This is a genomic window from Blastococcus sp. CT_GayMR16 (assembly GCF_004570875.1).
GTDB lineage: Bacteria > Actinomycetota > Actinomycetes > Mycobacteriales > Geodermatophilaceae > Blastococcus_B.
Map to the genome: position 1 here is coordinate 225581 of NZ_SPQK01000003.1, position 56290 is coordinate 281870.

Consider the following 56290-nt stretch of genomic DNA (forward strand, 5'->3'; position numbering starts at 1 on the left):
GCCGGGTTCACATTCGTCGGAGGGGCCGGGCTCGTCGTGCTGGCCAGCCGCAGCGGCGGCGCCGGCAGCGCCGCAGGCCCGCAGGTGGTGCCCGCCGCGAGCACCAGCACGAGCAACGCCAGGGCGCCGCTGACCACCGTGCGGGCGCGGGAGCGCCGGCGCCAGGGATCGGCGCCGTCCAGCAGGGTCACGAGTGCCTCCGGTCGCGCACCCGCGGTCGGCGGACGCATGCTGTTTCTCGGCACCGGAGTCGGCGGTCTTGAGCCAGAAACGACCCGCCACCCGCGGGAGTGACGACCCGAGACCGACAGCGCCGCGCTCCGCCGAGCCGCGGCCGACTCAGCGCGCGGCGGCGTCCAGGCTCTCGATGCTCGGCTCCGGCCGTGTCGGCCGGCCCTTGCGGGTGGCGAGCACACAGCCGGCGAGCACCAGCGGGAGGCCGACGGCGATGCCGAGGGTGAACGGCTCGTCGAGGAGCAGGACGCCGAGGAGCACCGCGACGGCCGGGTTCACGAAGGTGATGACCAGCGCGCGCTGCGGGCCCACCTCGCGGATGAGACTGAAGAAGAGCGCCAGGGCCAGCGCGGTGCAGACGACGCCGAGTCCGACCAGCGAGAGCCAGGCCGGGACGGACACGTCCGCGAGCTGGTCCAGGTCCCCCAGGGCGAACGGCGCGTAGACGACGGCGGTGACGAAGAGGGCGATCGAGCTGGCGGCCACGCCCGGCACGTCGGGCAGTGCCCGGGTGACGACGAGCGGGCCGGTCGCGTACCCGATCAGCACCAGCCCGATGGCCAGCAGGGGCAGGACCTGGGCCCCGTCGAGGTCCAACCCCAGGAGGACGCCGATACCGACGACGCCGATGGCCATGCCGAGGATGCGGATGGGTGTCAGCCGCTCCTCCTCCCCTGCCAGCCGCGCGGCGATCGCGGCGACGAAGGGGACACCCGCGACGAGCAGCCCGGTCAGGGAGCTGGACAGCGATCCCTCGGCGTAGGCGATGAGCAGCCAGGGGCCGGCCATCTCCAGCACCGTGAAGAGCAGCAGCGCGCGCCAGTGCCGCAGGGCCGGCCGCAGCTGACCCTTGGCGATCGTCCAGGGCAGCAGCAGGGCGGCGCCGATGACGCAGCGCGCAAACACCAGCATCACCGGCGACACCTCGTCGACCGCGATCTTGATGAGCAGGTACGGCACGCCCCAGATGACCGACATCGCCAGGAACAGGACCCACCCGCGCCGGCTCATGCCTGCTGCCCGTCGATTCGCACACGGGCATCCTCGCCCACGGTGCCGATCTGCTCCGAGCGGCCTACCCGGAACGTGCCGCGACCGCCGCGAAGCGCTTCAGGGAGCGGCGGATGCCGAACAGGGCGAACGGCCGGACGAGGAACCAGCCGAGCTCACCCAGGTAGCCGTAGGGGAGGTAGAGCCGTTCGGTCCAGACGAAGGTCGACCCCTCGCCGCGGGGCTCGATCTCGAAGATGCCCGGCCCGCGGATGAGCCGGCCGGTGTGCTGCACCTCGACCAGCCGGGGTGGCTCCCACTTCGTGATGATCATCGTGTCGAGGATGCCGACGTGCCGGCCGCCGGGCAGCGGCAGCCCGGTGCGGGCGGCCAGCCGGCCGTGCAGCCGCTGCGCGGAGTCCCCCACGGTCCGGACGTCGGTGGCGAGCATCCACTCGCCCTGCTTCTCCCAGGCGGTCAGGACGGCCCACACCCGCTCGGGCGCCGCGTCGACGTCGATCCGCTCGACCAGTTCAGGCACGGGGCTGCTCCTCTTCGTCGGGGGCCGGGTCCGCCTCGGCGGCTCCGTCGGCTGCGTGGGTGCCCTCGTCGTCCTTCTCCGGCACCTCCGCCGGCGGATGCGCGGCGCCCCGGGCGGTCAGGGCGGCGATCTCGCCGTCCCGCTCCTCGAGGACGAGCGCGAACTGGTCGAGCAGCCAGTCGACCTCGGTCATGCGGTACCCGCGGAACGCCGCGGAGATCCGCAGCGACCGCACGTCGTCGGCGGTGACCCGACGGTCGTCGGGCAGCTCCACCGGGGAGCGGTCGAGCTCCGCCGGGGGCTGCGTCTCGCCGCGGCCCATCAGCAGCGAGGCGCCCAGGAAGAGCAGCCCACCGACGACGAGGACACCGACGACGAATCCGACGAACCCGAGCATCAGGCCTCGAGCGGACCCTGCTGGTTGGGCACGTGCTGCATCCCGCCCCCACCGTCCCCGGCCCGCCGTGCGGCGTCGGCGGCCTGGATCACCGCCATCACCTCGCCGAGGTCGTCGGTGACGGTGATCAGGTCGAGGTCGGCGGCGTTGATCGTGCCGGTGTCGGCGAGGGTCGTGCGGATCCAGGCGAGCAGCCCCGCCCAGTACTCGGTGCCGAACAGGATGACCGGGAACCGGGTGACCTTGCGCGTCTGCACCAGGGTGAGGGCCTCGAAGAGCTCGTCGAGGGTGCCGAAACCGCCGGGCAGGATCACGAACGCCTGCGCGTACTTCACGAACATCGTCTTGCGCACGAAGAAGTAGCGGAACGCGATGCCGACGTCGACCCACTCGTTCAGGTCCTGCTCGAACGGCAGCTCGATGCCCAGGCCGACCGACAGGCCGCCGGCCTCGCTCGCTCCCCGGTTGGCGGCCTCCATCGCGCCGGGCCCGCCGCCGGTGATGACCGCGTATCCCGCCTGGGCCAGCGCGGCCCCGATCGCGACGCCGGCGGCGTAGTGCGGGTGGTCGCGGGGCGTCCGAGCGCTGCCGAAGACGCTGACCGCGCGCGGCAGCTCGGCCAGGAGACCGAAGCCCTCGACGAACTCGGACTGGATCCTCAGGACGCGCCACGGATCGGTGTGGACCCAGTCCGTGGGACCCCGGAGGTCGAGCAGCCGCTGGTCGGTGGTGGACCCCTGGTTCTGTGCGGGCTCGCCGCCGCGCAGCACCACCGGGCCGCGGTGCCGCGTCGGCCGGGGACGGCGGTCGGGTTGCTCGACGGTCATGCCTTGCTGCTGATCATGTAGGGCTCCTGGACAGGTAGGCGATCAGGGCGTCCTCGGCCGGCTGCAGCCGGTCGACGAGAACGTGTTCGTCGCGGGTGTGCGCGAGCTGCGGATCACCGGGGCCGTAGTTGACCGCGGGGATGCCGAAGGCGGCAAACCGCGCGACGTCGGTCCAGCCGAGCTTGGCCCGCGCCGGCTTGCCGACAGCTGCGATGAAGGCGGCCGCGGCGGGCTCGGACAGACCCGGCAGGGCCCCGCCCGCATTGTCGGTGACGGTGAGCGTGACCCCGGCCGCGAGGGCGTCGGCGAAGACCTCGCGGACGTGCGCCTCGGCGGCGTCCTCGTCCCGGTCGGGTGCGTAGCGGAAGTTGACCGTCAGCGACGCCTCGTCGGGGATCACATTGCCGGCGACGCCACCGGAGACCGCCACGGCGTTGAGCCCCTCGCGGTACAGGCAGCCGTCGATCTCGACCTCGCGCGGCTGGTAGGCGGCCAGCGCCGCCACGACCCGGCCCAGCGTGTGGATGGCGTTCTCACCGAGCCAGCCGCGGGCGCTGTGTGCGCGCCGGCCCTTCGCCGCCAGGACGGCGCGCAGGGTGCCCTGGCAGCCGGCCTCGATCTCGCCGTCCGTCGGCTCGAGCAGGAGCGCGAGGTCGCCGTAGAGCCAGCCGCGCCGCTCCCGCGCCACCTGGCCGAGACCGTTCTTGGCGTGCTCGACCTCCTCGTTGTCGTAGAAGACGAACGTGAGGTCGTGGGCCGGGGTCGCCCCGGGGACGCCGAACCGGCCGGCCAGCCGCAGCATCACCGCGTCGCCGGACTTCATGTCACTGGTGCCACATCCGTACAGCCGCTGTAAGCCGTCGACTTCGCGCAGGTCGGAGGGCACGTTGTCGGCGATCGGCACGGTGTCGAGGTGCCCGGCGAGGACGACGCGGGTGGGACGGTCCAGGTTGGTGCGGGCCAGGACGGAGTTGCCGACCCGCTCCACCTCCAGCCCCCCGAGCCCCCGCAGCGCCGTCTCGACGGCGTCGGCGAGGGCCGCCTCGTCGCCCGAGACCGACGGCGCGTCGACCAGCGCCCGGGTCAGCGCGAGGACGTCGGCGGAGAGGTCGAGTTCTGGAAGGTCACCCACGACCGCCGAGCCTAATCAAGGACCGGCGACCGGCCGACCAGGCGCGGGCCGGCGTCGGTAGCGTCCACACCGTGACTGACGCCGTCCCCGTCTCTGCTGTGGCCGCTGGTCTCGCGACCGTCACCCCCTCGGGGACGGTTCTCGACACCTGGTACCCCGAGCCGCGGCTCGGTGCGCCCGGGGGGGCCAAGCCCGGGACCACGCGACTCGGGGCACTCGAGCTCTCCGGCGAGCTCGGCCCCGATTACGGCGGCCTGGTCCGCCGCGACGAGGCCCGCGGGGTGGAGGTCATCGCCGTCCGGACGGTCATCCCCGACCTCTCCGCGCCGCCGGTCGACACCCACGACGTCTGGCTGCGCCTGCACCTGCTCTCGCACCGGCTGATCCGTCCCCACGGCGCGAACATGACCGGCGTCTTCGGCCTGCTGACCAATGTGGCCTGGACCAGCGCCGGCCCGGTCGAGGCGGCCGGCTTCAACGCCCACCGGCTACGGGCGGCGGTCGGTCACGTCACCGTCTTCGGCGTCGACAAGTTCCCGCGGATGGTCGACTACGTCATCCCCTCCGGCGTCCGCATCGCCGACGGCGACCGGGTGCGGCTGGGCGCCCACCTGGCCGAGGGGACGACGGTCATGCACGAGGGATTCGTCAACTACAACGCCGGCACCCTCGGGACGTCGATGGTCGAGGGCCGGATCAGCGCCGGCGTCGTCGTGGGGGCCGACAGCGACATCGGCGGCAGCGCCTCGATCATGGGCACCCTCTCCGGCGGCGGCACCCAGGTGATCTCGATCGGCGCCGGCTGCCTGCTCGGGGCGAACTCGGGGGTCGGCATCTCCCTCGGCGACGGGTGCGTCGTCGAGGCGGGCTGCTACGTCACCGCCGGATCCCGGGTCACGCTCCCCGACGGCTCGGTGCTGAAGGCCGCCGAGCTCTCCGGCCGCAACGGGCTGCTGTTCCGCCGCAACAGTGTCAGCGGCGCGCTGGAGGCCCTCCCCCGCGACGGCAACTGGGGCGCGCTGAACGCCGAGCTGCACGCGAATACATAGGTCGGCCTCCGGCCTCCACCGCGGCCAATTGCCGTCCCCCACCTGCTCTGAGCCCTACCGCGGGCTCATCGGGGACCCTTCGGGCCCCACTCCTCGCCGCGCCTCGCGGGGCGGGTCACGTGAGGTTGGTCGGGGCCTCTGCCGGGACGTCGAGGTGCTCGAGCAGGGCGACGGCGAACTCGTGCGGCCGCTCGACGTGCGGGGAGTGCCCGACGTCGGGCAGGACGACCTCGCGGTAGGCGCCACCCGTCGCGGCGTAGCGGTCCAGCACCGACCGGGTCTGGGTGACCATGGGCTGCGGCGGGAAGGCCTCGTCCCCCGGCCACCCCGGCATCGCGCCCACCGAGCCGAGGAAGGCCAGGTCGAACACCGAGGAGTCGGACACGATCTGGTCGGCGTCCCCCCGGATCCACAGCACCGGCGGCTTCTCGGGGAGGTCGATGATGCCCGAGACGTCGAAGACCGTCGGGGCCATCGTGTTCAGCACCCCGCGCGCCCCCGGGGCCACCCCGGGCCAGGCGTCGACGGACACGGCCTCGCCCGGGTAGTGGTCGGTGCCGGTGCGGGTGCTGTTCATGGCGGCGACGAACACGTCCTCCAGCTGCGGGTCCAGCGGCAGGGAGCCGGGGGCCACGTAGAACGCGCGCAGCACCGAGCGCGGGCTGAACGGGCTGTCGGCGGTCGTGTCCCCCGCGGCGATCGCCGCGACGAACTCGGGGTTGGCCGCGCCGCCACCGCAGCCGGTGCCGTCGGCGTGGACCGCGTGCCCGTCAGGACCCGCCGTGCCGCCGTACCCGTAGGGCGAGACCGGCGCGACGAGGGCGACGGAGGCCACCCGCTCCGGCGCGTCCAGCAGGTACTGGAGCACCACGCCGGCACCCATGCTCCAGCCGACCAGGTGCACCCGGGTGAGCTCGAGGGCGTCGACCAGCGCCGCGACGTCGTCCGCCCAGTCGCGGACACCCCGGGTGGCGTCGATCGGCAGGGGCTCGGTCTCCCCGTACCCCCGCAGGTCGACGGCGAGCACGCGGTGCCGGCCGGTGGCGCCGAGGTCCAGCAGCGACTGCTGCCAGAACAGCGACGAGCTGACGTTGCCGTGCACGAACAGCACGGCTTCGCCCGGCCCCGCCGGCTCGACCCCCTCGGGATGCAGCACCGCCTGCGTCAGCCGGCTCGTCGGGACCGTGGTGGCGGCGATGCCGGGCAGCAGGACGTCGTGCATGGATGCTCCTCAGGCTGGGACGCGGCCGCCCACGCTAGCGCCGCGACGCTGTCGGGCGCCCTCCAGGGACCCGCGCCGGGTGTGCGAGGTGCGGGGGGATGGGCGGTCTCTTAACTACAGTCGGGAGCGATGGCCGGCGCGAGCACCACCTCCCACCCCTCGGGGGCGCGGAGGACCACCACCCGTCGGCGTCCGTCTCAGAGCCGCAAGCCCGCCGCCCGACGCCGGCCCGCCGTCGCCGGGAGCAGGAAGCGGAAGAAGACCCGGCGGTCGAAGGGCTGGGACGCGAAGCGCTGGTGGCCGGCGCTCCTCCTGGTCGCCGCCGTCGTGGTCGGTCTCGCCTGGGACACCGAGAACAAGGGAGTTCCTGGAGTGCCCGGACGCTGCACCGTCGCCGGCCTGTCGATGACGCTGACCGCCGAGCAGGTGGGCAACGCGGCCACCATCGCGACCGTCGGCCGGGACCGCGGTCTCCCGGAACGTGCGATCGTGATCGCGCTGGCGACCGCGCAGCAGGAGTCCCGGCTGCGCAACCTCGACTACGGCGACCGCGACTCGCTCGGGCTCTTCCAGCAGCGCCCGTCGCAAGGCTGGGGAACCGAGGCGCAGGTGCAGGACCCGGTCTACGCCGCGGGGATCTTCTACGACCGCCTGGTGGAGGTGCCGGACTGGGAGACCGGCCGCCTCACAGAGGTCGCACAGCGCGTGCAGATCAGCGGCTTCCCCGATGCGTACCAGCAGTGGGAGGAGATGGCGCAGCTGCTCGCGGCGGCGCAGGTGTCCGAGCTGCCCGACCAGATCACCTGCGTGCCGGACGAGGCCGCCGGCTGACCGTCCCGGCCGTCAGCCGCCGAGTCGCTCCACCGCGGCCGCGATGCGCTCGTCGGTCGCCGTGAGCGCCAGGCGCACGTGCCGGGACCCTGCCGGACCGTAGAAGCTGCCGGGTGCGGCGACGATGCCCAGACCGGCCAGCCACTCGATCGTCGTCCAGCAGTCCTCGTCGCGCGTGGCCCACAGGTAGAGGCCCGCCTCGGAGTGGTCGATCGACAGCCCCGCCGCCCGCACCGCCGCGGCGAGACGCTCGCGTCGGGCCCGGTACCGCTCGCGCTGCGCGTCGACGTGCCCGTCGTCGGCGAGCGCCGCCGCCATGGCCGCCTGCACCGGCGCGGGAACGAGCAGACCGAGGTGTCGCCGCACCTCCCAGATCCGGCGCACCAGGACGGGATCGCCCGACAGCAGGCCGGCCCGGTAGCCCGCCGCGTTCGACTGCTTCGACAGCGAGTGCACCGCCAGCAGTCCCGCATGGTCGTCACCGGCGACATCGGGGTGCAGCAGGGAGCGGGGCTCGACGTCCCAGCCCAGCGTCACGTAGCACTCGTCGGCGACCACCGGGATGCCGTGCGCGCGCCCCCAGGCCACCCAGGCCCGCAGCTCGTCGTCGGTCAGCACCCGGCCGTGCGGGTTGCCCGGCGAGTTCAGCCAGACGAGGACGACGCCGGCGGAGTCGGCGGGCGGGGTGTCGGTGCGGCGGACGGCGAGGCCGGCGAGGACCGCGCCCACCTCGTACGTCGGGTAGGCAACCTCGGGGATGATCACGGTGCCGCCGCCGTGGAGTCCCAGCAGCGTGGGCAGCAGAGCGACCAGTTCCTTTGACCCGACCGTGGGGATGAGCGAGGGCTCCGCGCCCAGGGGGTCGGCGATCTGGATCCCGAGCCGGCGCCGCAGCCAGCCCGCGGCCGCCGCGCGCAGCTCCGGAGTACCGAGTGCCGTGGGGTAGCCCGGCGCGTTACCGGCCGCGGCGAGCGCCTCGCCGAGGACGGCGGGGGTGTCGTCGACCGGCGTGCCGATCGACAGGTCGACCACCCCGCCGGGGTGTCGGGCGGCGCGCGCCCGTGCCTCGCCGAGGGCGTCCCAGGGGAAGTCCGGCAGCGAGCGGGCCGTCCCCGTGGCCGTCGTCGTCAGTGACCTTCGCCCTGCGGCGGGAGCGCCGCGACCAGCGGATGGTCCTTGCCGATCTTCCCGGTCTTGGCCGCGCCGCCCGGGCTGCCCAGGTCGGAGAAGAACTCCACGTTGGCGTCGTAGAAGTCCTTCCACTTGTCCGGGACGTCGTCCTCGTAGTAGATGGCTTCCACCGGGCAGACGGGCTCGCAGGCACCGCAGTCGACGCACTCGTCGGGGTGGATGTAGAGCATCCGGTCGCCCTCGTAGATGCAGTCCACCGGACACTCGTCGATGCACGCCTTGTCGAGGACGTCGACGCAGGCCTGGGTGATGACGTAGGTCACGGTGGTTCCCTCCTGGGGACACGTGGGGCAGAACCGCCGGTCGGGACCAGGTTCCGCCGTCGGTGGATCTTCGCGCTCTTAGTATCACCCGCTACCCGGAGGCAGGCGCCACCGGTCCGCACGAGGACGAAACTGCCCACCCCCCGATCGGGGCAGGGAGAACCGCGCCACTCAAGCAACCGCGCTCCGTGCCGATCTTGATGCCGTGTCACACGGACGGACGGACCGGCGGGCAGCGCTGCCGCGCCCGAGGTCGGCGATGTCCGGCCCGGGGTGGGGAACATCGCCCTACGACGCCGAGGCGTCGGTGCGCTCCCTGCTGTCGCGACTGCGCGCCCAGGCCGGCGCCACCCGCGTCTCGGTGTGGGTGCACGAGGCCTCGACCGCGATGATCGTGCCCTTCGGGTCCGTCGTCGCCGAGACGTACGCGTCCACGGGACCGCGGCAGCGCACCGCAGTCACCCTGTCCGGCTCGCCGTTCATGTCCGCGGTCGTCCGCAGCCGCCAGTCGGTCGTGGCGAAGGCCGACGGACGCCGGGCGTCGGACAAGGAACTCGCCGAGCGGGACATCCGGTCGGCCCACGGGGAGCCCCTGATCGTCGACGGCGAGGTCGTCGGCGTCCTGACCGTCGAACCGGCGGCCGCGGCATCGACCCATCTGCTGCGCCAGGTCTCCCCCAAGCTCGCCGTTGCGCTGGCCGAGGCGTGGACCCGTCGCTCGGAGAAGCGCCGGACCAAGCAGGCCGAGGTGCTGCTCGGGCTGATCGAGTCCGCCGCCAAGGCCCAGTCCATGGACCACCTGCTCGGCGCCGCGTGCCGTCAGCTCGCCGAGCTCGGTGAGGTCGAGCGCGCCTGCATCTTCCTGCTCGAGGACGGCCGGCTGGTCCCGCGCATGGCGAGCTACGCCGACGGCCGGCGCGATCTCGCCACCTGGGAGCAGTTCCGCAACGCACCTGTCGGGCTGCAGCTGGCCGAGCACGTCCTGCGCACCGGACAGCCCATGACCGCCGACCGCGACTCCGGGCTGCTCTCGGGCTGGTGGGTCGACAACTTCCACATCGCCTCGGGCCTCGCCGTCCCCCTCGGCCGCAGCCCCCACCTCGCCGGGGTGCTCACCCTCGACAGCACCGAGGTCCGGCCGTTCTCCGAGGACGTCCGCAGGCTGGCCGCCGCCGCCGGCGCGCACCTCGGCGGGGTCATCGAGCAGGCGCGGACCAGTCAGGCTCGCGCCGCATCGCTCGCCACCGCGCGCGTCGTCCGGCAGTTGCTGGTCGACGGTTCCGGCGCGACGGGCGTGGCCGAGGCCGCCGAGGTCCTCGCCCGGGCCGTCCAGCGCCTCGCCGGCACCGACCGCAGCGCGGCCTACCTGCTCAGCGACGACGGCACCATCGGCGAGGTCCGCCACGTCGACTGGCCCGACGAGCACCGCCTCGTCGTCCAGACCCAGTTGGTGGGGCATCCCGCCGCGGACGTCCCGCTGTGGCGGCTCACCGAGGAGCAGAAGCTGCCGGTGTTCGTCGAGGACACCGCCACCAGCGACCTGATCGACCCCCGCCTCGCACAGGCGCTCGACCTCTCCTCCTACGTGAGCGTGCCGCTGCTGTCCGGTGACCGGCTGCTCGGCCTGGTCGTCACGGGCTCTGTTGGCCGGCCGCGGGAGTGGTCGCCGGCCGTCCGCGAGGCCGTGCGTCAGGTCACCCTCGAGGGCGCGCTGGTCGTGGAGAACGCGGCCCTGCGCGAGGTCGAGCAGGTGCGGCTGGCACAGCTCGCCGCCGAGGCGCACCACGATCCGCTCACCGGGCTGGCCAACCGCCGGCGCCTGATCGAGGAGCTCGAGAGCACCGTCTACGGGACGGGCGGCCGCGACTGCGCCGTCCTCATGATCGACCTCGACCGATTCAAGGAGATCAACGACAGCTTCGGCCACAGCGTGGGTGACGACCTGCTATGCCTGGTCGGCCCGCGCCTGCAGGCGACGCTCCAGGAGGGTGATCTGCTGGCCCGGATGGGCGGTGACGAGTTCGCCGTCCTGCTCCCCGGCGCGGACTCGATGCGCGCACGACAGGTCGCCACCCACCTGGGCAACGCCCTGCGCGAGGCCTTCGTGCTGGCCGGCATGTCCCTGCACATCGACGCGAGCATCGGGATCGCCCTGTGCCCCGACCACGGCCGCGACCGCTCGCTGCTGCTGGCCCGCGCCGACACCGCCATGTACGCGGCCAAGCGCGGCCGTCACGAGTTCGAGGTCTGGGCGCCGGACGGCACCCCGGACAGCCGGGACCGGCTGGAGACCCTGGAGCAGCTCCGGACGGCGCTGGACGACGACCAGCTCGACGTGCACTACCAGCCCAAGCTGGATCTCCGCACCGGTGGAGTGATCGGTGTCGAGGCCCTGGTCCGCTGGAACCACCCCGAGCGTGGCCTCCTCTACCCCGACGTCTTCCTGCCCCTGGCCGAGCAGGCGGGCCTGATGCGGCGGCTCGCCCTGCGGGTGCTCGAGCGGTCGCTGCGGGACCTGCAGGCCTGGCGATCGGCGGGGCTGGACCTCTCGGTGGCGGTCAACCTCTCGGTCTCCAACCTCCAGGACGTCGCCCTGCCGGAACAGGTCGAGATGCTGCTCGACGCGTTCGGCGTGCCGGCCGAGGCGCTCATCCTGGAGATCACCGAGGACGTCCTCATGGCCGACGCCGCCCGCAGCCAGCAGGTCATGGCGGGCCTGCGGCGGCTCGGCGTCCGCCTGTCGATCGACGACTACGGGACCGGATACTCCTCGCTGTCCTACCTGCGGGCGCTGCCGGTCGACGAGCTGAAGCTGGACCGGAGCTTCGTCAGCTCCCTGACCTCGGACGAACGCGCGGCGGCGATCGTCCGCAGCACCCTGCAGCTGAGCCTGGACCTGGGCATGAGCATGGTCGTCGAAGGCGTCGAGGACGCCGCCACGCTGGCGGCGCTGCGGGCCTGGGGCTGCGAGTTCGCGCAGGGCTACCACATCGCGCGGCCGATGCCGGCGGAGAAGTTCCTCGAGTGGCTGGCCGAGCAACCGGCGTTCGTGCCCCGCGTCGGGGTGGCGCTCCCCTCGTCCTGAGCGGCAGGAATGATCACTGCCGTGTCCTCCGTGCCCGTCGCCGAACTCGAGCGGCTCGCCGCCCGCAGCTGGCGGGGGCTCGAGGAGGAGCCCTTCGGCGACTGGCTGCTCCGCGCCGGCGGGGGGTTCACCGGCCGCGCGAACTCCGTGCTCGTCGTCGGCGACCCGCCGGCCGACCTCCCGGACGCCGTCGCATCGGTGACCAGTTGGTACTCGCAGCGCGGGCTGCGGCCCCGGGCGCAGGTGCCCACGGGCTCCGAGCGCGCCGACGCCGCCCTCGCCGCAGCCGGCTGGACCCGGGACGACGACAACCTGGTGCTCACCGCTCCGCTGAACGGGTGGGCCGCACCGCGGGTCGACGTCGGACTCGCAGCCGTCCCGGATGACGCCTGGCTCGCCGGATACCGCTACCGGGGGACCCCGCTGCCGTCGGTCGCCTCCGCGGTGCTGGTCAACACCGATGAGCCCGTCTTCGCGTCCGTCCGGCTGGATCCCGCCCCGGCGCCGCTCGCCGCGGTCGCCCGCGGCGTCGTGGTCGACGGCTGGTTGTGCGTCACCGCGGTGACGGTCGACGATCGCTACCGGCGCCGTGGCCTCGCGACGGCGGTGATGGCCGGACTCGGCGACTGGGCGCGCGAGCGCGGCGCGCACTCCTGCCTGCTCCAGGTGGCCGGCGGCAACGCAGCGGGGCTGGCTCTCTACGAGCGCCTGGGCTTCACCGAGCACCACCGCTATCACTACCGGCTGGGGGTCGAGCCGGAACGTCGTCCGGGGTGACCGGCGGGCGCGGCGGCCCGCCGAGCGCACGACCGACGGCGAAGGCGGCGGCGAGCACACCGAGCAGCAGGAAGGCGAGGTTGACCACGCCGGTCGCCCCGCCCCCGGCGATGACCAGGTCTCCCTCGGGACGCCGGATCATCGCCGCCACGACGACGACCAGCCACGCGATACCGGTCAGGGCCGCGACCAGGCGCGACCCCGACAGCCGCAGCGCCAGCCGCGGCAGCAGGAGGTTGGCGACCACCGCGGCCACCACCGAGACGGGGAACAGCACGCCGCCGAGGCGCAGCGGCAGCCAGAAGACCTCCACCAGCGCCATCCACACGGCGACGACGAGCACGAGGAGCCCCCCGACCACCCGCTCGGCCGGGCGGGGCCGGCTCATCCGGGCAGGCCGGCGAACAGGTCGTCCTCCCAGCCGTGGGGCCCGCCGCCGGCCGGCCCACGCTCCCCCCGCACCAGCCGGTAGTACTCGGTGCCCAGAACCTCCTGGCCGAGGTTGTTCGACAGCGCGAAGAACGGGCCGTCGACCTTGATCTGCGTCGGATACGCCCGCATCGCGGCGTCCTTCTGGGACACGAAGCCGCGGCCGTCCACCGCGGCGGCGACCTCGTCGTCCTCCACGGCGAACGGGATGTCGCCGGCGTCGGTGACGCCCTCGAAGAAGGACTCCCCCGCCTCCGCCAGCGCGTCGATCCCCAGCTGCAGCACCGACCGCGGCACGCAGCACCAGTACACCTTCGCCGTCGTCCAGGCCTTTCCGAGGTCGGGCCGGTAGGCCGGGTCGGCAGCGGCATCCACCGCGGCCATCGCGACCCGGTGGGCCTGGATGTGGTCGGGGTGTCCGTAGCCGCCGTTCTCGTCGTAGGTGACGACCACCTGCGGCCGGATCTCGCGCACCACGGCGACGGCGTGGGCGACCGCCTCGTCGAGGTCGGCGTTCCAGAAGGCACGGGGATGCTCGTTGGCCGGCGTCCCGATCATCCCGGAGTCGCGGTACCGGCCCGGCCCGCCGAGGAAGCGGACATCGGTGACGCCGAGCGCGTCCATGGCCCCGCGCAGCTCCCAGATCCGGTAGCCGCCCAGCTGGTCTGCCTGTCCGGCGGCCAGCTGCTCCAGCTCGGGCACGAGGATCTCGCCCTCCTCACCCAGCGTGCAGGTGAGCAGCGTGACCGAGGCGCCCTCGGCGACGTACCGGGCCATCGTGGCCCCGTTGTTGATCGTCTCGTCGTCGGGATGGGCGTGGACGAGGAGGAGCCGGCGAGAAGTCACGAAGGCATTCTTCCCGTCGCGACCGGCGCGGGGCCCGGAGGGCTCCCGGCGGGAGCGACCGAACGGCTCCGCTCAGGCCGGGAACGGCTCCTGGTCGCGGTGCGGTCCGGAGGATCGCAGTGTGTCATGGCGGTGCGATCCGGAGGATCGCAATGTCAGAGCACCTCGGTGGGGACGACCTGGCGGGCCTCGGCGAAGTGGCAGGCGGCCGGGTGGCCCTGACCGCGGTCGACCAGGGCCGGCGGCTCGACGGCGCAGATCTCCTGCGCCTTCCAGCAGCGGGTCCGGAACCGGCAGCCCGAGGGCGGGTCGGCCGGGCTCGGGACGTCGCCCTGCAGCAGGATCCGGTCCTTCTGGCCGCGGAGCGCGGGCTCGTGCAGGGGGACCGACGACAGCAGGGCCTGGGTGTAGGGGTGCGACGGCGAGCCGTAGACCTGCTCCTCGGTGCCTTCCTCGACCACGCTGCCCAGGTACATGACCGCGATCCGGTCGGACAGGTGGCGGACCACCGACAGGTCGTGGGCGATGAACAGGTAGGACATGCCCAGCTCGTCCTGCAGGTCCTCGAGGAGGTTGACGACCTGCGCCTGCACCGACACGTCCAGCGCCGACACCGGCTCGTCGCAGACGATGACCTCCGGCCGCAGGGCCAGTGCCCGGGCGATGCCGATGCGCTGCCGCTGACCGCCGGAGAACTGGTGCGGGTAGCGGTTCACGTAGTCGGGGTTGAGGCCGACCCGGTCCAGCAGTTCCTGGGTGCGCTGCAGGCGGCCCTTGCGGGGCGCCACGTCGGCGTGCACCGACCAGCCCTCGGCCACGATGTCGCCCACCGTCATGCGGGGATTCAGCGAGCCGTAGGGGTCCTGGAAGATGATCTGCACCTCGCGGCGGTACTGCTTGAGAGCGCGGCCGCCCATCTTGGCGACGTCGGCACCCTTGTAGAGGATCGTGCCGCCGGTCGGCTTCTCCAGCGCCACCAGCAGCTTGGCGACCGTCGACTTGCCGCAGCCGGACTCGCCGACCATTCCCACGGTCTCGCCGCGGCGCAGCGTGAGATCGACGCCGTCGACGGCGTGGACGTGGCCGACCGTCTTCCGGAAGACGATCCCCTGCGTCAGCGGGAAGTACTTCTGCAAGCCGCGGACCTCGAGCAGCGGCTCGCCGGCCGACGGCTCGGGAAGGACGTTGGCGGCCGCGATGTCGGCGGGGTCAGACACCGAGGACCTCCTCGCTGTAGTGGCAGGCGGCCTCGCGGCCGGGGACGACCAGGCGCAGCGGCGGAACGTCGCCGACGCAGTCGCGCCCCGGGGCCGCGGCGGCGCCCGTGCGCGCCCGCGGGCACCGGGGATGGAAGGAGCACCCGCTGGGGATGCGCGAGAGGTTCGGCGGCTGGCCCACGATCGGGTTGAGCCGGCCGCCCTTGGCCTCCACCAGCGGGATGGAGTTCATCAGGCCGAGCGTGTACGGGTGGCCGGGCCGGGTGAACACGTCGTCCACCGTCCCGGTCTCGACGATCTTCCCGGCGTACATGACGGCGACCCGGTCGGCGACCTCGTTGACCACACCGAGGTCGTGGGTGATCAGGATCAGGCCCATCCCGGTGTCGCGCTGCAGGTCCTTGAGCAGGTCCATGACCTGCGCCTGGACCGTGACGTCGAGGGCCGTGGTGGGCTCGTCGGCGATCAGGATGCGCGGGTCGAGCGCCAGGGCCATCGCGATCATGACGCGCTGGCGCATGCCGCCGGAGAACTGGTGCGGGAAGTCGTTGACCCGCCGCGCCGCGGCCGGGATGCGCACCCGGTCCATGAGCTCCACGGCGTGCTGCTTGGCCTCCTTGCGGGAGGTGCCCCGGTGCGCCCGGAACATCTCCCCGATCTGGAAGCCGACGCTGTAGACGGGGTTCAGGGCGGACAGCGCATCCTGGAAGATCATCGAGATGCCCGGGCCGCGGATCTGCCGCTGGTCCTCGGCGTTCAGCTTCAGGATGTCGCGGCCCTGGAACCGGATCCCGCCGCCGGTGATGACCGCGGGCGGGGAGTCCAGGATCCCCATGATCGCCTGCGCGGAGACCGACTTGCCGGACCCCGACTCACCGAGGATCGCCAGCGTCTCGCCCTGGTCGACGGTGTAGCTGATGCCGTTCACGGCATGGACGACGCCGGACCGCACCCGGAACTCCACGTGCAGGTCGTCGACCTCGAGCACGGGACCCGAGGCCGGGTCGTACGTGACGGGAGCGGGGGACGAGGAGATGGAACCGCTGCTGGTGCTCACGAACGCTGCCTCGGGTCGAGGGCGTCGCGCAGGGCGTCGCCCAGCATGATGAACGCCATCACGGTCAGGGACAGGATGATGCTCGGGAAGAGCACCAGGTGGGGTGCGGTACGGAGCAGGGACTGCCCCGTGGAGATCTGCAGACCCCAGGAGATGGCCGGCCGCTGGAGGCCCACGCCGAGGTAGGTCAGCGTCGCCTCGGCGGCGATCAGCACACCCACGGTGATGGTGGAGAACACCAGCACGGGCGCCACGGCGTTGGGCAGGATGTGGCGGGTCAGGATGCGGAGGTTCGACGCACCCATCGCCCGGGCCGCGGCCACGTAGTCCGAACTCTTCACCGCGATGACCTGCGAGCGCACGAGGCGCATGGCGGTCATCCAGCCGAACGCGGCGAGCGCGATGGCCACCGCCCCGGCCCCACGGTCGCTGATGATCGGCAGCCCGGTCGACGGGCCGACCCGCAGCAGGATCAGCGCGCCGAGGATGAGCGGCAGCGCGAAGAAGATGTCGGTCAGCCGCGCGAGCAGGCTGTCGGCGATGCCGCCGTAGTAACCGGCGATCGCGCCCACGATGACGCCGATCACGAGCACACCGATGACCGCGAGCAGCCCGATCATCAGCGAGTTGCGGGCCCCGTAGGCCACGTTGGCCAGGTAGTCGCAGCCCTGCTGGTCGAAGCCGAACCAGTGCGAGCCGGACGGCGCCTGCTTGGAGTTCGACAGGTCGCAGTCACGCGGGTCGGCACCGCCGGAGAACAGCTGCGGAACGATCGCCATGAGGACGAAGAACACGCCGAGGAAGGAGCCGATCCAGAACAGCGGATTGCGCTTCAGCGAGTCCCAGGCGTCGCTCCACAGGCTGTTCTGCCGGGCGTCGGTGACGTCGACGCGCGGTGTCGCGAGGACGCTCTGGGTGCCGGCCTCCACCTCGTCGTGACGCAGGTCCCGCTGCTGCTGCTCAGTCATAACGGATCCTCGGGTCGAGGACGGCGTAGAGCACGTCGACGATCAGGTTGAAGAAGATGAAGAAGAACACCATCAGGGTGACGATGCCGACGACGACAGCGCCCTCCTGCTGCCCGACTGCTTCGAAGACCGCCCGGCCGATGCCCGGGATGTTGAACACCGCCTCGGTCACGATGGCGCCACCGAGCAGCGCGCCGACGTCGGCACCGATGAAGGTGACCACCGGGATCAGGCTGTTGCGCAGCGTGTGGCGCAGGATGACCGTCCGGTTGGGCAGCCCCTTGGCGCGCGCCGTGCGGACGTAGTCGGCGCGCATGTTCTCCGCGATGCTCGTCCTCGTCAGCCGGGCGACATAGGCCAGGGACGACGAGGCGAGGACCAGCCCCGGCAGCAGATAGCTGTACCAGCCGTCGTTGATCCCGGCGATGGGGAACCAGCCGAACTTCAGGCCGAAGACGTACTGGGAGACGAACCCGAGGACCAGGATCGGGATCGAGATGATCAGCGTCGTCGACACCAGCACGAGGTTGTCGAAGAAGCTGTTGCGGCGGATGCCGGCGAGCACACCCGCGGCCAGCCCGATGATCGTCTCGAAGAGCACGGCGACGACGGTCAGCTTGATGGTGACCGGCAGCCGCTGGCTGATGGTGTCCAGCACGGGCCGGTTGCTGAAGTCGACGCCGAGGTCGAAGTGCGCGAGCCCGCCCAGGTACTTGGCGTACTGGACGATCAGCGGGTCGTTGAGGTTGAAGTCCTCTCGAAGCTGCGCCACGACGGCGGGAGCGAGCGGACGGTCGCCGGCCAGGGCGCGGACGGGGTCGCCCGGCAACGCGTAGACCATGGCGAAGATCAGGAACGACGCGCCGAGCAGTACTGGGATTGTCAGCAGCAGCCTGCGGACGACGAAGCGGCCCATGACCCTCCTTCGTTCATCGATGCGGGTGTCACGCCGGCGCGACGGATCTCATCATGCGCCGAGGTCGCCCGGTGCGTTCGCCGGAGTGGTGGCGAGTGTCGCGGAGACGGGCCTGGACGAGCGCCGGGGCGCACCTGCTCGTTGTTGCGGCAGGTACGCCCCGGCGTCGGTCGTGCAGGTGGAGCCTTACTTCACGGTCACCGAGGCGACGTTGACGCGGCCGAAGATGTCGACCTTGACGTCGCTGACGTTCTCGGACCAGACCGTCTGCTCCAGACCGAAGAACATCGGCATGATCGGCATGTCCTCCAGCAGGAGGTCCTCAGCCTGCTGGTAGAGGTCGATCGCCTCGTCGTTGGACGACGCAGCGTTGCCCTCGGCGACGAGCGCGTCGAACTCGGGGTTGGAGTAGAAGGCCGAGTTCGAACCCGCCGGCGGCTGAGCCTGCGTGGAGTAGAGCGGCTCCAGGTAGTTCTGCGGGCTCGGGTAGTCCATGGACCAGCCGAGACGGAACGGCCCGGTGTAGCCCTTGGCGTCGCCCAGCGGCAGGTACTCGGAGAAGTCGAGGTTGCCCTGCAGGGTGAACTCGACTCCGAGGTTCTCCCGCAGCTGGTTGCCCACGGCCTCGACCCAGGCGTCGTGACCGGCGCCCGCGTTGAACCACAGGTCGACCGGCTGGGTGCGGTCGAAGCCGGCCTCGTCGAGGAGCTCGTTGGCCCGCTCGACGTCGACCTGGCAGTACTGGCAGGCGTCGTCACGGGAGCCGTCGACGACCGGCGCGATCACCGAGAACGCCGGGGCGCGGGTGCCGTTGAAGATGGCCTCGGTGATGGCCTCCCGGTCGATCGCCAGCGAGAACGCCTGACGAACGCGCTTGTCGGCGTAGCGGGGGTCGTACGTCGGGAAGCCCATGTAGGTGAAGGACGACGACGGGGTCTCGCCGTAGCGGTCACCGAACTCGTCGGGCGCGCTGCTGATCGCGTCCGGCGGGATGTTGTTCAGGATGTCCAGGTTGCCGCCCTGGGTGTCGGTGTAGGCGGTGTTGATGTCGGTGTAGACCTTGAACTCGACCGAGTCGGCCTGCGCGGCGTCCTCACCGGCGTAGTCGTCGTAGCGGCTGAGCGTGAAGCCCTGGCCGGGGACGAACTCGCCGTCGGCCTTGAACGGGCCGTTGCCGACCGGGGTCTTGCCGGCGGCCTCGGGGTCCTCGAAGAAGGACTCGGGCAGCGGGTAGAAGGCGTTGTAGCCGACGGTCACGGGGTACTGCGCGAACGGCGCGGTGAGCGTGACGGTGAAGGTCTGGTCGTCGACGACCTCGAGGCCGGTCATCTCCTCCGCGGCAGGCGGGGTGATGACGTTGCCGTCGTCGTCGGTCTCCGCCTGCAGCGCGTCGTAACCCTCGACGTTGGCGAAGAAGTAGGACCCACCCTGGGCGTTGGTGCTCAGCGCGGTGTAGTTCCACGCGTCGACGAACGACGCGGCCGTGACGGGGGTGCCGTCGTGGAACGTCCAGCCGTCCTTCAGCTTGACCGTCCACGTGGTGGCGTCGTCGGACTCGATGGACTCCGCGACACCCGTGTACTGCACGGAGCTGTCGTCCGCGTACTGGACCAGGCCGGTCCACAGGGCCTCGACGACCTGGCTGCCCTCGGACTCCGAGGTGTTGCCGGGAACGATCGGGTTCTCCGGCTCGCCAATGTAGATGCTGAAGCTGCCGCCATCGCTGGCCGCACCTCCGTCACCACTGTCGTCGCTACCGCCACAGGCGGTCATCAGCATCGCGGCGGCGATAGCCGTCGCGACGAGCGAGCTCTTGCGCTTGCTCAACTTCACGTGCAATGCCTCCCTCATCCCGCTTCTGCGGGGGGAATGGACAGGTCGATCCGTGCCCACCTAGGGGCCGACGGACGACTGACTGGTCACGAGCGAAACGCATCCGGGAGGTAGAGACCTCCCCAATACGACGGGTGGACCCTAGGCACGCTCGCGAAGGGGTGTCCACGGCCGTCATCGAGTTGTGACCTGGGCTGATCAACCGGAGCCCAACCGTAACTTCGACACCATGCGACGCGGCCGACGGGCGTGTCTTTCCGCACTTCGGGCCATCTGACAGGACGGATTACGGCAACTCTCACGTGCCGCTTCGGTCCGTCGTCCGCCGATGGACCCGTCACGGAAAGCGCCGCCGGGGGCACCGGCCCGTGCGGGCCGGCGTCCCCCGGCGGCGCCGGTGGAGTGCGGATCGTCAGTCGTTGACGGTGACCTCGGCGGCCTCGACCCGACCGAACATGTCGACCTTCACGTCGGACACGTGCTCGGAGAACACCGACTGCTCGACCTGGAAGAACATCGGGATGATCGGCATGTCCTCGAGCAGGACGTCCTCGGCCTGGTTGTACTTCTCGATGGCCGCGGCATTGCTCCGGGCCTGGTTGCCCTCCTCGACCAGCTGGTCGAACACGCCGTTGGAGTAGTGGGCCAGGTTCGCCCCGTTCGGGATGAGCGCACCGGTCGAGTAGAGGGGCTCGAGGTAGTTCTGCGGGCTCGGGTAGTCCATCGTCCAGCCCGACCGGAACGGGCCGGTGAAGCCCTGCTGCATGGCGAGCGGCATGTACTCCGGAATGGCCAGATCACCCTTCAGCACGAAGTCGACGCCGAGGTTCTGCCGCAGCTGGTTGCCGACCGCCTCCATCCACGCGTCCTGACCGGCACCGGCGTTGAACCACAGGTCGATCGGCTCGTCGCGATCGAAGTCGGCCGCGTCGAGCAGCTCGTTGGCCGCGGCGACGTCGAGCCGGCAGTAGGTGCAGGCGTTCTCGCGGGCGCCGTCGATCATCGGGGCGATGACCGACGTCGCCGGCGTCCGGGTGCCGTTGAAGATCGCCGTGGCGATCGCGGCCCGGTCGATGCCCATCGACAGTGCCTGACGGACCCGCTTGTCCTCGAAGCGGGGGTCGTACAGCGGCAGTCCGAGGTAGGTGAACGACGAGGAGGTGTCCTCGAGGTACCGGTCGCCGAACTCGGTGGGCGCGCTGGCGCTGGCGTCGGCCGGGATCCGCCGCACGACGTCGAGGTTGCCCGCGAGGACGTCGGTGTAGGCCGTCGCCACGTCGGTGTAGACGCGGTACTCGACCGAGCTGGCCTCGGCCGTGTCCTCACCGGAGTACTCGTCGTACCGGGTCAGCGTGATGCCGACGCCCGGCTCGAATGCCTTCTCGGCCTGGAAGGGCCCGTTGCCGACCGGCTTCTCGCCGGCGGCCTCCGGGTCGTCGAAGAACGACTCCGGCAGCGGGTAGAAGGCGGAGTAGCCCACGGTGACCGGCCACTGGGCGAACGGCGCGTCGAGGGTGACCGTGAAGGTCTGGTCGTCGACGACGGCGAGGCCGGTCATCTCGGTCGCGGCCGGGTCGCCGGTCGGCTCGTCCTGGTCGTCGGTGGGAGCCTGCAGGTCGCCGTACCCGGCGACGTTGGCGAAGAAGTAGGACGCCGCCTGCGCGTTGGGGCTGTAGGCGGTGTAGTTCCACGCGTCGACGAACGACGCGGCGGTGACGGGTGTGCCGTCGTGGAACGTCCAGCCGTCCTTCAGCTTGACCGTCCAGGTCGTGCTGTCGTCGGAGGCGATGGAGTCGGCGACCCCGGTGTAGGCGACGCCGCCCGTCTCGTCGTACTGCACCAGACCCGTCCACAGGGACGAGATGACCTGGTTGCCCTGGTCCTCGGTCGTGTTGCCGGGCACGAGCGGGTTCTCGGGCTCGCCGATGAACATGCTGAAGCTGCCGTCGTCGGCCGCGGCGGCGGTGCCGCTGTCGGAGGCCGGGCCGCAGGCCGACAGCAGCAGCGTCGCCGCGACTCCCGCCGCGGCGAGCGCACCTGTGCGCGTGCTGGATCTCACGTGGTCATGCCTCCTTGTCCCACCGCGGGGCGGGGGACGGTCAAGTGCTCCGCGCCCGATCGGGGGGCGGACCCAGGTGCCTGATCGCACGCGCTCGGCGACCCGGGAACGAAGGCCGCCGGCGGCCGGCGGACCGTAGGCAGTTATCGGCCGGTCCTCCGCCCGCTCGCGTCGAGTCGACGTCGGATGCGCCACAGGCGTGTCGGGCGCCCGGGCACGGGGTAGGGGAACCCGCGGAGCAAGTTCGCCACCGAGAAGGAGTGCGTGATGAGCGGCATCGACAAGCTGAAGAACAAGGCCGAGGAGCTCGGCGGCAAGGGCAAGGAGGCCCTCGGCGACGCGACCGACGACCGCGACCTGCAGGCCGAGGGCCAGAAGGACCAGGCGAAGGGCAACCTCAAGCAGGCCGGCGAGAAGGTCAAGGACGTCTTCAAGTAAGCCGTCGTTCCGGCCGATGAAGGGCGCCATACCCCCCGGGGCTGGCGCCCTTCGTCGTCTCCGGACTTTCCGCGCAGAAAGTCCGTCAGCCAGCGAAGAGGGGCTGGGCCAACATGTGCGCGATCCGTGCGATGACGGTGTCCATGTCCCGAAGGTCAGCCGCACTGAGCCGGATCACGCGCCAGCCCGCCGCCACGAGCTGCTTGTAACGGGAATCGTCCCGATGGATCTGCAACTCGTCGAAGTGGTACGCCCCCTCGTACTCGACGATCAGTCGGTGTTCGGGCCAGGCGAGGTCCACACGCCCCACGAAGCCACCCGCGTCGACGACGACGAACTGGGGCACCGGGGCGGGGAGGCCGGATCGGGCACAGGCGACCCGCACCCAGGATTCGGGCGGGCTCTCGCTGCGGCCGTCGACGAGCGGTAAAACCTTCGCCACTCGACTCGCTCTCCATCGCCCTCGCGAGCTGGCATGCGCGTGGCGCAACGCGTCGACGTCGAGATGTCCTGACCGCACCATGCCGTCGAGTGCAGCCACCGCCGTGGGCACGGTCTCGAGAGCGGCGAGATCCCACGCCGTCCGTACGGGACTGGTGATCCTGGTGTCGTCAGCAAGGGTCGTCACGTCCACCGGGTCGACCGTCGTCCGATGAACGTGAACCCCGCTGGGCCCCCGCCACGCTGAGGCGTTCGGAATCAGGACCAGCACGGCATCCATGGGCGATGCGAACGGAGCGCCCTGCCACGTCGCTGCTGACCTGCCGCCGAGCACGGCGTCCGATGGCATGAGCAGAGCCGCCGCCCGCGAGCGGAGTTGGTGGTCGGCTACCAGCCCTGGGTCTGCGTAGACGTTGCGCAGCAAGCGGCGATAGATCCCGGTCTTCAACTGTCGCTGGGTGACCACCCCCTCTGCGAGGGCGTGCGTCCCCAGAAAGACGCCGTGCAAATGGTCGCTTTGCTCGATTCACCCCCAGAGCTTGGCCACTTCCGATCGATCCCGATCTCGTCGTCCACAGCGACCGGGGGATCCCGACTTTCGGCGCCGAAAGTCCGGAGACTCCGAGGGACTTTCGGCGCCGAAAGTCCCACAGGGGGTCAGGGGTGGGTGAGAAGAAGGGTGCGGACGGCGGGGAGCAGCGGGCGGTCCGCGGCGATCCAGTCGAGGTCGTCCAGCTCGTCGGCCCGCACCCAGCGCAGCGCCGCGTGCTCGTGCGCGACGGGCGGCCCACCGGAGATCCGGGCCGACCACACCCGCAGCGTCGAGGAGCCCGGCGGCCCGCCCCCGACCACGCCGTCCAGCACGACCTCGCCGAGGAACGCCTGGGGCGTGATCGCCGTCCCCAGTTCCTCCCCGATCTCACGGACCAGCGCGGACAGGTCGGACTCCCCCGGTTCCACCTTCCCGCCGGGGAACTCCCAGCAGCCGTCGTAGGGCCCACCCGACCGCTGGGCGACCAGCACCCGCTCGCCCTCGACGATCGCCGCACCGACCACCTGGACGACGTCCAGCGCCGCACGTGCCGCCGCAGCCGCGTAGGCGTCGAGGTGGCTCTGCATCGCCCGGAGGATCCGCCGCCGCAGCACCACCCGGTCGACGAAGCCGCCGAGCGCCCTCGGCAGCCCGGTCTCCCAGTCGACCTGTTCCTCGACCTGGGTGCCGGCCCCGGTCGCGGAGAACCGGCGGGAGTGCGTCAGCCACCGCCACCCCTGACCGGGCCCGACGGAGTAGACGTCGCGGACCGGCCGCACGGACACGACCTCCTCCAGCGGGGTGCCCCACGGGCGTCCGAGCGTGCGCGCCACGTCGAACGCGACGGTCAGCGGCGCCTCCACCAGAGTGGTGAAACGCAGCCGGAACACGGCTCCACCCTCCCAGAGCAGGCATGGTGGGAGTGCAGGACCCGGCACAATGGCCCGATGCGCATCACTGCCCGGGTCGACTACGCGGTTCGAGCCGCCCTCGAACTCGCCGCCGTCGCCCCCGAGGCGCTGACCTGCGACCGCATCGCCACCGCCCAGGGCATCCCGTCCCGGTTCCTCCAGGCGATCCTCGGCGACCTCCAGCACGCCCGCCTGGTCACGAGTCAGCGCGGTCGTGACGGCGGGTACCGCCTCGCGCTTCCCCCCTCGGAGATCTCGATCGCCCGGATCATGCGCGTCGAGCAGGGCTTCCTCGCCGAGGTGCACGGCCAGCGGCCCGAGGACGTCGAGTACCCGGGCACCGCGGCGCCCCTGGCGAGCGTCTGGGTCGCGGCCCGGGAGGCCTACCGGCGGGTGCTGGAAGAGGTCACCCTCGCCGACGTGGTCGCGGGCAAGCTGCCCGAACACGCTGCCGGACTCGTCGCGATGGAAGAGGCCTGGCACTCCTTCGGCGACACCGCCGACTGACCCCCCGCCTGCGCGGGCCGGGCGTTGCAGGACACTCGGCGTCATGCAGGCACCGGGCGTCACCGTCTTCCTGACCGGCCTCTCGGGCGCGGGCAAGTCCACGATCGCCGATGCCCTCGTCGCCCAGCTGGAGGCCGAGGGCCGCCCGGTGACGGTGCTCGACGGCGACGTCGTCCGCACCCATCTGTCGAGCGAGCTCACGTTCTCCCGCGAGCACCGCGACCTGAACATCGCGCGGATCGGCTGGGTCGCCGGCGAGATCGTCCGCCACGGCGGCACGGTGGTCGTCGCGGCGATCGCCCCCTACGACGCAGCCCGCGAGGCAGCGCGCGCGCTCGTCGAGAAGCACGGTCGCTTCGTGCTGGTGCACCTGTCCACCCCGCTGGAGGTCTGCGAGCAGCGCGACGTCAAGGGTCTCTACGCGAAGGCCCGCGCCGGCGAGATCCGTGAGTTCACCGGCGTGAGCGATCCCTACGAGCCGCCGTCCCGGGCCGAGGTCGTCGTCGACACGTCGGTGACTCCGCTCGAGGAATCGGTCGCGCGCATCCGCGCCGCGATGGCGGAGTGAGCGTTACCACCGACTGACGGCGGCGGCGACCGCCGGATCTTGTGAGACCATGGGCCCCGTGACGGACTGCGGCAGCCTGCTCGTCGCGCGCCTGCACGTCGACCTGGCGCGCGTCTCCAGCGCCGCGTGTCGCGCTCAGCGCTGACAACCGGTCCCCCGCGCACCTCTCCGCGACCCGATCTGCAGCGCCCCATCCCCGGCCCGGGCGCCGCGCGGGTGGTGAGCGCAGGAAGAAGCCTCACCGTGACCTCTCCTCCTCGCACGAGCACCCGGCCCCAGCGCGGCCAGGGCCAGTGGGCGCTCGGCTACCGGGAGCCGCTCAACCCGAACGAGCGGATGAAGAAGGACTCCGACGGGCTCGAGGTCCGTCAGCGGATCATCGACATCTACTCGAAGGCCGGCTTCGACAGCATCGACCCCGGTGACCTTCGTGGGCGGATGCGCTGGATGGGTCTCTATACCCAGCGTGCCCAGGGCATCCCCGGAGGCAAGACCGCCCTGCTGGAGCCGGAGGAGCTCGAGGACTCCTACTTCATGATGCGGGTCCGCATCGACGGCGGGCAGCTGTCCAGCGACGCGCTGCGGGTGATCGGCGGGATCAGCACCGAGTTCGGGCGGGACGTCGCCGACGTCACCGACCGGCAGAACGTGCAGTACCACTGGATCCGCATCGAGGACGTGCCCGAGATCTGGCGGCGGCTGGAGTCGGTCGGGCTGTCGAGCACCGAGGCCTGCGGCGACGTCCCGCGCGTCATGCTCGGCTGCCCCCTGGCGGGCATCCTCGAGGACGAGGTCATCGACGCCAGCGAGGTCCTCGCCGAGACCGTCGCGAAGTACGTGGGCAGCCCGGAGTTCAGCAACCTGCCGCGCAAGTGGAAGACGTCGATGTCCGGCTGCGTGGACCACTGCACCGAACCCGAGATCGACGACGTCTCGTTCGTCGGCGTCCTGAACGCCGACGGCGAGGCCGGCTACGACCTCATGGTCGGCGGCGGGCTGTCGACGAACCCGAAGTTCGCCCAGCGCATCGGCGTCTTCGTGCGCCCCGACCAGGTCACCGCCGTCTGGGCGGCCTGCACCTCGGTCTTCCGTGACTACGGCTACCGCCGGCAGCGCAACCACGCGCGGATCAAGTTCCTCATGGCCGACTGGGGTCCGGAGAAGTTCCGCCAGGTGCTGCAGGACGAGTACCTCCACGAGGTGCTGCCCGACGGCCCGGCCCCCGCCCCGGCCAAGCACGACCAGCGTGACCACGTCGGCGTCGCGAGGCAGAAGGACGGCGCCAACGCGGTCGGTTTCGCCCTGCGCACCGGCCGGATCAGCGGCGGCCTGCTCACCCGCATCGCCGACCTCGCCGACGAGTACGGGCAGGGGCGCATCCGGACGACGACGCAGCAGAAGCTGGTCATCCTCGACGTGCCCGACGAGCGGGTCGAAGGCCTCGTCGCCGCACTGGCCGAGCACGACCTGCTGGTCCGGCCGAGCGCCTTCCGCCGCGGCACCATGGCCTGCACCGGCCTGGAGTTCTGCAAGCTGGCGATCGTCGAGACCAAGCAGCACGCCCAGGATCTCTACGCCGAGCTGGAGAAGCGACTCCCCGACTTCGACGAGCCCATCGGCATCAACGTCAACGGGTGCCCCAACAGCTGCGCCCGGTTCCAGACCGCCGACATCGGCTTCAAGGGCTCGATGGTGCGCGACGACTCCGGCGAGATGGCCGAGGGCTTCCAGGTGCACCTCGGCGGACACCTCGGCGTCGAGGCCACCTTCGGCCGCAAGTTCCGCGGCCACAAGGTGACCAAGGCCGAGACCGCGGACTACTGCGAGCGGGTGCTGCGGGGCTACCTCGAGCACCGCGAGCCCGGCGAGCGGTTCGCGGCCTACGTCGTACGGGCCGACGAAGCCTGGTTGCTGTGACCGAGGAACCGCAGGCGGGAAGGACCCGGCAGCTGCCGGTGTTCCACTGCCCGTACTGCGGGGACGAGGAGCTGACTCCCCACGGGGATTCGGCCGACGGCTGGCGTTGCGGCGCCTGCCTGCGGGCCTTCACGGTCCGCCTGATCGCGACAGGGGTGCAGCAGTGACGATGGCCGTCCGACCGACGCCGGAGACCGCTGCTGCGGCTGACGCCCTCTTCGAGGGCATCGCCGACCCGGTGGAGCAGGCCCTCGCGGTGCTGGCCTGGGCCGGCGACACGTTCGGCGCCGAGTTCGCGATCACCTCCTCGATGGCCGACGGCCTGCTCTCCCACCTGGCCAGCCGTGTCATCCCCGGCGTCAACGTGGTCTTCCTCGACACCGGCTACCACTTCGCCGAGACGATCGGCACGCGCGACTGGATCAGCTCGGTCCTCCCGATCACGCTCGTCAACGTCACCCCGCCACAGACGGTCGGCGAGCAGGACCTCTCCTTCGGGCCGAAGCTGCACGACCGCGAGCCCGACCTCTGCTGCGAGATGCGGAAGGTCAAGCCGCTCGCGCAGGCCCTGTCCGGGTACGTGGCCTGGGGCTCCGGCATCCGCCGCGACGAGTCGCCGACCCGCGTGAACACGAAGCTGGTCGACTGGGACGCCAAGCGCGGCATGGTGAAGGTCAACCCCATGGCCGCCTGGACCCAGGACGTCGTCGACGCCTACGTCGCCGAGCACCAGATCCCGGTCAACCCGCTGTTCGAGCTCGGCTACGGGTCGATCGGCTGCGCGCCCTGCACCCGCCAGGTCGCGCCGGGCGAGGACCCCCGCGCCGGCCGCTGGGCAGGCAGCACCAAGACCGAGTGCGGTATCCACACCTGACGAAGGACCTCGCTGCCCCCACCGCTCGCAAGCGCGCGGCGGGACCCTGCACCGAGGCCGCTCCAGCACGTCACCATGGGGGCATGCCGCGTCCGCCGCGCCTCTCCCCCGACGAGATCGCCGCCGCCCTGCACGGGCTGCCCGAGTGGTCGGGGGACGGCGAAGGGATCCACCGCACCGCCGAGCTGCCGAGCTTCCGGGACGCCGTCGCCGCGATCGCCTCGATCGCCGACGTCGCCGAGGAGATGGACCACCATCCCGACATCGATCTGCGCTGGCGGACGCTGCACCTGAGCGTCGTCACCCACGCCGCGGGCGGGTTGACCGAGCTCGACCTGGAGCTGGCCCGGCGGATCGACGTCCTGCTGCCCTGACTACAGCCGCTGTATCGAGGCTGGTCAGAGCACGCAGAAGAGGTCGGTTCGGTAGCCGTCCGGATCGGCCACGGTCGCGTAGCGCTGTCCCCACGGGGCGTCGTAGGGCGCTGTGACGACCGTGTGACCGGCGTCGGCGACCCGCGAGGCAGCGGCGTCGACGTCGGCCGGCGCGTCGAACAACACCGCGAAGCCGGCGGTGTTGCCGGCGCGCGGTGGCTCGCCGTGCAGCTCCGCGAGGAACGCGGCCTCGTCGATCATCAGCCGGACGTCCCAGTCGGCCTCGATGTGCTTCGTGTCCGCCTCCAGCGGAGGGAACCGGAAGCCGAGCAGTTCGTAGAAGGACACGGCGCGGGACAGGTCCGTGGCGCTCACGGCGACGGCGGCAATCTGCATGCAGCGGGAGTACACCCGCCCACCGACAGTTGCAGGACCCCCCTGCCCCCCACCGCTCGCAAGCTCGCGGCGGGACCCTGCAGCGGAGCCGACCTCAGTCGGTGACGGGGAGCACGAGCAGGCGCAGCAGCCGGTCGGCCTCGGCGTCCGGATCGTCGGTGAGGCCGGTGTGCACCGGACCCGGCTGGATCACCGTGCTGCGCGGCGCGGTCAGCCAGCGGAACCGCGACCCGAGCGCCTCCCGGCCGGCCGCACCGGCACCGGGCTCGGCGGCGCAGATGTCGGCGGCGGCTTGCAGCGCCCGGCCGATCGCCTCGGCGTCGGCGGTGGGGTCCAGCGCCCGCAGCCGCTCGACGTCGAGGTGCACGCGGGAGCCGAGGTAGTCGCGCTGCCGGCAGTAGACGAGCACGCCGGCGTTCAGCGCCTCCCCCCGTTCGATCCTGGGGACGACGCGCAGGACCGCGTACTCGAACGTGTCCCTCATCGCTGGGTCACTCCTTCCGGCGGCGGCGGACCGAGCCACGCCGGCCGGTTCTCCCCGCGCGGTGCACGGCGACGGCCACCCCCACCGGCCTCGGCCGTGGCGACCACACCCGGCAGCCAGGCGTCGCGGGCGCCCAGGCGGGCCATCAGCTGGTCGACGTACCTCGTGCGCAGCGCGTCGGGCTCGTCCACCAGCCACTCGTCGGGGACCTGCGCCAGGACCTCGTCGAGCAGCGGCCGGGTCACCCGGGGCGCGAGCTCGGCGTCGGCGGCCGGCACCTGCGGCTCGCACTCCAGGAGCGCGTGCGCGGACGCGTCGTAGGGACGGCTGACCGCCGCCGCGGCGCCGGGCCAGTGGTGGTGGAAGGTCAGCGCGGCACCGTGGTCGATCAGCTGCAGCCGGCCGTGCCAGAACAGCATGTTGGGGTTGCGCCAGGACCGGTCGACGTTGCCGACGAGGGCGTCGAACCACAGCACGCGGCCGGCGAGGCCGGGGTCCACGCCGTCGGCGCCGGCCTCGAAGTCCAGCGCCCCGGGCAGGTAGTCCAGCCCCAGGTTGCGCCCGGCCGACCGCTGCAGCAGCTCCTGCACCTCGACGTCCGGCTCCCCCACCGCGAGCTCGGGGGCGACGTCGACGGTGACGAGGGCGGGGACCGGCAGCCCGAGCGCCCGGGCCAGCTCACCGCAGACCACCTCGGCGACCAGCACGTTCACGCCCTGCCCGGCAGCGCGCCACTTGACGACGTAGGTGCCCAGGTCGTCGGCCTCCATGAGCCCAGGCAGCGAGCCACCCTCGCGCAGCGGGGTGACGTAGCGGGTGGCGGTGACGGAGGGCAGCACAGTGCGGCGGACGTTACCGCCGCGCGGCCGGACGCCGTCGCAGGGAGACTCGTGCCGTGACGAACGCAGCCCGGACGGGGCGTGCATGGGCCTGCTGAGGGCGGCTGACCCCGAGCGGCTGCGCGGCGCCCCGCTCACCTACGAGGCCGTCGGTGCCGCCCGCACGGGGCAGGTGCCCGACGGCTACCGCCGGGCCGATCGCAGCGCCGTCGTCGGCCACGGTCGGGAGGACTTCGAGCGGGCGGCGGCCGCCGTGTTCGACTGGGGCGCCCAGCGCGGTGCCGGCCTGCGGGTCCGGGCCACGGGCCCGGCGACCGAGCCCGGCACCGTCGTCGTCCTCACCGCCGGCCTGCGAAGGCTGGGCTACGACATCCCCTGCCGCGTGGTGGAGGCGCAGACCGAGGGCGACGAGCGCGGCTTCGCCTACGGCACCCTGCCCGGCCATCCGGAGAGCGGCGAGGAGTGCTTCCTGGTCCGGCTCTTGCCCGACGGCGACGTCGTCTACGAGATCCGCGTGTCCTTCCGGCTGGCCTCGCGGCTGGCCCGGCTGGCCGGTCCGCTGAGCCTCCTCCTCCAGCGAGCGGCCACGGACCTCTACGTCGAGGCCATCTGGCGGGCGGCTCGCGGCTAGACGCCCCGGACCGGCGAGGCGGCTCGTGGGAGTCACCCGTGACAACGGCGCGTTAACGGCACCCGGACCAGCGCTTGTGACCTTCACCGCTTCTGTCCCGCGGGGTCGAGGCACCCCGGTCTCGACGTGCCCCGGGCTATCCGCCGACGGGCACGGCCACACGTGCCGACTCGCCGGTCCGGTTGCGCGCCATCGACCTCGTCGGTGACCGAGCGTCACGGCGAGGCGCGGTTGGGGGGCACGCGAGCGGCCAGTCGGGGCGGATGGACGGACTGCCCGAGGTGCGAAGCCCGCGTGAATTCGACATGACGTTGCCCCATGGGCACTCCCGCTGCCGCACGGTTGTCGAGCAGAACACGGGTTCCGCAGCGCGCCCGGCTACAGAACGTGAGGCCCTCCTGTGAGTGTGAACGACAGCCGGAGCCACGAACGCGCCGACCGGGCGCGGCGGTCGGCTCCGCGACGTGCGCCGCGCCTGCTGACGTGCCTGCTCGGGACGGCGGGGCTCGTCCTGCTGTCGCCCTCGGTCGCTCGCGCCGCAGTGGAGCCGGCTGCGCGCGTCTCGGAATCCGGCCTCGACGCGTGGGCGGTCGCCGGGTTGACCTTCCTGGTCCTGGTCTCTCTCTTCCTGACCGCTGTTGCCGTGACCACCGTCGCCTGGATGCTGCACGCCTGGCGCAGTCCGCAGAGCCTCGCCGCGACCGGGTTCTCCGGTCGGCACCGCCTGCCCGAGCGCACCTTCTCCCTCCTGGTCCCCGCCCGCCACGAGGAGGGCGTGCTGGGCGACACCCTCGACGCGCTCGCCGCCCTGCAGCACCCGCGCTACGAAGTCATCGCCATCGTCGGCCACGACGATCCCGGAACCGACGCGGTGGCGCGGGCGGCCGCTGCGCGCCACCCGTCGCGCGTGCGGGTCGTGGTGGACGACAGCGTGCCCAAGAACAAGCCCAAGGCCCTGAACCGCGCGCTCCAGGAGTGCCGGGGCGATGTCGTGGGCGTTTTCGACGCCGAGGACGACGTGCATCCGCAGCTTCTCCGGCTGATCGACAACCGCTTCACCGAGACCGGCGCGGACGTCGTGCAGGGCGGCGTCCAGCTCATGAACATGCGCACCAGCTGGTGGTCCCTTCGCAACTGCATGGAGTACTACTTCTGGTTCCGCAGCCGACTGCACTTCCACGCCCAGGCCCGGTTCATCCCGCTCGGCGGCAACACCGTCTTCATCCGTACGGCGTTGATCCGGGACGCCGGCGGCTGGGATGCGGAGTGCCTGGCCGAGGACTGCGAGATCGGCGTCCGGTTGTCCACCAACGGGGCCAGGGTCGTGGTGGCCTACGACCCGGAGGTCGCGACCCGGGAGGAGACGCCGGGCTCGCTGAAGAGCCTCTACAAGCAGCGCACCCGGTGGAACCAGGGCTTCCTGCAGGTGCTCCGCAAGGGCGAGTGGCGGCGGCTGCCCACCTTCCGTCAACGGCTGATGGCCCGCTACCTGCTGACGATGCCGTTCCTGCAGGCGGCCACGGGCGTCATGATCCCGATCTCGGTGCTGCTGATGCTGACCGCGAAGGTGCCCACCCCGATCGCGCTCCTGACGTTCTTGCCGCTGGCCCCGACTGTCGTCTCCCTGGTGGTCGAGGTGGCCGGACTCGGGGACTTCGGCCGCGTCTACGGCATGCGCATCCGGATGCGCGACTACGCCCGCCTCCTGCTCGGCAGCTTCCCCTACCAGGTCTTCCTCGCCGCAGCCGCGATCCGCTCGGTCGTCCGTGAACTGCGGGGTGACGGGTCGTGGGAGAAGACCGAGCACAGCAACGTGCACCGCAGCCTGCCGGTCGTGGCGCAGCTGCGGCCACAGCTGCAGACCGCGAACGCGGTCTCCCTCGGTGAGCGCGAGGCCGTCTGATGGCGGCCGTCACGCTGTCCCGCCCGGCCACGTCGGCGGTCCGCCCCCTTCCTCGGCTCCCGGGCGACGAACTCCCGGAGGGTGCCGAGCCGCCGCGCCCCCGGGGCGGCGCACGGCTGCGATCCCTGCTGTGGCTCGTTCCGCTCCTGGCGCTCACCGGCCTGGTCCAGGGGATCAACCTCACCGGCGCACCCCAGCGTTTCGACGACGAGGGGACGTACGTGGCGCAGGCGTTCGCCGTCGGCACGTACGGCGACCTCGCGCACTACACCTACTTCTACGACCATCCGCCCCTGGGCTGGCTGCAGATGGCGGGATGGACCCAGCTCACCGCGGGTTTCTCGCGTTACGAGGAGGCGGTGACGGCCGGACGCGAGTTCATGCTCGTCTGCACGCTCGTGGCTGCCGGGTTGCTCTGGCTGCTGGCCCGCAGGCTGGAGATGTCCCGGCCGGCGGCGGCGGCCGCTGTCGCGATCTTCGCGCTCTCGCCTCTGGCCGTGCAGTTCCACCGCTCGGTGTACCTGGACAACATCGCCACGCCCTGGCTGCTGGCCGCGTTCGTCCTCGCGCTGCCCCGCCGCGAGCAGCTCGCCGGCTACGCCGGCGCTGCCGCCGCATTCGGGGTGGCCGTCCTCACCAAGGAGACCTACCTCCTGTTCCTCCCCTTCCTCGCCTGGCAGATGTGGCGGGGGGCGCACCCCAGCACACGCCGCTACGTGCTTCCCGTCGCCGGGACCGTCTTCGTGCTGGTGGGCTCGGTCTACGTCCTCATGGCCGCCCTCAAGCACGAACTGCTGCCCAGCGCGGGCCGGACCAGCCTCTGGGACGGCGTCTGGTTCCAGCTCGTCGACCGGCCCGGCAGCGGCTGGCTGGCCGACACCTCGAGCGCCGCCTACGCGACAGTCGGCATCTGGTGGCGCCTCGACCCGCTCCTCATCGTCGCCGCACTGCTCGCCGCGCGGTTCGCCCTGCACGTCCGTCACCTGCTGCCCCTCGCCGCGGCGTTCCTGACGCTGGTCGCATTCATGTTCCGGCCCGGCTATCTGCCGGTCCCCTACGTCGTGCCGCTGATCCCGCTCGCGGCGCTGCTCGTACCCGGGACGGTGGAGGCATTCCTCGGACGAGCGCTGCGGTCGGCCCGGCCGCATGCCCGGCGCTTCGGGCTCACGGCCGTGGCGACGGTCGCGGCGGCCGGGGTGGGGTTCGCCGGCGCGTCCTGGCAGGCGCCGCTGGACGCCCTCCTCACGACCGACCAGGACCGGCCCATGCGTCAGGCGCAGGAGTGGCTGGAGGAGCACGCCGACCGGGACGACCGCCTCATCGTCGACGACGCGATGTGGGTCGACCTGGTGCGCGCGGGCTTCGACCGCGCCGGAGTCGTCTGGTACTACAAGGTCGACACCGACCCGTCGGTGGTCGGCCGCGCGCCCGACGGGTGGTCGGACTACGACTACGTCGTCGTCACCGAGTCCATGCGCCGGCTGCTGGGCGACGCTCCGGTGCTGGACGACGCCATCCGGCACGCGAGCACGGTGGTGGCCTTCGGCACGGGCACCGGGATGGTCGAGGTGCTCGAGGTAGCAGTGGTCGATCCCGACGTCGCGACGGGTGCGGCCGGGCCCGCGACGGCGGCGACCGCGACGGCGTCGAGCGCCGTCCCATGACGCCCCGGAGGTCTCCGGGGTCTCGGATGCCCCCGCAACCGGGCGGCCGGCGGCGAGCGGCGGCGATCTCGGCGGCGGCGCTCATGCTGCTCGGCGGGTGCACGTCCGGGAAGTCCCCCGCGCCGGCCGAGGCGGCCGAACCCACCTCGACGGCCGCCGCCCCGCTGACCGGCAGCCAGGCGGCCGAGGCGTTCCTCGCCTCCTACGTCGACGACTCCGGCCGGGTCGTCCGCCTGGACCAGGGCGGGGACACCGTGAGCGAGGGACAGGCGTACGCAATGCTCGCCGCGGCAGCCGTCAGTGACCGCGGGGCGTTCGACAGGGTGTGGTCATGGACGAAGCAGAACCTGCGCCGTCCCGACGGACTCCTGAGCTGGCGCTGGTCCGACGGCGCAGTCGTCGACGCCGAGTCCGCTTCGGACGCAGACCTCGATGCTGCCCGGGCGCTGCTCGTGGCGGGCCGGACCTTCGCCGATCCGCGTCTCATGGCCGAGGGGACGGAGCTGGGGCGACTCGTGCTCGACCTGGAGACGGTCGTGACCGGTGCGGGGCGGATCCTCGTCGCCGGCAGTTGGGCCACCCAGGCCCCCTTTGCCTACAACCCGAGCTACTACTCACCGGCAGCTACGGCACTCCTTGCAGAGTCCTCGGGGGATCCCCGCTGGGCTGAGCTCGACGCGGGCAGCCGCGCGGTCACGGTGGCGATGCTGACCCGCGCGGACCTGCCGCCGGACTGGGCGCAGGTCCGACCGGACGGGGGTGTCGACGCGATGCCGGGCGCGCAGGGTCGGGGGCAGAGCGTCCGCTACGGCTATGACGCGGCACGCACCCCGATCCGCCTCGCGGAGTCCTGCACGCCCACGGACTGGGCTGTGGCCGCCGGGCTGACCGAGCCACTGAGCCGAGCCGGCAATGCCGCGGAGCTCGACCTGGGAGGCACCCCTCTCGCCGAGGGGGACTCCGTCGTGGCGGCGATCGCCCAGGCGGCTGTGGCCGCCGCGGCCGGGGACGGCGACGGCGCCAGGGGCCACCTGCTCGACGCCGACCGTATCCAGCGGGACCACCCGACGTACTACGGAGCGGCGTGGGGAGCCCTGGGGCGACTGATCCTGGAGGGCGGCCGACTCGGCGGGTGCCTGCCGCTGGGGCCGGGATGAGCGTCGCGGCCGGAGCTCGCGGCCGGCCTCGCATCGCCCCTCGTGCGGACGCGTCCACCCCGACCACGCGCACCCTGGTGATCATCCCGACCTACGACGAGCGGGAGAACCTGCCACGGATCACGGCCCGCATCCGTCGGTCCGTTCCCGGCGCCGCCCTCCTGGTGGTCGACGACTGCTCTCCGGACGGCACCGGTGAGGTCGCGGCAGATCTCGCCCGCCACGACCCGCCATCAGCATTCTGGCGCGCCCGGCCAAGGAAGGGCTCGGCGCCGCCTACCGGGCCGGCTTCGCGTGGGGGCTGGCGCGCGGCTACGACGTCCTCGTGGAGATGGACGCGGACGGGTCCCACCAGCCCGAGGAGCTTCCCCTCCTGCTCCGAGCACTCGAGCAGGCCGACGTCGTCCTCGGTTCGAGGTGGATCGCCGGTGGACGGGTCCTCGAGTGGCCCCGGAGACGGCGTTGGCTGTCGCGGGCCGGGAACGCCTACACCGGGCTGGCGCTGGGGATGCCGGTGCGGGACGCGACCAGCGGCTACCGCGCGTACCGCCGCTCCGTGCTCGAGGAGCTGGACCTGCGCCGCGTGGTGTCCCGTGGCTACTGCTTCCAGATCGATCTGACCCGGCGCGCCGTGTCGGCCGGATGCGCCGTCGTCGAGGTGCCGATCACCTTCGTCGAGCGGGTACTGGGCACCAGCAAGCTGAGCGGCCGGATCGTCGTCGAATCCCTGGTGCGGATCACCTGCTGGGGGATCCTCGACCGGGGGCGGCAGCTCACCCGGATGCTCGGGCCCCGGACGCGCCGGCCGGGTCCGGGGGGCTAGACGTCGCCGCGCTCGAGCAGGACGGCGCCGAGCAGCCACACGCCGACCGACCAGGCCGCGACCACGGCCATCCCGACCGGCCACGTCGTGGAGACCGCGAGGAATGCGTCCTCCCCCACGCGCAGTGCGGGCAGCGCCTGCGAGACGCGCTCCGCGAGGTCGCCGCCGGCGAGGGCCAGGGCCGGCGGGGCGACGAAGACCAGCGCGACCCCGACCCCGACCGCACCGGCGGTCGAGCGCAGCACCGCGCCGAGGGCCACCCCGAGGACGCCGACCAGACCGGCCGCACCGACCTGTAGCCCCAGCGTCCGGAGGACGTCGGGATCGCCGGGCTGCACACCCCCCGGCACCGACGTCAGCGTGCGGGCGGCGAGCGCGCAGACCACCGCGAGCAGCGCACTGAGGACCAGGCAGTAGGCGAGGACGACGACGGTCTTCGCGAGCAGGAGCCGGGTGCGACGCGGCACCGCGACGAGCGTCACCAGCGCCATCCCGGACGCGAACTCCGTGCTCACCACGAGCACCCCGAGGACGACGAGAGTCAGCTGCCCGACGCCGAAGCCGGTGAGCGCGGTCTGCACCGCGACGTCGGCACGCGGTGAGGTGTCCGTCCCTGCAGCGGCCAGCCAGCCGGAGGCACCGACGACGATCAGGTAGACCGCCGTGCACCACCACGTCGAGCGGACCGACCAGAGCTTGGTCCACTCGCTGCGCAGCACGGACCCGAACGGCACCGCCCGGCTCACGGGGTCGTCGCCCGGTACTCGACGGCGTCGTCGGTGAGCGCGAGGTAGGCCGCCTCGAGCGACGCCGTCACCCGGCTCAGTTCGTGCAGCCGCACATCGGCGAGGAAGGCCACGTCCCCCACCTCGGGGAGCTCGAGGCCCTCGATCCGCAGCGCGCCGTCGATCTCGAGCTCGACGCGGCCGCCGGCCCGTCGGAGGGCGTCGGCCAGCATCGGTCCCTGCGGGGTCCGCACGCGGACGGCGGAGTGCGCCCCGAGGAGCTCCGCCATCGGGACGTCGGCCAGCAACCGACCGCGCCCGAGCACGACGAGGTGGTCAGCGGTGTCCTCCATCTCGCTCATCAGGTGGCTGGAGACCAGCACCGTGCGCCCCTGGTCGGCCAGTTCGCGCAGCAGCTCCCGCACCCACCGGATGCCCTCGGGGTCCAGCCCGTTGACCGGTTCGTCGAGCAGCAGGACGTCGGGGTCGCCGAGCAGGGCCGCGGCGATCCCGAGCCGCTGGCCCATGCCGAGGCTGAAGCTCCGCACCCGGTCGTCGGCCACGGACTCCAGACCGACCAGCTCGATCACCTCGTCGACGCGTGCGGCGGGCAGCCGGTTGCTCTGGGCGAGCCCGAGCAGGTGGCGGTAGGCGGTCCGCCCGGGATGCCGGGCGCGCGGGTCGATCAGCGCCCCCACCCGGCGCATCGGGGAGGCCAGCTCGCGGTAGGGCTGCCCGAGCACGGTCGCCGTCCCGGACGTGGGCCGGGCCAGCCCGAGGACACAGCGCATCGTCGTCGTCTTGCCGGAGCCGTTGGGACCGAGGAAGCCGGTGACCCGGCCCGGGTGGACCGTGACCGTCAGGTCGTCGACGGCGACGCGGGTGCCGTACGCCTTCGTCAGCCCCGTCAGCTCGATCACCGGGTCAGCATGGCCACCTGCAGGTTTCCGGTGTGCGAGGCGCGCCCCTCGTCCCCTTCCGGCCTGTGGCAGGCGGCGGTTCGGTTGTGCCCCAGGGGGTAGCGCGACGACGAGTCCAGGATCCGACACTTCAGGAGCACCGATGCCCCCCGCACGCAAGCCCGACCAGAAGGCCCCCCGCACCGTGAGCCCCACCGGGGTCGGCTACGACGGACCCAAGACGGGCCGCGACCCACGGGAGCAGGGCGGCGACAAGCTGACCACGCCGAACGGCGTCCGCATCCCCGACAGCGACCACTCGCTCAAGGCGGGTCCGCGCGGGCCGGTCCTGCTCGAGGACTTCCACCTGCGCGAGAAGATCATGCACTTCGACCACGAGCGGATCCCGGAGCGCGTGGTGCACGCCCGCGGCGCCGGGGCGCACGGCGTCTTCACGGCGAACGGGGCGGCGGGAAAGGTGACCCGGGCCGCGGTCCTGGCCGAGAAGGGCCTCGAGACGCCGGTCTTCGTGCGGTTCTCCACCGTGCTGGGCTCGCGCGGCTCGGCCGACACGGTCCGGGACACCCGCGGATTCGCGACGAAGTTCTACACGAAGGAAGGCACCTGGGACCTCGTCGGCAACAACATCCCGGTCTTCTTCATCCAGGACGCGATCAAGTTCCCCGACATCATCCACGCCGGCAAGCCGCACCCCGACCGGGAGATCCCGCAGGCGCAGTCGGCGCACGACACCTTCTGGGACTTCGTCACCCTCCACACCGAGGCCACGCACCACACGATCTGGAACATGAGCGACCGGGGCATCCCCCGCAGCTACCGGACGATGGAGGGCTTCGGCGTCCACACCTTCCGGCTGGTCGACGACAATCGTGAGACGGCGCTGGTCAAGTTCCACTGGAAGCCGCGGCTCGGGGTGCACTCCCTGACCTGGGAGGAGGCGCAGATCGCCGCGGGCTTCGACCCCGACTTCCACCGCCGCGACCTCTACGACGCCATCGAGAACGGCGCCTTCCCCGAGTGGGACCTCGGCATCCAGGTCTTCCCCGACACCCCGGAGGAGACGTTCGAGGGCATCGACCTGCTCGACCCGACCAAGATCGTGCCGGAGGAGCTCGCGCCGGTGCAGATCATCGGCACGCTCGTGCTCAACGGGAACCCGACGAACTTCTTCGCCGAGACCGAGCAGGTCGCGTACCACACCGGTCACCTGGTGCCGGGGATCGAGAGCACGAACGACCCGCTGCTGCAGGGCCGCAACTTCTCCTACCTCGACACCCAGCTCACCCGCCTCGGCGGCCCGAACTTCACCCAGATCCCGATCAACCGTCCGCACGCCCCGGTCAACGACAACACCCGGGACGGCTTCTACCAGCAGGCGGTGCACACGGGGGTGGCGCCGTACACGCCCAACAGCGTCGACGACGGCGTCCCGTTCCCGTCGGACTGGGCCGAGGGCGGGTACGTGAACGTCCCGCGGCACGTCGAGGGGGACGTCGTCCGCGCGGCGCCGTCGTCGTTCGACGACCACTACTCGCAGGCGGCGATGTTCTACGCGAGCCTGACCAGCATCGAGCAGCAGCACATCATCGACGCGTACACCTTCGAGCTCGGCAAGTGCTACGAGCAGGGGATCAAGGAGCGCGCGCTGACCGTGCTCGCGAAGCTCGACGAGAACCTGTGCACCCAGGTCGCCCTGGGTCTCGGGCTGCCGGTGCCGGCCCCGGAACCGGTCGACCACATCGCGGAGTCCCCCGCGCTCCGTCAGATCAAGCCCACGCCGTTCCCGATCGCCGGCCGCATCGTCGGCGTGGTGGCCGGGCCGGGCGCGGACCTCGACGGCATCGCCACGCTGCGCAAGGCGCTCGAGGCCGAGGGCGCGCTGCTGCGGGTCATCGCCCCCAACGGCGGTCAGCTGGCGAAGGGCAAGAACGTGGAGATCGTCGAGCGGACGTTCGCCACCGGCCGCTCGATCGAGTTCGACGCGATCGTCGTCGCCGACGGCGCACCGAAGGACGGCGACTTCCGGGCCCTCGTGATGCTCCAGGAGACGTTCCGGCACCTGAAGGCCGTCGGCGCCTGGGGTGACGGCGTCGAGGTCCTCGCGGCCGCCGGCATCGACCCGGAGGCGCCGGGCGTGCTCACCGGCAAGAAGGCCAGCGCCAAGCTGGCCGCCGGGCTGATCGCCGCGCTGGGCCTGCACCGGGCCTGGGACCGCACGCCGCTGGTGGCCGCCTCCCTGGTGCCGCCGTCGGTCTGAGCGGTTCGCACGGCACGGGGCCGGGTCCGCATCGCGGGCCCGGCCCCGTGCCGTTCAGCGACCGGGCGGCGGGGGGTACTGGCCGGGCGGCGGCGCGTACGGACCTGCGGCCGGTGGAGGCGGCGGGGCGTACGGACCGGGCGCAGGAGGTGGCGCGTACTGGCCCGGCCAGGGGGCGGGCCGGTCGTCCACGAACGGGATCTTGACGATGTACTGCTGGTAGAGCTTGACGCCGTCCTCCACCGACAGGTGGCCGAAGTGCATCAGGCCGGCCAGGCCCTCCAGTTCGGTGTTGGCGGCCTCGGCGCTGCTCAGCCGCGCGACGTCGTCCTGGGCCTTGCCGAGGTTGGTCAGCACCGCGGCGCTGACCGACACCAGCAGGGCGAGCAGGCAGAGCGTCCGCCAGACGTAGCTGTCGCTGGCGAGGCCCAGGGTGTTCTGCACCGTTTCGGCGAAGGGCTCGCCGCCGAAGGCGGGGCCGGCGGTGAACAGGGCGGCCAGCGAGCTCAGGACGACGGTGATCGTGGCCCGCCGCCGGGTGCGCGGCCGGTGCTCGCGGAGGAACGCCTGCACCGAGGCCCGGCGCGTGTCGATGCGCCAGAGCAGATCCCGCCGGAGGTCGCTGTCATCGGCCATGAGCCGTCTCCCGCCTAGGGGCGTCGCGCTACCCGGAAGCGTAGCGACGACGGCCCGCCGCGGACCGCTTACCGCTCCCGCTCAGGCAGGCGCCCCGCTCGGACCGAACCGCTCGACCCGGACGTCGGCCGCGGGCAAACCCAGGTCGACCAGGATGCGGCTGGCCGACTCGGCGAAGGACGCCGATCCGCAGACATAGCCGGTCTGGCCGGGTTCCCACAGGGGGATGAGCTCGCCGGCAGTCAGCCGCCCGGCGGGCCGGATGCCGTGCGCCTCGCGGGTGAGCACGATCAGCGCCCCGGTGTCCATGAGCTCCTCGGCGTAGGGCAGCTCCGCCATGGTCCGGCTGGAGACGGCGATGCGCAGCAGATCCGCGCGGCCCAGCGCCCGGGCGTGCCGCAGCATCGCGATGAACGGGACCACGCCGAAGCCGCCTGCCAGCAGCAGCGCGGGCGTCTCGCCGTCCCACACGAACCAGCCGCCGATCGGCCCGCGCACGTCCAGCTCGTCGCCGGGCTCGACGACGTCGGCCAGGTAGCTCGACACCTCGCCGTCGTCCAGCCGCTCGACGAACAGCTCGACCAGGGGGTCCCCCGGAGCCGACGCCACCGAGTACGAGCGCTGCGCCGTGTAGCCGTCCTCGGCGGTGAGCCGGACGACGTAGTGCTGCCCCGGGAGGTGGTCGACGCGGTCGTGCACGTCCAGGCGCAGCTCCACCGAGCGCTGGATCGGCCGCCGAACGCCCGACACCGTCGCCGTCCGCCATCCGCCGCTCGGCGCGCCGGCGACCCCGGGGCCGAGAACCTCGGCGTCAGTCACCCTGGTACCGCTGCTGGCGCCACGGGTCGCCGAGGTCGTGATAGCCGTTCTGCTCCCAGAAGCCGGGCTGGTCGCGCGTCATGAGGGTCAGCTTGGTGACCCACTTCGCGCTCTTCCAGAAGTAGAGGTGCGGCACCAGCAGCCGCACCGGACCGCCGTGCTCGATCGGCAGCGGCTTGTGGTCGAACTCCCACACGACCCAGGCCTTGCCCCCGGTGATGTGCTCCAGAGGCAGGTTGGTCGTGTAGCCGGTCTTCGACGTCGCCATGACGAAGTGCGCCTCGTCGGTCGGCCGGGCGGCCTCCAGCAACGTGTCGACGCTGACCCCGGCGAACTGGGTGTCGAACTTCGACCAGGTCGTGACGCAGTGGATGTCGCCGCGGTACTCCGAGGCGGCAAGCTTGTGCGCCTCGTCCCAGGTCCAGGTGGTCGGCGTCTCGACCTTGCCGTCGACGGTGATGCTCCACGTCTCGGGGGCGATCCGGGGCGTCGGCTCGGCGGTCAGCACCGGCCAGTCGGAGCCGACGTCGTACTGACCGGGCGGTAGCCGCGGATCGCGGTCGCGCTTGCGGCCGAAGAATCCTCGCGTGGCAGTGGCCATGCCTGTGGTCCTCCCCCAGGGCGGGCGCGGCAACCCAGCCCCCGGGCCGCGCAACGCTCGACCCTAACGGCCGCACCGCTGGTGAGGGCAGCCTTACATGAGCTGAGTCACCCCGTGTTTACCTGGCCGCAACCCCGGGGGGGACCTAGCTTGTTCCTTGTGGTGACGGTGACGGATTCGGTCCGGCGGAGGACCCCCAAGGCGGCGAAGACCAACTCGGTCTTCAAGAAGGTCGTCATGGCGGTCAGCGGCATTCTGATGCTGCTGTTCTTGATCGCTCACATGATCGGCAACCTGCACGTGTTCCAGGGCGCGGAGTCGTTCAACGACTACTCCCAGTGGCTGCGCAGCTTCGGTGAGCCGGCCCTGCCGCCGCGCACGCTGCTGACGGCGATCGAGGTCGGCCTACTCGTATCCGTCGTCGCCCACATGTGGGCGGCCATCTCGCTGTGGCGGCAGGCCAAGCGCGCCCGGCCCCAGGCCTACGTCACGAAGAAGTCCGTGGTCCAGAGCTACGCCTCGCGCACCATGCGCTGGGGCGGCGTGATCATCGGCCTGTTCATCGTCTACCACATCCTCGACCTCACCTTCGGGGTCGCGAACCCCGACGGCACCGACTCCACGCCCTACGACCGCCTGGTCGCGAGCTTCCAGAACCCCATCGCCACGACCGTCTACGTCGTGACGCTGATCCTGCTGGGTATGCACCTGCGGCACGGCGTGTGGAGCGCCACCCAGACGCTCGGCCAGAGCAACCGACGCCGGGAGCGCACGGTCAACGCTTTCGCGGTCGCCTTCGCGACCCTGCTCATCGCCGGCTACCTCGTCGTGCCGGCCGCCGTCGTCTTCGGGCTCGTGGACTAAGGACAGGAACGCACTCCTCATGCCTCTCGAACTCTTCAACGTCGGCGAGCCCATCGCCGACACCAAGGCACCGACGGACGTCGAGATCGGCGAGCGCTGGAGCGAGCGCCGGTTCCGCGGCCGCCTGGTCAACCCGGCCAACCGCCGGAAGATGACGATCATCGTGGTCGGCACCGGCCTGGCCGGCGGCTCGGCCGCCGCGACGCTCGGCGAGGCCGGCTACAAGGTCAAGTCCTTCTGGTACCAGGACAGCCCGCGCCGCGCGCACAGCGTCGCCGCGCAGGGCGGCATCAACGCCGCCAAGAACTACCGCAACGACGGCGACAGCGTGCACCGGCTGTTCTACGACACGGTCAAGGGCGGCGACTTCCGGTCCCGCGAGAACAACGTGCACCGCCTCGCCGAGGTCAGCGTCAACATCATCGACCAGTGCGTCGCCCAGGGCGTCCCGTTCGCCCGCGAGTACGGCGGCCTGCTCGACAACCGCTCCTTCGGTGGTACCCAGGTCTCGCGCACGTTCTACGCCCGCGGCCAGACAGGCCAGCAGCTGCTGTACGGCGCCTACCAGGCGCTGGAGCGGCAGATGGCGGCCGGGAACGTCGAGCAGCACTCCCGCACGGAGATGCTCGACCTGATCATCGTCGACGGGCGGGCCCGCGGCATCGTCGCCCGCGACCTGGTCACCGGCGAGATCAGCACGCACTACGCGGACGCCGTCGTGCTCGCGACCGGCGGCTACGGCAACGTCTTCTACCTGTCCACCAACGCCAAGGGCTCCAACGCCACGGCGATCTGGCGGGCACACAAGAAGGGCGCGTACTTCGCGAACCCCTGTTACACGCAGATCCACCCGACCTGCATCCCGGTCAAGGGCGACTACCAGTCCAAGCTCACGCTGATGAGCGAGTCGCTGCGCAACGACGGCCGCGTGTGGGTGCCCAAGGAGCGCGGCGACGAGCGCGACCCGCGGGAGATCCCCGAGGGCGACCGCGACTACTACCTCGAGCGCCTCTACCCCGCGTTCGGCAACCTCGTTCCGCGCGACATCGCGTCGCGGCAGGCGAAGAACGTCTGCGACGAGGGCCGCGGCGTCGGCCCCGGCGGTCTGGGCGTCTACCTGGACTTCGCCGAGGCCATCGAGCGGCTCGGCCGCCCGGCGGTCGAGGCCAAGTACGGCAACCTCTTCGACATGTACGCCCAGATCACGGGCGAGGACCCCTACTCGGTCCCGATGCGGATCTACCCCGCCGTCCACTACACGATGGGCGGTCTGTGGGTCGACTACGACCTGCAGTCCTCGATCCCCGGCATGTTCGTCATCGGCGAGGCCAACTTCTCCGACCACGGTGCCAACCGGCTCGGCGCCAGTGCCCTCATGCAGGGCCTGGCCGACGGCTACTTCGTCCTCCCGGCGACCATCACCGAGTACCTCGCCGACGGCCCGTTCGACAAGATCGACGACTCGCACCCCGCCGCCGTCGAGGCGCTGCAGGGTGTCCAGTCGCAGGTGCAGAAGATGCTCAGCATCAACGGCACGCGCACCCCGGCGTCCTTCCACCGGGAGCTCGGCAAGCTGATGTGGGACCTCTGCGGCATGGAGCGCTCCGAGGAGAGCCTGCGCAAGGCGCTGGACCGGATCCCCGAGATCCGCCAGGAGTTCTGGACCAACCTGAAGGTGTCCGGTGACTGGCACTCCTTCAACCAGACCCTCGAGCACGCGGGGCGGGTCGCCGACTTCATCGAGCTGGCCGAGCTGATGTGCATCGACGCCCTGCACCGCAACGAGAGTTGCGGCGGCCACTTCCGCGCCGAGAGCCAGACCCCCGAGGGCGAGGCGCTGCGCGACGACGAGAACTTCGCCTACGTGGCGGCCTGGGAGTGGACGCCGGAGAACGAGCCGCCGGTCCTGCACCGCGAAGCCCTCGAGTACGAGTACGTCCACCTCGCCCAGCGGAGCTACAAGTGACAGCCACACGTGAGGGCGCCACCCGCGCGAGCGCCGGCACCCCCGCCGCCGCGGAGAAGCGCGGCATGAACCTGACCCTGCGGATCTGGCGGCAAAGCAACCCGTCGGTCAAGGGCAAGATGGTGACCTACAAGGTCAGCGACATCTCCCCGGACATGTCCTTCCTCGAGATGCTCGACGTGCTCAACGAGCGGCTGATCATGGACGGCGACGACCCGGTCGCCTTCGACCACGACTGCCGCGAGGGCATCTGCGGCATGTGCGGCGTCATGATCAACGGCCAGGCACACGGGCCGCAGCAGACCACCGTCTGCCAGTTGCACATGCGCTCGTTCAAGGACGGCGACTCGATCGACATCGAGCCGTGGCGGGCCAGCCCGTTCCCGGTGATCAAGGACCTCGCCGTCGACCGGCGGGCCTTCGACCGGATCATCCAGGCGGGCGGCTACATCAGCGTCCCGACCGGGACCGCGCCCGAGGCCCACTCGACGCCGGTGCCGAAGAAGGACTCCGACGCGGCGTTCGACGCGGCCACCTGCATCGGTTGCGGCGCCTGCGTGGCGGCGTGCCCGAACGCCTCCTCGATGCTGTTCACCGCCGCGAAGGTCACCCACCTCGGGCTCATGCCGCAGGGCCAGCCCGAGCGCGACGACCGGGTCGTCAACATGGTCCACCAGCAGGACCTCGAGGGGTTCGGCGGCTGCACCAACATCGGCGAGTGCTCGGCGTCCTGTCCCAAGGGCATCTCCATGGAGACCATCTCCCGGCTCAACCACGACCTGCTCGGCGCGCTCCGGGCCGGAGTGCGCCCGAAGAGCTGAGCCACCGACCCTTCCTGCTTTTGGTACCAAAAGCAGGAAAGGTCGGTGGCGGCGGGTCGGTTTGATGTGCAAACCTAGGGACGTGCACGCCCACTATCCCCTCGCGGACCTCCCCGGCCGGCCCTGCTCGATCGCCGCCTCCCTGGAACTGGTGGGCGAGCGGTGGGCCCTGCTCGTCATCCGGGAGATCTCCCTGGGCAACCACCGGTTCAGCGAGATCGCCCGCGGCACGGGCGCCCCGCGCGACCGGCTGTCGGCCCGCCTGACCGCACTCGTCTCCGCGGGTGTGGTCGAGAAGCGGCCCTACAGCGACGCTCCCCCGCGGTCGGGCTACCACCTCACCGAGTCCGGCCGCGACCTGCTGCCGGTGCTCCAGGCACTGCTCCAGTGGGGTGACCGGTGGGTCGCCGATGCCCCGCCGGTCGAACTGCACCACTCCCCCGGTCCGCACGCCGACCACGTCGTCGACGCCGCGTGGATCTGCCGCACCTGCGGCGAACCGGTCAACGCCTCCCGCGTCCAGCGGGTGCTCACCCCTGCCGGACGCGCGCTTTCCGGCCTCCCCCTCGAAGAGGACGACGATGACCGCTGAGGCGCCCGAGCTGACCACCCCCGCGGAATGGGGCCAGCCGCGCTCCCGGACGGTCACCTGGCACGACCCGCTGGTCACCGCCGCCGGCGCCATGGAGCGCTCCGGCCTGGAGACGATGGAGGCGATCCGGGACGGCGTCCTGCCGCCCCCGCCGATCGCCATGCTCATGCAGTTCGACATCCGCGCCCTCGAGGAGGGCCGGGTGGAGTTCGGCTGCACCCTCGACGAGTCGGTCTACAACCCGATCGGCGTCGTCCACGGCGGGCTGGTCTGCACGCTGCTGGACACCGTCGCCGGGTGCGCCGTCCACACCACCCTGCCGCGGGGCTTCGCCTACACCTCGATCGAGCTCAAGGTGAACTACCTGCGGGCGGTGCACGCGTCCAGCGGGCCGCTCACCGCCATCGGGCGGGTCGTCAAGCCCGGCCGGCGGGTCGCCTTCGCCGAGGGGGAGATCCTGGACGCCCAGGGAAAGACGGTGGCGACGGCGTCCAGTTCGCTGCTGGTCTTCGCGCTCCCCGTGAGCTGAGCTCAGGCCGGAACGACCTCGGCCATCCGGCGGGGCGCCCGGTGCCGGCCGACGGCCCGGCGGGGCAGGACCACGATGCCGGCGTACCCGGCGGCGAGCGCACCGGTCACGACGACGGCCCCGGTCAGCCCGACCAGCATCACCAGCGGCGCCGCGACCAGCGAGCCGGCCACGATGCCGCCGAGGGAGACAGGCAGGGCGACGCCGTAGGCACGGGCGAAGACGTCCTCGTCCAGATCGCGCTGCAGCGCCGTCTCGCAGAGCACCTCGACCAGGACGGCGCCGGCACCGGAGACGACGGCCCAGCCGAGCAGGCCCGGCAGCCAGGAGGTGAACGCCATCAGCGCCGACGGTCCCGCCACCAGCAACAGCGCCCCGGCCAGCACGGCTCGCGGCCGCTCACTCGCCGCGGCCCGCCCGGCGGCGAACGTGCCGAGGATGCCGCCGACGCCCAGGCCGGCCAGGACGTAGCCGTAGCCGGCGGCGCCGAAGCCGAACGCGCGGCTGAGCAACAGGAGCAGGACCGTCTGCATGCCGTAGACGACGCTGCAGACGACGTCGGCGCCCAGGACGCGGACGGCGACGGGGTGCGACCGCAGGGCCCGGGCGCCGAGGGCGACGTCGGCGAGCACGCTCTGCCGTTCCGCGCCGCGCTGCCCGGGCCGGAACGCCGGCCCGGCGGGGATCGACAGCACGACCAACGCGGAGAAGCCGAAGGTGCCGGCGTTGACGAGGAACGCGGTGGCCGGCGAGCCGAGGAACAGCAAGGCCGCGCCGACGACCGGGCCGGCGGCCACGGCGCCCATGCCGATCGCCGACCGCGCCGCGTTGGCCCCGGGGAGATCGGCGTCGGGCACCAGCCGCGGGGTGGTGGCCGCCGTGCACGACGGATACGGGGCGGCCGCCGCCGTCGCCAGCCCGGCGAGGACCGGCGCGAGCACCACGGGCAGCCCGGTCAGCGCGACGACAGCGAGGGCGAGCATGCAGCCGGCCCGAAGCACATCGGACACGATCATCACCAGGCGGCGGTCGAAGCGGTCGGCCAGCACTCCGCCGAGTGGGCCGAAGACGACGATCGGTGCGATCCGCGCCGCGGTGGTCACGGCCAGCCAGCCGGCGCTGTGGGTGCGCTCGTAGACGAAGGCCAGCAGCGCGACGTTGTAGAGCCAGTCCCCCGCCTGGGAGACGGCGAGACCGACCAGCAGCCGACGGAAGGACCCGTGCCGGAGGGCACTGCGCATCGTGCCGGGAGCGGCGCTCACGACCGGACCGCGGAGGCGTCGGACTGCAGCGAGCCGATGATGACGGTGCCCTTGCAGATGATCTCGTAGTCGTTCATGGCGAGTCCCTTCGACTGTATGCGATGCCCTTCCGGCGCTGGAACCAGGTTCGCGCTGAGGCCCCCCGGTCCGGATCGGGCCGCGGACGCGTTCCCGGCGGGCGGGCTACCTCAGATCCGCCCGGCGCCGACTCAGGAGCGGACTCGTCCGGGGGAACGCACGGCCTGAGGCACCTCAGACGCGTTCGCCGTGCCAGCATCTGGGCGTGCCGGTCGAGGTCGTCAGTCCCGTCCTCGTGGGCCGGGAGAGCGAGTTGAGGCAACTGCGCTCCGCTCTCCGCCGGACGGTCGCCGGCGAACCCGGCGTCGTTCTCGTCGGCGGAGAGGCCGGGGTCGGGAAGAGCCGACTCCTGGACGCCGCCCTCGGGTCGGCCACGGGCGTGACGGTGCTCACCGGCGGCTGCATCGAGGTCGGCGGCGAGAGCCTGCCGTTCGTGCCGCTGGTGGAGGCGCTCCGGACTCTTGCGCGGACGACGCCAGCCGACGACCTCGACCGACTGCTCGGACCGGCCCGCCGGGAGCTCGCCCGCCTGCTGCCCGAACTCGCTCCGGACGACGAGCCGGCCGGCACGGCACCGGGGAGCACCGCGCAGCTGTTCGAACTGCTGCTGGGGGTGCTCGGCAGGGTCGGCGCCCAGCAGCCGCTGGTCCTCGTCGTCGAGGACCTGCACTGGGCCGACCGTTCCACCCTCGACCTGGTGGCCTTCCTCGTCCGCGCCCTGCAGGGCACTCGGGTGCTGCTGGTGCTGACCTACCGCTCCGACGAGGTCGACCGGCGGTCCCCCCTGCGCCCGCTCCTCTCCGGCTGGGAGCGACTGAGGGGCGTCGAGCGGGTGCAGCTGGCGCGGTTCGACCGGGCCGAGGTGGCGGTCCAGATGGGCGCGATCCTGGGCGCTGCGGCCGACCCTGCCCTGGTCGACGTCGTGTTCGACCGGTCGGAGGGCAACGCGTTCTTCGTCGAGGAACTGGTCCGGATGGTCCGGGAGGGAGCCGCGGAGCACGAGCTGCCGCCGTCCCTGCGCGACGTGCTGCTCGCGCGGGCCGAGCGGTTGTCCGGGCCGGCGCAACGACTGCTGCGCACCGCCGCCGTCGCCGGCCGGTGGGTGCCCGAACGCCTGCTCGCGCAGGTCGCCGCGGTGTCGGCGACCGAGTTGTACGAGGCGCTGCGCGAGGCGGTGGACTCCTCCCTGCTCGTCGTCGACGGCGCCGGCCGGGGCTACGCGTTCCGGCACGCGCTCACCCGGGACGCGGTGTACGAGGACCTGCTGCCCGGCGAGCGGGGCGAGCTGCACACCGCGTACGCGCAGGCCCTGGACCGCGACCCCGGGCTCGCCGGGGACGACGCCGCGGTGGCCGCCACCCTCGCCGTCCACTGGTATGCGGCCCACGACCTGCCGCGGGCCCTCGCAGCCTCCGTCCGGGCGGGACGACAGGCGATGGCCGCGTTCGCGCCGGCCGAGGCACGGCGACACCTGGAGCGCGCCCTGGAGGTCTGGCGACAGGTCCCGGACGCCGAGACCTGGGCCGGCACCGACCAGGTGGAGGTGCTGCGGCTCGCCGCGCGGGCCGCCTTCCACGGCGGCGATCTGGATCGCGCCATGCCGCTGCTCCGGCAGGCGCAGGACCAGGTCGACTGGACGACCGACCCGGAGCGGGCTGCGTTCATCGTCGACCAGATGGCCTCGACCCTGCGCGCTCTCGGTGAGGACGGCTTCAGCGTCGAGACCCTGGAAGTGGCACTGAGCCGCCTACCCAAGGAGCCACCGAGTCTGGCCCGCGCGGCCGTGCTCGCGTCACTGGCCAACGCCCTGATGCGGCTCGGCGTCGACCGCTGCCCGGACGTCGCCCGCACCGCGCTGGCGGCGGCGCGCGCGGTGGGGGCCCGGGCGCAGGAGGCCAGCGCCCTGCTGACCCTCGGCTCGTCGCTCAGCTATCTCGAGGACCCGGCCGAGGGAGAGGCCGCCCTGCGCGAGGGACTGCGCCTGGCCCTGGACGCCTCCGACCACGAGACCGCACTGAGGGGCTACGTCAACCTGTCGGACAGCCTGGAGGGACGCGGTCGCCACCGCGAAGCCGCCGAGGCCGCCCGGGCCGGGATCGACCTGGCCGCGCGGGTGGGGCTGTCGCGCAGTCTGGGTGCCTTCCTGACCGGCAACCTCGTCGAGCCGCTGGTCCGGCTCGGCGAGTGGGACGAGGCGCAGCGACTGGCCCACGACTCGCTGACCACCGGACTGGCCGGGGTCTTCGCCGCCTCGCTCCACGAACTCCTCGGCTACGTCGCGACCCTGACCGGTCGCCACGACGAGGCGCTGGTGCACGTCCGGACGGCTCGGCGTCAGCTGGGGGAGAGCCGGGAGCCGCAGTTCACGCAGGCGCTGGCCTTCATCGAGGCGGATGTGGCCCGGGCCCAGGGGGACCTGGAGACCGCAGCATCGCTGGTGGCGTCGGGCGTGGCGGACACCACGACCTGGTCGAGCCGCTACGCGTGGCCGCTGCTGTGGCTCGGAGCCCGGATCGACGCCGACAGCGCGACCCGGGCCATGGACCGCCGCGAGGCGGTATCCGCTCCCGCAGAGCCTGGGGAGCTGCCCGACGTCGACCTCGTTCCCGCCCCGGCCACGAACGCCTACCGGGCACTGCGGAACGCCGAACGCCTGCGCCTCGCCGGCGCGGCCGCCGTCCCGGCCTGGGAGGAGGCGGTGCGCGCCTGGGAGCAGGCCACCGACGTCTGGCCACTGGCCTATGCGCGGTACCGGCTGGCCGAGGCGCGGTGCGGCGCGGGCGACCGGTCGGCCGCGGCCGAGCTGCTGCGGGAGGCCGCCCGTACCAGCGAGCGGCTCGGTGCCCGGCCGCTGCACGACGACGTCCTCGCGCTGGCCCGCCGCGCGCGGATCGACCTCGACCCGGCCGGTGAGCCGGTCGCCGCGGAGGGGCCGGTCCCCTTCGGCCTCACCGACCGCGAGCGCGAGGTGCTGGCCCTGGTGGCGGCCGGACGGTCCAACGGGCAGATCGCCACCGCACTGTTCATCAGCCCCAAGACCGCGAGCGTCCACGTGTCGAACATCCTGGCCAAGCTCGGGGTCAGCGGCCGGATCGAGGCGGCCGCCGTCGCCCACCGGCTGGGCCTGGCCGGCGCCCCGTGAACGCAGTGCTGACCTGGGACGACGTCGCGACGGCCTGCCTCGCCCTGCCCGGCACCACCGAGGCCGTGTCGTCGCGCGGTCGACGCCGGTGGCTGGTGCGGGGGAAGACGTTCGTCCGCGATCGGCCGCTGCACCTCACCGACCTCGCCGAGCTCGGCGATGCCGCGCCGACCGGGCCGATCCTGGTCGCCTACCTGCCCGACGAGGGCGCGAGGAGGGCGATGGTCGCCGCGGAACCGGAGGTCTACTTCACGACGGCGCACTTCGACGGGCAGCCGATCGTGCAGGCCCGGCTCGAGGCGCTGGACGCGCGGTCCCTCACCGAACTGATCGCCGAGGCCTGGGCCAGCCGGGCGCCGCGCGGTCTGCTCGGCGAGCACCCGATCGAGGAGGCCTGAGATGGCGACGTGGGACGACGTGGCGCGCGTCTGCCTGGCCCTGCCCGAGACCACCGAGGGCACGTCACGAGGCAGTCGCCGGTGGCTGGTCCGGGACAAGGGCTTCGTCTGGGAACGCCCCCTGGGCAAGAAGGACGTCGCCGAGCTGGGGGCCGCTGCGCCCACCGGTCCCGTCGTCGCCGCGCACGTGCCCGACGAGGGGGCCAAGCTGGCGCTGGTCGCCGCGGAGCCCGACGTCTACTTCACGACCTCTCACTTCGACGGGTACCCGGCCGTGCTCTGCCGGCTGGACGAGCTCGACGGCCCGTCGTTGAGCGAACTCGTGGCCGAGGCGTGGGCCTGCCGCGCGCCGAAGCCGCTGGTCGCCGAGCACTTCGGGCCACCCGCGCAGCGATGAGTTCCGTCCCCGCCCGGGGTCTGCGCAGTACACGCCATCGACAGGAGGACGCCATGACCGGCATCGCGCACGGGACGCGCATCACCGACGTGCGGACGGTCGGCGTCCCCGTCAGCGACCAGGACCGGGCCCTGGACTTCTACGTGGGCACTCTCGGGTTCGCGACGACGATCGACGGCTCGTTCGGCGACGGCGGGCGCTGGATCGAGGTCGCCCCGCCCGGGGCGACGACGACCGTCGCCCTCGTCGCCGCCGGAGGGCAGGGACGCGCCGGCGTCGACACCGGGATCCGCTTCACCACCGCGGACGCCGCAGCCGACCACGCCGCCCTGCTCGCCGCGGGGGTCGACGCCGACCCGGAGATCCTGCGCTTTCCCGGGGTACCGCCGATGTTCACGTTCCGCGACCCGGACGGCAACCAGCTCTACGTCGTCGAGCAGATCGAGTAGGTCACGCACCGGGGCCTACCCCCGGCCCCCCGGGGCGGGCACACGCGGCTGCCACGTCCGCCAGGTGCCGCGCCTTGTCAGCCTCGGTCAGGAAGCTGGCGCGGAAGCTGTTCTCGGCCAGGCGCCGCCGGTGCTCGGCGGTCAGCCCCAGGGCGCGCGTCACGGCGGACAGGTTGTCGTGGACGTAGCCACCGAAGTAGGCCGGATCATCGGAGTTCACCGTGGCCACCAGCCCGGCTTCCAGCATCCGGCGCAGGGGGTGCGCGGAGAGGTCCGGAACGCAGCGCAGCGCCACGTTCGACAGCGGGCACACCGTCAGCGGCACCTGCTCCTCGCGCAGCCGCGCCACGAGCGACGGGTCCTCCGGGCTACGGATGCCGTGGTCGATCCGCTCGACACCCAGCCGATCGAGCGCCGCCCACACGTACTCCGGCGGCCCCTCCTCCCCCGCGTGCGCGACCCGGTGCAGCCCCTCGGCGGCCGCCCGGCGGAAGACCCGCTCGAACCGCTCGGGTGGGAACCCGACCTCGGCGCTGTCCAGACCCACGCCGACGACGAGTTCGCGGTAGGCCAGCAGCCGCGGCAGCAGGTCCTCGGCCTCGGCGGGGTCGCGGTCACGGAGGAAGCAGGCGATCATCCGCGCGCTCAGCCCGTGCCGCTCCTGCGCCGTCCGGAAGGCCTCCCCGAGACCCTCCATGACCACCTCCAGCGGCACACCTCGGGCGATGTGCGCCTGCGGGTCGACGAACACCTCGGCGTGCCGGACCCCCTGCGCTGCGGCGCGAGCGAAGTACGCGTCCGCGAGGTCGGTGAAGTCCTCCGGCCGCCGCAGGACCGTCGTCAGCTCGTAGTACAGGTCGAGGAACGACTGCAGGTCGCGGAAGGCATACGCCTGGCGCAGCGCGGCGAGGTCGGGGTACCGCAGCGCGATGCCGTTGCGAGCAGCCAGGGCCAGGGCGAGCTCCGGCTCCAGCGTGCCCCTCGATGTGCAGATGCAGCTCGGCGGTCGGCACCACCGGTACGTCCAGCGACATGCCGCGAAACGGTAACCCCGGTGCGGTTACGCGGCGACGGTCTCCAGCGCCTCGGCGAGCAGGGTGACCGACCGCAGCCGGCCCTCGGTCGTCGGCGCCTGGTGGGCGACGATCAACTCGTCGGCGTCGGCACGCTTCCGGAAGCCGTCCAGGTACTCGGCCGCTTCCGCGGGGGCGCCGACGGCGGCGTAGGTGAGCATCTGGTCGACGTGGTGCGCCGCGCCCTGGGCCAGCAGCTGGTCGGCCTGCTCGTCGGTGAGCGATTGCCCACGCCCGAAGAGCGCGACCGCGCGGACCCGTCGCGACACCTGGAGCTGCTCCTGCGCCTGCTCCGAGGTGTCGGCGACGAGGGCGTTAACGCCGGCGATCACGTACGGCCGGTCCAGCTGCTCCGACGGGCGGAACTCGCGCCGGTAGGCGGCGACGGCGGACTCGAGCATCTGCGGCGCGAAGTGCGACGCGAAGGCGTAGGGCAGTCCGAGAGCGGCGGCCAGCGTGGCCCCGAACATGGACGAGCCCAGGATGTAGAGCGGCACCCGCGAGCCCTTCCCGGGGATCGCGTCGACCCCGGCCACGCGCGTCGCGCCCGCCAGGTAGGCCTGCAGTTCCAGCACGTCCTGCGGAAAGGTGTCGGCCGAGTTCGGGTCGCGGCGCAGCGCGTACATCGTGTTCTGGTCCGAGCCGGGCGCCCGGCCCAGGCCGAGGTCGATGCGGCCCGGATACATCGCGTCGAGCGTGCCGAACTGCTCGGCGATCGTCAGCGGGGAGTGGTTGGGCAGCATCACCCCACCGGCGCCGAGCCGGATCGAGCGGGTCTGCGCGCCGACGTGCGCGATCAGCACGCTGGTCGCCGACGACGCGATCGACGGCATGTTGTGGTGCTCGGCGTACCAGACCCGCTCGTAACCGGCCTCCTCCGCGCGCTGGGCGAGGGCGACGCTGGCGGCGATGCTGCTGCTCGCGGTCTCGCCGCGGGCGATGGGCGCCAGGTCGAGGATGGACAGCGGGATACGCATGGAGTTGGTGCCCTTCGGGTCGATTGACCGGTGCAACACGCGTGCCTACGGCGGGCTTCCCTCCGTCGTCCCTCAGCGCGCGGATACACCTGTCATTGGCCCTGGTCGCGGGTGTACAACGTCCGGCGTCAGCGGGCTGGTGAGGGGAACCGGCGAACCGCCAGGGGAGTCTCGGAGGAACGACCGTGAAGCAGACCTACCGCGTGGTGTCGGGGCTGATCGCCCTGGGGGTGGTCGTCCAGGCGGCGGCCATCGCCTTCGGCTGGTTCGACGCCATCCACGAACTCGACAACGGCCTCATCATCGACGAGAACTACGACGGCAACGCCGGCCACATGCTGCACGGCGTCAACGGCATGTACGTCATGCCCCTGCTGGGCCTGATCCTGCTGATCGTGTCCTTCTTCGCGGCCAAGACCGTCCCGGGTGCCCGCAAGTGGGCGGGGATCGTGTTCGGCCTGATCGTGCTGCAGGTGGTGCTGGCCTTCGTCGCATTCAGCGCCCCGGTCGTCGGCGCTCTCCACGGCCTCAACGCGCTCGCCATCCTCGGCACGGCGGTACGGGCCTCGATGCTGACCCGCGAGGACCGTGGCAGCCGCCGCGAGAGCGGTGTCGGCGGCGCCGATGTCCCGCGGCAGAGCACCGGCTCGTCGTCCCAGGAGGCGTCGCGCCCTGTCAGCTGACGTCGTCCGCCGTCGATGGCGGGTGCTCGTCCCGGCGGCCGTCGCCGTCCTCCTGCTGGGCGGGCTCGGCTGGTACTGGTCCACGAGCCTGGTGCCCTCGACGTACTCGGTCATGGAGATGGGGCACGTCGAGTACGGCGGCGGTGCCGCGCACGAGCACGGCCCCGGGCGCAGCGTCGCCGACCTCACCGGCCCGGCGGACGGCGAGCCGGACGTCGCGGTCGACCTGGCCGCCCGCGAGGAGTCCTTCGACCTGGCGAGCGGCGAACGGATCCAGGGCTTCACGCTCAACGGCGAGTCGCCCGGCCCCGCGCTCGAGGCGCACCAGGGCGACCTGGTCGAGGTCACCCTGACCAACGTCGACGTGCCCGACGGCGTGACCCTGCACTGGCACGGAGTCGACGTGCCCAATGCGGAGGACGGCGTCGCCGGCGTCACCCAGGACGCCGTCCTGCTGGGACAGGAGCACGTCTACCGGTTCCTCGCGGAGGACGCCGGCACGTACTGGTACCACTCCCACCAGGTGTCGCACGCCCAGGTGCGCGGTGGCCTGTTCGGCACGCTCGTCGTCCTGCCGCCCGGGATGGACGACGAGCAGGACGTCGTCGCGGCGGTGCACACCTACAGCGGCCGACGCACCCTCGGCGGGAGCACGGGGATCACGTCGTTCGACGCGCCGATGGGCACGCCGGTGCGCGTGCGCGTGGTCAACACCGACAACGGCCCGCTGCGGACCTGGGTGAGCGGTGGTCCGTTCCGCGTCGCCGCCGTCGACGGC

At 72.2% G+C, this 56290-nt stretch carries 57 protein-coding genes and 1 pseudogene (2 of these 58 cut by a window edge); 28 read left to right on the forward strand and 30 right to left on the reverse strand.

Annotation, left to right across the window (positions count from 1 at the left end):
• The 6 genes from E4P38_RS05865 to dapE all read right to left on the reverse strand — a co-directional run.
• Nucleotides 1–191 carry the 5' end (the start) of a fibronectin type III domain-containing protein gene (locus tag E4P38_RS05865; protein ID WP_135130829.1) on the reverse strand. Its footprint begins 4207 nt before the window's first position, so only the first 191 of its 4398 coding nucleotides appear in the window; the start codon lies at nt 189–191; the stop codon falls past the left edge of the window.
• 148 nt (nt 192–339) lie between these two features.
• Nucleotides 340–1245 carry an EamA family transporter gene (locus E4P38_RS05870; RefSeq protein ID WP_135130830.1) on the reverse strand — a complete coding sequence of 302 codons (906 nt, stop codon included), beginning with the start codon at nt 1243–1245 and terminating at the stop codon, nt 340–342.
• A 64-nt stretch (nt 1246–1309) separates the two neighbouring features.
• A complete protein-coding gene (locus E4P38_RS05875) occupies nt 1310–1765 on the reverse strand; it encodes an SRPBCC family protein (RefSeq protein WP_135130831.1) in 456 nt (151 codons plus the stop codon).
• Entirely contained in the window at nt 1758–2162 is a 405-nt protein-coding gene (locus tag E4P38_RS05880) for a DivIVA domain-containing protein (protein ID WP_135130832.1), read from the reverse strand. Before E4P38_RS05880 ends, E4P38_RS05875 begins: the two co-directional genes overlap by 8 nt.
• A complete protein-coding gene (locus E4P38_RS05885) occupies nt 2162–2989 on the reverse strand; it encodes a TIGR00730 family Rossman fold protein (protein WP_135130833.1) in 828 nt (275 codons plus the stop codon). Before E4P38_RS05885 ends, E4P38_RS05880 begins: the two co-directional genes overlap by 1 nt.
• Before the next feature lie 13 nt (nt 2990–3002).
• Nucleotides 3003–4121 (reverse strand): succinyl-diaminopimelate desuccinylase, encoded by a 1119-nt coding sequence (dapE, locus tag E4P38_RS05890; protein ID WP_135130834.1) that lies wholly within the window; start codon nt 4119–4121, stop codon nt 3003–3005.
• Between the two features lie 71 nt (nt 4122–4192).
• Between dapE and dapD the strand changes: the two genes are divergently transcribed.
• Complete coding sequence (gene dapD / locus E4P38_RS05895; RefSeq protein ID WP_135130835.1) at nt 4193–5170, forward strand: 2,3,4,5-tetrahydropyridine-2,6-dicarboxylate N-succinyltransferase; 978 nt, start codon at nt 4193–4195, stop codon at nt 5168–5170.
• A gap of 115 nt (nt 5171–5285) precedes the next feature.
• On the opposite strand, the gene E4P38_RS05900 is transcribed toward dapD, so the two are convergent.
• Complete coding sequence (locus E4P38_RS05900; RefSeq protein WP_135130836.1) at nt 5286–6392, reverse strand: alpha/beta hydrolase; 1107 nt, start codon at nt 6390–6392, stop codon at nt 5286–5288.
• Nucleotides 6393–6521: 129 nt separating this feature from the next.
• Between E4P38_RS05900 and E4P38_RS23155 the strand changes: the two genes are divergently transcribed.
• Nucleotides 6522–7223, forward strand: coding sequence for a hypothetical protein (locus tag E4P38_RS23155; RefSeq protein ID WP_209308955.1), 702 nt, complete (start codon nt 6522–6524; stop codon nt 7221–7223).
• 12 nt (nt 7224–7235) lie between these two features.
• On the opposite strand, the gene dapC is transcribed toward E4P38_RS23155, so the two are convergent.
• A complete protein-coding gene (gene dapC / locus E4P38_RS05910; RefSeq protein ID WP_135130933.1) occupies nt 7236–8354 on the reverse strand; it encodes a succinyldiaminopimelate transaminase in 1119 nt (372 codons plus the stop codon).
• Nucleotides 8351–8677, reverse strand: coding sequence for a ferredoxin (gene fdxA, locus E4P38_RS05915; RefSeq protein WP_135130837.1), 327 nt, complete (start codon nt 8675–8677; stop codon nt 8351–8353). Before fdxA ends, dapC begins: the two co-directional genes overlap by 4 nt.
• 259 nt (nt 8678–8936) lie before the next feature.
• Between fdxA and E4P38_RS05920 the strand changes: the two genes are divergently transcribed.
• Nucleotides 8937–11762, forward strand: coding sequence for an EAL domain-containing protein (locus E4P38_RS05920; protein ID WP_135130838.1), 2826 nt, complete (start codon nt 8937–8939; stop codon nt 11760–11762).
• 21 nt (nt 11763–11783) lie between these two features.
• Nucleotides 11784–12539, forward strand: coding sequence for a GNAT family N-acetyltransferase (locus tag E4P38_RS05925; RefSeq protein ID WP_245160826.1), 756 nt, complete (start codon nt 11784–11786; stop codon nt 12537–12539).
• Here E4P38_RS05925 and E4P38_RS05930 read toward each other — a convergent pair.
• From E4P38_RS05930 to E4P38_RS05965, 8 genes are all read right to left on the reverse strand, one after another.
• Nucleotides 12478–12927 (reverse strand): hypothetical protein, encoded by a 450-nt coding sequence (locus E4P38_RS05930; protein WP_135130840.1) that lies wholly within the window; start codon nt 12925–12927, stop codon nt 12478–12480. The two genes, E4P38_RS05925 and E4P38_RS05930, sit on opposite strands and share 62 nt — an antisense overlap.
• On the reverse strand, nt 12924–13814 hold the full coding sequence (gene mshB / locus E4P38_RS05935; RefSeq protein WP_135130841.1) for an N-acetyl-1-D-myo-inositol-2-amino-2-deoxy-alpha-D-glucopyranoside deacetylase: 891 nt from the start codon (nt 13812–13814) through the stop codon (nt 12924–12926). The genes E4P38_RS05930 and mshB overlap by 4 nt, the downstream gene beginning before the upstream one ends.
• A gap of 155 nt (nt 13815–13969) precedes the next feature.
• Entirely contained in the window at nt 13970–15031 is a 1062-nt protein-coding gene (locus E4P38_RS05940) for a dipeptide ABC transporter ATP-binding protein (RefSeq protein ID WP_135130842.1), read from the reverse strand.
• On the reverse strand, nt 15024–16088 hold the full coding sequence (locus E4P38_RS05945) for an ABC transporter ATP-binding protein (RefSeq protein ID WP_245160827.1): 1065 nt from the start codon (nt 16086–16088) through the stop codon (nt 15024–15026). Before E4P38_RS05945 ends, E4P38_RS05940 begins: the two co-directional genes overlap by 8 nt.
• Nucleotides 16085–17056, reverse strand: a complete 972-nt coding sequence (locus E4P38_RS05950) for an ABC transporter permease (RefSeq protein ID WP_135130843.1) — start codon at nt 17054–17056, stop codon at nt 16085–16087. The genes E4P38_RS05945 and E4P38_RS05950 overlap by 4 nt, the downstream gene beginning before the upstream one ends.
• Nucleotides 17049–17972: an ABC transporter permease gene (locus E4P38_RS05955; protein ID WP_135130844.1), complete on the reverse strand. Its 924-nt coding sequence runs from the start codon at nt 17970–17972 to the stop codon at nt 17049–17051. Before E4P38_RS05955 ends, E4P38_RS05950 begins: the two co-directional genes overlap by 8 nt.
• A gap of 186 nt (nt 17973–18158) precedes the next feature.
• Nucleotides 18159–19805 (reverse strand): ABC transporter substrate-binding protein, encoded by a 1647-nt coding sequence (locus E4P38_RS05960; protein WP_209308956.1) that lies wholly within the window; start codon nt 19803–19805, stop codon nt 18159–18161.
• 412 nt (nt 19806–20217) lie between these two features.
• Nucleotides 20218–21864, reverse strand: a complete 1647-nt coding sequence (locus E4P38_RS05965) for an ABC transporter substrate-binding protein (RefSeq protein WP_135130846.1) — start codon at nt 21862–21864, stop codon at nt 20218–20220.
• 267 nt (nt 21865–22131) lie between these two features.
• Here E4P38_RS05965 and E4P38_RS05970 point away from each other — a divergent pair, with 267 nt between their 5' ends.
• A complete protein-coding gene (locus E4P38_RS05970) occupies nt 22132–22302 on the forward strand; it encodes a CsbD family protein (protein WP_135130847.1) in 171 nt (56 codons plus the stop codon).
• Nucleotides 22303–22387: 85 nt separating this feature from the next.
• Here E4P38_RS05970 and E4P38_RS05975 read toward each other — a convergent pair whose 3' ends face one another.
• Both E4P38_RS05975 and E4P38_RS05980 read right to left on the reverse strand, forming a co-directional pair.
• Nucleotides 22388–23209: a DUF559 domain-containing protein gene (locus tag E4P38_RS05975; RefSeq protein WP_135130848.1), complete on the reverse strand. Its 822-nt coding sequence runs from the start codon at nt 23207–23209 to the stop codon at nt 22388–22390.
• A 191-nt stretch (nt 23210–23400) separates the two neighbouring features.
• Nucleotides 23401–24165 carry a (deoxy)nucleoside triphosphate pyrophosphohydrolase gene (locus tag E4P38_RS05980; protein WP_135130849.1) on the reverse strand — a complete coding sequence of 255 codons (765 nt, stop codon included), beginning with the start codon at nt 24163–24165 and terminating at the stop codon, nt 23401–23403.
• 57 nt (nt 24166–24222) lie between these two features.
• Between E4P38_RS05980 and E4P38_RS05985 the strand changes: the two genes are divergently transcribed.
• The 6 genes from E4P38_RS05985 (at nt 24223) to E4P38_RS06010 (ending at nt 28426) form a co-directional block, all read left to right on the forward strand.
• Nucleotides 24223–24693 (forward strand): Rrf2 family transcriptional regulator, encoded by a 471-nt coding sequence (locus E4P38_RS05985; protein ID WP_135130850.1) that lies wholly within the window; start codon nt 24223–24225, stop codon nt 24691–24693.
• Between the two features lie 43 nt (nt 24694–24736).
• The gene (cysC, locus tag E4P38_RS05990) at nt 24737–25261 is read left to right on the forward strand and encodes an adenylyl-sulfate kinase (protein WP_135130851.1); all 525 of its coding nucleotides are present in this window, start codon (nt 24737–24739) and stop codon (nt 25259–25261) included.
• 243 nt (nt 25262–25504) lie between these two features.
• Nucleotides 25505–27178, forward strand: coding sequence for a nitrite/sulfite reductase (locus E4P38_RS05995; protein WP_135130852.1), 1674 nt, complete (start codon nt 25505–25507; stop codon nt 27176–27178).
• Nucleotides 27175–27345 (forward strand): hypothetical protein, encoded by a 171-nt coding sequence (locus E4P38_RS06000; RefSeq protein WP_209308957.1) that lies wholly within the window; start codon nt 27175–27177, stop codon nt 27343–27345. The genes E4P38_RS05995 and E4P38_RS06000 overlap by 4 nt, the downstream gene beginning before the upstream one ends.
• Before the next feature lie 2 nt (nt 27346–27347).
• On the forward strand, nt 27348–28052 hold the full coding sequence (locus E4P38_RS06005) for a phosphoadenylyl-sulfate reductase (RefSeq protein ID WP_135130853.1): 705 nt from the start codon (nt 27348–27350) through the stop codon (nt 28050–28052).
• Nucleotides 28053–28135: 83 nt separating this feature from the next.
• Nucleotides 28136–28426, forward strand: a complete 291-nt coding sequence (locus E4P38_RS06010; RefSeq protein ID WP_135130854.1) for a 4a-hydroxytetrahydrobiopterin dehydratase — start codon at nt 28136–28138, stop codon at nt 28424–28426.
• Between the two features lie 24 nt (nt 28427–28450).
• Here the strand turns inward: E4P38_RS06010 and E4P38_RS06015 are convergent, their stop codons facing one another.
• From E4P38_RS06015 to E4P38_RS06025, 3 genes are all read right to left on the reverse strand, one after another.
• The gene (locus E4P38_RS06015) at nt 28451–28822 is read right to left on the reverse strand and encodes a VOC family protein (RefSeq protein WP_135130855.1); all 372 of its coding nucleotides are present in this window, start codon (nt 28820–28822) and stop codon (nt 28451–28453) included.
• Nucleotides 28823–28916: 94 nt separating this feature from the next.
• Nucleotides 28917–29306 carry a DUF3037 domain-containing protein gene (locus E4P38_RS06020; RefSeq protein ID WP_135130856.1) on the reverse strand — a complete coding sequence of 130 codons (390 nt, stop codon included), beginning with the start codon at nt 29304–29306 and terminating at the stop codon, nt 28917–28919.
• Entirely contained in the window at nt 29303–30145 is an 843-nt protein-coding gene (locus tag E4P38_RS06025) for a HipA family kinase (RefSeq protein WP_135130857.1), read from the reverse strand. The genes E4P38_RS06020 and E4P38_RS06025 overlap by 4 nt, the downstream gene beginning before the upstream one ends.
• Nucleotides 30146–30230: 85 nt before the next feature.
• On the opposite strand from E4P38_RS06025, the gene E4P38_RS06030 reads away from it, so the two are divergent.
• The 5 genes and pseudogenes from E4P38_RS06030 to E4P38_RS06050 all read left to right on the forward strand — a co-directional run bounded on the left by E4P38_RS06030 (nt 30231) and on the right by E4P38_RS06050 (nt 36323).
• On the forward strand, nt 30231–30776 hold the full coding sequence (locus tag E4P38_RS06030; protein ID WP_135130858.1) for a DUF1990 domain-containing protein: 546 nt from the start codon (nt 30231–30233) through the stop codon (nt 30774–30776).
• Nucleotides 30777–31182: 406 nt separating this feature from the next.
• Nucleotides 31183–32679 (forward strand): glycosyltransferase family 2 protein, encoded by a 1497-nt coding sequence (locus E4P38_RS06035; RefSeq protein ID WP_209308959.1) that lies wholly within the window; start codon nt 31183–31185, stop codon nt 32677–32679.
• Nucleotides 32679–34343, forward strand: coding sequence for a glycosyltransferase family 39 protein (locus tag E4P38_RS06040; RefSeq protein ID WP_135130859.1), 1665 nt, complete (start codon nt 32679–32681; stop codon nt 34341–34343). The genes E4P38_RS06035 and E4P38_RS06040 overlap by 1 nt, the downstream gene beginning before the upstream one ends.
• 26 nt (nt 34344–34369) lie before the next feature.
• A complete protein-coding gene (locus E4P38_RS06045; RefSeq protein WP_167760462.1) occupies nt 34370–35500 on the forward strand; it encodes a glycosyl hydrolase family 8 in 1131 nt (376 codons plus the stop codon).
• Nucleotides 35497–36323, forward strand: a pseudogene (locus tag E4P38_RS06050) (polyprenol monophosphomannose synthase). The gene E4P38_RS06045 and the pseudogene E4P38_RS06050 overlap by 4 nt, the downstream one beginning before the upstream one ends.
• Here E4P38_RS06050 and E4P38_RS06055 read toward each other — a convergent pair.
• Both E4P38_RS06055 and E4P38_RS06060 read right to left on the reverse strand, forming a co-directional pair.
• Complete coding sequence (locus E4P38_RS06055; protein WP_135130861.1) at nt 36320–37069, reverse strand: ABC transporter permease; 750 nt, start codon at nt 37067–37069, stop codon at nt 36320–36322. The pseudogene E4P38_RS06050 and the gene E4P38_RS06055 overlap by 4 nt on opposite strands.
• Nucleotides 37066–37968 (reverse strand): ATP-binding cassette domain-containing protein, encoded by a 903-nt coding sequence (locus E4P38_RS06060; RefSeq protein WP_135130862.1) that lies wholly within the window; start codon nt 37966–37968, stop codon nt 37066–37068. The genes E4P38_RS06055 and E4P38_RS06060 overlap by 4 nt, the downstream gene beginning before the upstream one ends.
• A gap of 142 nt (nt 37969–38110) precedes the next feature.
• Here E4P38_RS06060 and E4P38_RS06065 point away from each other — a divergent pair, with 142 nt between their 5' ends.
• Nucleotides 38111–40225, forward strand: coding sequence for a catalase (locus E4P38_RS06065; protein ID WP_135130863.1), 2115 nt, complete (start codon nt 38111–38113; stop codon nt 40223–40225).
• A gap of 54 nt (nt 40226–40279) precedes the next feature.
• Here the strand turns inward: E4P38_RS06065 and E4P38_RS06070 are convergent, their stop codons facing one another.
• The 3 genes from E4P38_RS06070 to E4P38_RS06080 all read right to left on the reverse strand — a co-directional run bounded on the left by E4P38_RS06070 (nt 40280) and on the right by E4P38_RS06080 (nt 42281).
• Nucleotides 40280–40861, reverse strand: a complete 582-nt coding sequence (locus E4P38_RS06070; protein WP_135130864.1) for a hypothetical protein — start codon at nt 40859–40861, stop codon at nt 40280–40282.
• Between the two features lie 81 nt (nt 40862–40942).
• The gene (locus E4P38_RS06075; RefSeq protein ID WP_167760463.1) at nt 40943–41680 is read right to left on the reverse strand and encodes an FAD-binding oxidoreductase; all 738 of its coding nucleotides are present in this window, start codon (nt 41678–41680) and stop codon (nt 40943–40945) included.
• The gene (locus tag E4P38_RS06080) at nt 41673–42281 is read right to left on the reverse strand and encodes a sulfite oxidase-like oxidoreductase (RefSeq protein ID WP_135130865.1); all 609 of its coding nucleotides are present in this window, start codon (nt 42279–42281) and stop codon (nt 41673–41675) included. Before E4P38_RS06080 ends, E4P38_RS06075 begins: the two co-directional genes overlap by 8 nt.
• Nucleotides 42282–42443: 162 nt before the next feature.
• Between E4P38_RS06080 and E4P38_RS06085 the strand changes: the two genes are divergently transcribed.
• The 5 genes from E4P38_RS06085 (at nt 42444) to E4P38_RS06105 (ending at nt 47053) form a co-directional block, all read left to right on the forward strand.
• On the forward strand, nt 42444–43145 hold the full coding sequence (locus E4P38_RS06085) for a succinate dehydrogenase cytochrome b subunit (protein ID WP_245160828.1): 702 nt from the start codon (nt 42444–42446) through the stop codon (nt 43143–43145).
• Nucleotides 43146–43164: 19 nt separating this feature from the next.
• Nucleotides 43165–45111 (forward strand): fumarate reductase/succinate dehydrogenase flavoprotein subunit, encoded by a 1947-nt coding sequence (locus E4P38_RS06090; protein ID WP_135130866.1) that lies wholly within the window; start codon nt 43165–43167, stop codon nt 45109–45111.
• 65 nt (nt 45112–45176) lie between these two features.
• Entirely contained in the window at nt 45177–45932 is a 756-nt protein-coding gene (locus E4P38_RS06095) for a succinate dehydrogenase/fumarate reductase iron-sulfur subunit (RefSeq protein WP_135130939.1), read from the forward strand.
• 82 nt (nt 45933–46014) lie between these two features.
• Complete coding sequence (locus E4P38_RS06100) at nt 46015–46524, forward strand: helix-turn-helix domain-containing protein (protein WP_245160830.1); 510 nt, start codon at nt 46015–46017, stop codon at nt 46522–46524.
• Nucleotides 46514–47053 (forward strand): PaaI family thioesterase, encoded by a 540-nt coding sequence (locus tag E4P38_RS06105; RefSeq protein WP_135130868.1) that lies wholly within the window; start codon nt 46514–46516, stop codon nt 47051–47053. The genes E4P38_RS06100 and E4P38_RS06105 overlap by 11 nt, the downstream gene beginning before the upstream one ends.
• A gap of 2 nt (nt 47054–47055) precedes the next feature.
• Here the strand turns inward: E4P38_RS06105 and E4P38_RS06110 are convergent, their stop codons facing one another.
• Nucleotides 47056–48315: an MFS transporter gene (locus E4P38_RS06110; RefSeq protein WP_135130869.1), complete on the reverse strand. Its 1260-nt coding sequence runs from the start codon at nt 48313–48315 to the stop codon at nt 47056–47058.
• Between the two features lie 283 nt (nt 48316–48598).
• Between E4P38_RS06110 and E4P38_RS23790 the strand changes: the two genes are divergently transcribed.
• The 4 genes from E4P38_RS23790 to E4P38_RS06130 are packed head-to-tail and all read left to right on the forward strand — an operon-like array spanning nt 48599 to nt 52779.
• Nucleotides 48599–51535 carry a helix-turn-helix transcriptional regulator gene (locus tag E4P38_RS23790; protein WP_135130870.1) on the forward strand — a complete coding sequence of 979 codons (2937 nt, stop codon included), beginning with the start codon at nt 48599–48601 and terminating at the stop codon, nt 51533–51535.
• Nucleotides 51532–51933 (forward strand): MmcQ/YjbR family DNA-binding protein, encoded by a 402-nt coding sequence (locus tag E4P38_RS06120; protein WP_245160831.1) that lies wholly within the window; start codon nt 51532–51534, stop codon nt 51931–51933. Before E4P38_RS23790 ends, E4P38_RS06120 begins: the two co-directional genes overlap by 4 nt.
• 1 nt (nt 51934) lies before the next feature.
• The gene (locus tag E4P38_RS06125; protein WP_135130871.1) at nt 51935–52330 is read left to right on the forward strand and encodes an MmcQ/YjbR family DNA-binding protein; all 396 of its coding nucleotides are present in this window, start codon (nt 51935–51937) and stop codon (nt 52328–52330) included.
• Between the two features lie 53 nt (nt 52331–52383).
• Entirely contained in the window at nt 52384–52779 is a 396-nt protein-coding gene (locus E4P38_RS06130; protein WP_135130872.1) for a VOC family protein, read from the forward strand.
• A gap of 1 nt (nt 52780) precedes the next feature.
• Here the strand turns inward: E4P38_RS06130 and E4P38_RS06135 are convergent, their stop codons facing one another.
• Nucleotides 52781–53773, reverse strand: a complete 993-nt coding sequence (locus E4P38_RS06135; RefSeq protein WP_348633782.1) for an adenosine deaminase — start codon at nt 53771–53773, stop codon at nt 52781–52783.
• A 66-nt stretch (nt 53774–53839) separates the two neighbouring features.
• Nucleotides 53840–54868: an LLM class flavin-dependent oxidoreductase gene (locus E4P38_RS06140; protein WP_245160832.1), complete on the reverse strand. Its 1029-nt coding sequence runs from the start codon at nt 54866–54868 to the stop codon at nt 53840–53842.
• A gap of 146 nt (nt 54869–55014) precedes the next feature.
• Here E4P38_RS06140 and E4P38_RS06145 point away from each other — a divergent pair, with 146 nt between their 5' ends.
• Both E4P38_RS06145 and E4P38_RS06150 read left to right on the forward strand, forming a co-directional pair.
• Nucleotides 55015–55512 carry a hypothetical protein gene (locus tag E4P38_RS06145; protein ID WP_209308960.1) on the forward strand — a complete coding sequence of 166 codons (498 nt, stop codon included), beginning with the start codon at nt 55015–55017 and terminating at the stop codon, nt 55510–55512.
• 22 nt (nt 55513–55534) lie between these two features.
• Nucleotides 55535–56290 carry the 5' portion of a multicopper oxidase family protein gene (locus E4P38_RS06150; RefSeq protein ID WP_209308961.1) on the forward strand. Its footprint extends 663 nt past the window's final position, so only the first 756 of its 1419 coding nucleotides appear in the window; the start codon lies at nt 55535–55537; the stop codon falls past the right edge of the window.

Excerpts from the sequence above, each read along its gene's own strand:
- E4P38_RS05870 (WP_135130830.1), bottom strand. The coding sequence starts at position 1,245 with ATGAGCCGGCGCGGGTGGGTCCTGTTCCTGGCGATGTCGGTCATCTGG.
- E4P38_RS05880 (WP_135130832.1), bottom strand. The coding sequence starts at position 2,162 with ATGCTCGGGTTCGTCGGATTCGTCGTCGGTGTCCTCGTCGTCGGTGGG.
- E4P38_RS05885 (WP_135130833.1), bottom strand. The coding sequence starts at position 2,989 with ATGACCGTCGAGCAACCCGACCGCCGTCCCCGGCCGACGCGGCACCGC.
- E4P38_RS05900 (WP_135130836.1), bottom strand. The coding sequence starts at position 6,392 with ATGCACGACGTCCTGCTGCCCGGCATCGCCGCCACCACGGTCCCGACG.
- E4P38_RS23155 (WP_209308955.1), top strand. The coding sequence starts at position 6,522 with ATGGCCGGCGCGAGCACCACCTCCCACCCCTCGGGGGCGCGGAGGACC.
- E4P38_RS05920 (WP_135130838.1), top strand. The coding sequence starts at position 8,937 with ATGTCCGGCCCGGGGTGGGGAACATCGCCCTACGACGCCGAGGCGTCG.
- E4P38_RS05930 (WP_135130840.1), bottom strand. The coding sequence starts at position 12,927 with ATGAGCCGGCCCCGCCCGGCCGAGCGGGTGGTCGGGGGGCTCCTCGTG.
- E4P38_RS05950 (WP_135130843.1), bottom strand. The coding sequence starts at position 17,056 with ATGACTGAGCAGCAGCAGCGGGACCTGCGTCACGACGAGGTGGAGGCC.
- E4P38_RS05955 (WP_135130844.1), bottom strand. The coding sequence starts at position 17,972 with ATGGGCCGCTTCGTCGTCCGCAGGCTGCTGCTGACAATCCCAGTACTG.
- E4P38_RS05970 (WP_135130847.1), top strand. The coding sequence starts at position 22,132 with ATGAGCGGCATCGACAAGCTGAAGAACAAGGCCGAGGAGCTCGGCGGC.
- E4P38_RS05985 (WP_135130850.1), top strand. The coding sequence starts at position 24,223 with ATGCGCATCACTGCCCGGGTCGACTACGCGGTTCGAGCCGCCCTCGAA.
- cysC (WP_135130851.1), top strand. The coding sequence starts at position 24,737 with ATGCAGGCACCGGGCGTCACCGTCTTCCTGACCGGCCTCTCGGGCGCG.
- E4P38_RS06005 (WP_135130853.1), top strand. The coding sequence starts at position 27,348 with ATGGCCGTCCGACCGACGCCGGAGACCGCTGCTGCGGCTGACGCCCTC.
- E4P38_RS06010 (WP_135130854.1), top strand. The coding sequence starts at position 28,136 with ATGCCGCGTCCGCCGCGCCTCTCCCCCGACGAGATCGCCGCCGCCCTG.
- E4P38_RS06015 (WP_135130855.1), bottom strand. The coding sequence starts at position 28,822 with ATGCAGATTGCCGCCGTCGCCGTGAGCGCCACGGACCTGTCCCGCGCC.
- E4P38_RS06020 (WP_135130856.1), bottom strand. The coding sequence starts at position 29,306 with ATGAGGGACACGTTCGAGTACGCGGTCCTGCGCGTCGTCCCCAGGATC.
- E4P38_RS06030 (WP_135130858.1), top strand. The coding sequence starts at position 30,231 with ATGGGCCTGCTGAGGGCGGCTGACCCCGAGCGGCTGCGCGGCGCCCCG.
- E4P38_RS06040 (WP_135130859.1), top strand. The coding sequence starts at position 32,679 with ATGGCGGCCGTCACGCTGTCCCGCCCGGCCACGTCGGCGGTCCGCCCC.
- E4P38_RS06045 (WP_167760462.1), top strand. The coding sequence starts at position 34,370 with ATGCCCCCGCAACCGGGCGGCCGGCGGCGAGCGGCGGCGATCTCGGCG.
- E4P38_RS06065 (WP_135130863.1), top strand. The coding sequence starts at position 38,111 with ATGCCCCCCGCACGCAAGCCCGACCAGAAGGCCCCCCGCACCGTGAGC.
- E4P38_RS06070 (WP_135130864.1), bottom strand. The coding sequence starts at position 40,861 with ATGGCCGATGACAGCGACCTCCGGCGGGATCTGCTCTGGCGCATCGAC.
- E4P38_RS06080 (WP_135130865.1), bottom strand. The coding sequence starts at position 42,281 with ATGGCCACTGCCACGCGAGGATTCTTCGGCCGCAAGCGCGACCGCGAT.
- E4P38_RS06090 (WP_135130866.1), top strand. The coding sequence starts at position 43,165 with ATGCCTCTCGAACTCTTCAACGTCGGCGAGCCCATCGCCGACACCAAG.
- E4P38_RS06095 (WP_135130939.1), top strand. The coding sequence starts at position 45,177 with ATGAACCTGACCCTGCGGATCTGGCGGCAAAGCAACCCGTCGGTCAAG.
- E4P38_RS06105 (WP_135130868.1), top strand. The coding sequence starts at position 46,514 with ATGACCGCTGAGGCGCCCGAGCTGACCACCCCCGCGGAATGGGGCCAG.
- E4P38_RS06125 (WP_135130871.1), top strand. The coding sequence starts at position 51,935 with ATGGCGACGTGGGACGACGTGGCGCGCGTCTGCCTGGCCCTGCCCGAG.
- E4P38_RS06130 (WP_135130872.1), top strand. The coding sequence starts at position 52,384 with ATGACCGGCATCGCGCACGGGACGCGCATCACCGACGTGCGGACGGTC.